Source organism: Nocardia rhamnosiphila NBRC 108938, assembly GCF_000720425.1.
GTDB classification, from domain to species: domain Bacteria; phylum Actinomycetota; class Actinomycetes; order Mycobacteriales; family Mycobacteriaceae; genus Nocardia; species Nocardia rhamnosiphila.
This window is the reverse complement of sequence record NZ_JOAJ01000017.1, coordinates 1-56,305: the sequence shown is the minus strand read 5'-3', so window position 1 is coordinate 56,305 and position 56,305 is coordinate 1. Positions and strand designations below refer to the sequence as shown.

Here is a 56,305-nt window from a genome sequence, read left to right as displayed (position 1 = left end):
GTCGATCCCCACCTCGGACGCGATCTCCGGTAGAGGCGCGCTGTCCACATCGACCACAAAAGAACCGAAGTACCGGCCGGCCGAGTCTTTGATGATCGTGACCGATGACGGGGTCGCCGGCAGTTCCCGTGACCAGGCCACCTTCAATTCCCCGACTTTGGCCACATACAAACGCCTGTTGCCACGGAGGGAGAACCCGTTGCGGGTGAGCCGGATCGCCTGCCGATGATCTTTGCGTGACCGGAACTTCGGTTTGCCCAGTTTGGCGCCTCGGCGTCTTCCCGAAAGCGAGTCGAACCAGTTCCGATACGCGGTGCGCGCATCTTGGCTGGCCTGTACCAGCGCCACCGAGGACACCTCGCGCAACCACGCCCGTTGTGGGGTGCGTTTTGCGTCGGTGATCACCCGCCGCTGAATCTCGGCGTCGGACAGGTTCACACCTGCGAGGTGTGCCTCTTCGCGGACTCGGAGGTTGTCGTTGTACACGACTCGCGCACACCCGAACGCCCGAGCCAGCGCAATCCGTTGGCCGGGAGTGGGATAGACGCGGTAGTTGTACCGGAGCCGCACGCGCGCACTGTAACAACGGTGACCGACACGAACTCCGCATGGCGCGTGGAGGCCGAAGTCGATCCCTCGCCTCGCTTTTCTCCGTCATGCGTCAATTTTTATTGACACCCACCCTCGATGTCAACAAAAATTGACGACAGGTGGACGCAATCGCGGTGCAAGAGCCGCGCAAGACGGGAAGAGGACCGTAGCCGCTATGACGAAACACGTATCCGCCGCCACGTTCGCGATCGAGGCGAACGACCTGGTCAAGGTGTTCGGCACCCAGCGGGCCGTCGATGGGGTGAGCCTGTCCGTGCCGCAGGGCTCGGTCTACGGCGTACTCGGGCCGAACGGGGCGGGAAAGACCACGACCATCCGCATGCTGGCTACTCTGCTCCGCCCCGACGGCGGTAGCGCCCGGGTGTTCGGCCACGATGTCGTCGCCGAACCGGGCGCCGTACGGTCGCTCATCGGCGTCACCGGCCAGTACGCCTCGGTCGACGAGGACCTGACCGCCACCGAGAACCTGATGGTCTTCGCCCGGCTGCTCGGACTGAGCCGAGCGGCGGCCAGACGCCGGACCGCCGCACTACTGGAGGAATTCGAACTCACCGACGCGGCGAACAAATCACTGAAGAACTTCTCCGGCGGTATGCGCCGCCGGCTCGACCTGGCAGCCGGTCTCATCGCGACCCCGCCGCTGCTGTTCCTCGACGAGCCGACCACCGGCCTGGACCCACGCACCCGGGCCCAGATGTGGGAGACCATCCGCAGGCTGGTGCGGGGCGGCACGACCGTCCTGCTCACCACCCAGTACCTGGACGAAGCCGATCAGCTGGCCGACCGGATCGCGGTGATCGATCACGGCCGGGTCATCGCCGACGGCACCGCCGACGAGCTGAAGGCGTCCATCGGCGGCTCCTCGCTACAGCTGACCCTGGCCGACCGGTCCCAGCTCGAGACCGCCCGCCGGATCATCGCCGAGGTGTTGCACACCGAGGCCCAGACCACACCGGAGGCCGGCCGGCTCACCGCGGCGCTGCCCGATCCGAACGGCACCACCGATCTGCTGATCCGCCTGCGCGACCGCGCGGTCGCGGTGGAGGAGATCACGGTGACCAAACCCAGCCTCGACGAAGTGTTCCTCACCCTCACCGGCCACCCCGCCGACACCGACACCGAACGGACCGCAGCATGACCACGACACTGACCGAACCCGCGCCCGTGGTGGCACCGCGGGTACCGGTGCCGGCCGCCCGCATCGGCCTGCGCAGAACTTTCGACAACACCATGACCATGGCCTACCGCGGCCTGCTCAAGATCAAGCACAATCCCGAGCAGCTCTTCGACGTGGTGATACAGCCGGTGATCTTCACCCTGATGTTCACCTACATCTTCGGCGGGGCCATCTCCGGCGATGTGAAGAGCTATCTGCCGGTGATCATTCCGGGCATTCTCGTCCAGACCGTGGTGATGACCTCGGTGGTCACCGGTGTACAGCTCAAAGAGGATATGGAAAAGGGCGTCTTCGACCGCTTCAAATCCCTGCCGATCGCCCGGATCGCCGCGCTGTCCGGCGCGCTGACCGCCGATATGGTCCGCTACGGCATCGCCTCGGTACTGACCGTGGTGATGGGTTTCCTCATGGGCTACCGTCCGGAGCCGGCCGGTGTCGCACTGGCGGTACTGCTGGTCGTGGCCTGCTCCTTCGCCACCAGCTGGATCTGGGCCTTCTTCGGTGTGATCGCCAATAAGGCCTCGGCGGTACAGGGCTACTCCATGCTGGTCATGTTCCCGCTGACCTTCGCCTCCCCGGCCTTCGTGCCCAAGGAGACGATGCCGGGCTGGCTGCAGGCGTTCATCGACGTCAACCCGGTCTCCCACCTGGTCTGGGCCTGCCGGGACCTGATGAACACCGGTCATATCGGCATGCACGTCGTCTGGTCCCTGGTCGGCGCGGCGGCGATCGTCGCGGTATTCGCGCCGCTGACCGTGCGGGCCTATATGCGCCGGGCCTGAGGGCCGCGGCCGCCGGGCCCGCTCAATCGGCCGCGATCCGATCGAGCGGGCCCGGTGTCTCCGTGACGCTTCCGCCGACCAGCTCCAGGATCCGCGCGGCGGCCGCATTCCTGCGCAACCGGCGCGCGGCCGCGAGCGCCGCGTTCAGCCGCGACGCACCGATCCTGTCCCGCCACAGCGCGCAGTGCCGCTCCCACCGGATGACCGGATAGTCCTGCCGGCCCGACACCACCTGCGCCAGCGCGAGCAGTTCGACCGCGGCCTCGGTCCGCTCGTCCAGGGCCAGCAATCCCGACCCCAGCGCACAGGCCACTGCCCCGATCTGCGGCAGGTCCGGAACGGAGTCGAGCCGGTCCAGGGCCATGCCGGCGAGTTCGGGCACCAGCGCCGCGACCGTCTCGGTCCGACCGGCGAGCACATGCGCGGCGACGGTCGTCGCGCACATCAGCAACGCCCCGGGGCCCGGGGTGAATTCACCTTCCTGCCAGGCCAGCAGGTCCAGCGCCCGCCGGAAATGGGCCAGTCCGGCCTCGATATCGCCTTCGGCCATTTCGACCTCGGCCAGGCCCGCCGCGATCGTGGACAGCCGATGGTTACGGCGGATGGTCGGATCGTCGACCAGTTCCAGTCCCGCCCGGCCGGAATCGGACAGCCCCAGGGCGGCCGCGAGTTCCCTACGCGCCCGCGCCGGATCCCCGATACCGGCCAGGCAGACCGCCAGATACGACCGCACCTCGAGACTTTCGTCGTAGGCCCGGATCCGCAGCAGTAACTCGGCCGCTTCCTCGTAATAGCCGACCGATTCGCGGTAGTGCGCGGTCTGCCCGTCCAGCGCACCCAGATGCTGCACCACCATCGCCCGGTTCCACACCTGCGCCTCGCCGGTGAGCGCCCGCGCGGCGTGTGCGTCGCGTCGGGAGGCATGGATACGGCCCATGTTCTCCCAGATATTCGCCCGGGCCACCAGTGCGACGACTCTGATCTGCGCGTTGTCGGCACGCGCCCCGTCCGCGAGCAACCGGGCCAGCCGCACCGCATCGGCGGGACAGGTCAGCAGCAGCCCGAGATAACGCAGGGTCTCGGTCATCCCGACGGCGTGCCGCAGCAGCGCGCGGACCCGGAACCGGACCACCGCCAGCTCCCGGAGACTGCGTGACATGAAAGCCAGGTGCAGTGCGGTCATGGCATGGCCGAGCATGTGCAGATCCGCGTGGGTACCCGACGCGTGGTCCGGTGGCGGAAGCGCGAGCAGCCGCGGAATCCAGCCCAGCAGTTCGAGGTGGGCCCCATGCGCGACCCACCGCATGGCCAGCGCGGGGAAGACGGCGTAGACGGTGAACCGGTCCCGGCCCGCCTCGGCCCGCCGTAGCACCGCGACGAGGTTGTCCAGTTCCGCGACCATGAGCAGGGCCGGCCCGAGTTCGTCACCGGCGAGGTACCGCCGCGCCACCGCCACCGCGAATTCGCACGCCCAGCGCGCCATCCGCGACTCCACGAGTTCGACTTCGCCACCGTTCTCGTGATCGGCCGCGACCAACTGCTGCTCACCGAATTCGCGGACCGTCTCCAGCATCCGGTAGCGCACACTCCCGGCATGATCGGCAGCGGAGTCCGCGTCCTCGACAACGGTCAGCAGCGACTGCCCGACCAGTCCGTCGACGGCTGCCGCGATATCGCCGACCTCCGGGCCACCGGCCACCACCTCCGCCGCGTCCAGTGTGAAACCCGCCGGGAAACGGCACATCCGGCGCAGCGCGATCTGCTGGGCGGGCTCGAGCAGGTTCCAGCTCCAGGCGATTACCGCGTGCAGCGTGCGGTGCCGTTCCGGTGAGGTGCGGTCACCGGTGCGCAACAGCGCGAAACGCTGATCGAGCCGCCGCTCGATATCCTCCACACTCATGGTCCGCACCCGGGCCGCGGCGAGTTCGATGGCCAGCGGCAACCCGTCCAGCGTGTGACAGAGCCGGGCCACGACCGCCGGGTCCAGCCGGACCGACGGCCGTACGGCGCGAGCCCGGGCAGCGAACAGGTCGGTCGCCGGCGACCCGGCCGGGTCGATCGCCAACGGCGCCAGCGGATACACCGTTTCGGCGGTGATCGCGAGCGGTGATCTGCTGGTGGTGAGCACGGTCAGCTGGGGACAGCTGCCCACCAGATCGGCGACCACCAGGGCCGCACCGTCGATCAGATGTTCACAGTTGTCCAGTACGAGCAGCATCGGCCGGGCCGACAGCGCGTCGCGGAGCCGGCGACTGCTGTCGGTGGGCGGACGCACCTGCGGCAGCGCGCGATCCCGGACGGTCTCCCCGAGACCCACCGCCCCCGCTATCGCGGACTCGATATCCACCATCGCGTCCCGGCTCGTACCTTCCGGACGCACCGAGGCCAGTTCCACCAGTACCACCGGCCGATCGGCGGCCGACCGTGCGGCGAGTTCATTGGCCACCCGGGTCTTTCCGGCCCCGCCCGGCCCGAGCACGGTGGTCACCCGCGAAACCCGGAGCAGGCGGGCCAGTTCCGCGAGATCGTCGGCACGGCCGAGTAGCGCGTTGGGCGCGGCCCGCACACCGACCGCCGCGGTCGGTGGTCGTGGGAGGACCGGTTCGGGCCGCCCGGGTTCCGCCCGGGAGACGAGACCGCCGCGCAGGATCGCGGTATTGAGTTCGGTGATCGCGGCCCCGGGGTCGGTACCGAGTTCGGTGGCCAGGGTCGTCCGCAGCGCGGCGAAAACGTCCAGTGCCTCGTTGTCGCGGCCCGCGGCGGCGAGCAGACGCATCAGGGTCCGGGCGCGGGCCTCGTCCGCGGGCCGCTGCCGCGCTTGCGCACGGGCGATTTCGACGGCGCCGTCGAGATCGCCGCAGGCCTCCCGGGCCGACCGCTCGATATCGTCGAGTTCGCCGGCGTATTCCGTGGCCAGATCGGCGAGTTCGGTGGCCGGTTCGCTCGGCGGCAGCTCGGCGCCCGGCTCCCCGGACCACAGACCGCGTGCCTGTTCCACGATGGCCAGCGCCCCGGCCGGATCACCCGCGGCCGACGCGGCACCGGCCCGGCGCACCGACTGCCGCACGGCCGTCAGATCCACCTGTTCCGGCCCGAGCGCGAGCCGGTATCCGGCCGGGCCCGCCTCCAGCACTCCCGCGGGCAACCCGGCCCGCAGCCGCGAGATCTGGGTGTGCAACGCGTTCATCGGCGAACGCGGCGGCGCATCGCCCCAGACATCGTCGATGAGTACAGCGGCGCTACGGCTGCGCCCCGGCCGCAGCGCCAGCGCGACCAGCAGCAATCGGGCCCGGACTCCCGGCAGTGCCACCAGTTCGGCGTCGCGGCGCACCGCGATACGACCCAGCAGCGTCACCACGAGTGTTTCGTCCGCGGCGGCCGGGATCACCGGGGGACGGCCGTGCGAGCGGCCCGGGTCGAGAACCATACCGACGTCATCGTATGCGCCGTGCCGCCCCGCCAGCGCGTCGTCACCACCGGGTCGTGTGGTCAGCCCCGCCACCGGCCGGTGGCCAGGAACTCGTCCAGGACCGCCGTGGGCTCGGCCAGGTCCCAGCCCTGGCCCGCGACCCATTCGTCGCTGTAATAGGTGCCCGCGTAGCGTTCACCGCCGTCGCACAGCAGAGTGACCACGCTGCCGCTGCGCCCGCTCGCCAGCATCTGCGCGATCAGCGCGCATGCGCCCCAGAAGTTGGTTCCGGTGGAACCGCCCACCTTCCGGCCGAGCCCCCGGCTCGCGAACCGGGCCGCGGCGATGGAGGCGGCGTCGGGGACGTGGATCATCCGGTCCACCACCTCCGGCACGAACGACGGTTCCATCCGGGGTCGCCCGATCCCCTCGATCCGCGACGGCATACCGGTCGTATAGTCACGCAGCCCGGTTTCATAGGCGCCGTAGAACGCGGAGTTGTCCGGATCCACCACGGCCAGCCGGGTCGGATACCGGCGGTAGCGCAGATACCGGCCGATGGTCGCGCTGGTGCCGCCGGTTCCGGCACCGACCACGATCCACTCCGGCACCGGGTGGGATTCCAGGGTCAGCTGGTCGAAGATGGACTCGGCGATATTGTTGTTCCCGCGCCAGTCCGTCGCGCGTTCGGCGTTGGTGAACTGGTCCAGGTAGTGGCCGCCGCATTCGGCGGCCAGCCGGGCCGCCTCGGTGTACATATCGGGTGGGCGCCGGACATAGTGGCACCGCCCGCCCTGGGCTTCGATGAGCGCGATCTTCTGCGGTGAAGTGTTGGCCGGAACCACCGCCACGAAGTCGAGGCCGAGCAGTTGGGCGAAATACGCCTCGCTCACCGCGGTCGACCCGGAGGATGCCTCGACGATCGTGGTCCCCTCGGTGATCCAGCCGTTGCACAGGCCGTAGAGGAACAGGGACCGGGCCAGCCGGTGTTTCAGGCTGCCGGTGATATGGGTGGATTCGTCCTTCAGGTAGAGCTGCACATTCCAGCCGGCCGGCAGCGGATACCGCAGCAGATGGGTATCGGCGCTGCGCTGGGCGTCGGCATCGATGAGCCGGACCGCCTCATCGGCCCAGCCGCGCGGGTTGCCGCGCGCGCAGGCCTTCACGCCGGGCCGCCGGAGCTACCCTTTTCCCCTCGCTCCGGATCTGCTTCCGGCGCGCTCTCGGCCGTGGTACCGGGCCCCCGCGCGGCGGGCTTCTCCGGTTCCGTGGCCCCGGGCTCCCCGCGCAGCCGGGCCCGCAGCTGCGCTTTGTCCCGGCGGCGGCGTTCGTCCACCGCCGCGATATCGGAGTTCACTTTCGCGCGCAGCCCCTTGAACAGGGTGAGCGAGAGCGGCAGCGCGATGACGATCGCGAAGAGGATCGCCACGACCAGCGGAATCTGCACCCCGACCACCGCGGTCACGGCCACGATGACGGCGGTGAGGATGGCGACCAGCACCAGCCGGGCCAGGGTGTAGAGCGCCAGGTTGCGTGCCAGCCGACGGCCCGGCGACGTACCGGGCCGGGGGGCGTTCGGTTCCTCGGATAGGTTCGCGTCACTCACCTGACCAGCGTAAGCGACGCACCGAACCCCCTCGTACCGCGTATCCGTTTTGTCCATTACCTCCGCTTTACCAACAGTAGGTGGTTCGAACACCCGGGGGTCGCGGTGCCACTATGTCGGAACCCGATGAGAAAACGTGACGAAACAGAAAGGTTTGCCATGACCGCGATCGCCATGGGGGCGCAGGAGAACCTGTTGACCCCGGGCCAGGTTGCCACCCTGTTCCACGTAGACCCCAAGACCGTCACCCGCTGGGCGCATGCCGGACGGCTCGGCTCGCTGCGCACCCCGGGTGGCCATCGCCGGTTCCGTGAATCGGAGGTGATGCGGTTGCTCGAATCGCTCACCACCGAGGCGACCGTACGCGGCTGAGACCGCGTCCACACGGACGGCACCCCTACGCGGACAGCTCGGCCGCTCCCTTCGCGCGGCTGAGCTGGACCCGGTCGAGCGGACCGCCCGATGGGCACAGTGGGGCGAAACCCGTCCGCACGCGGCGCCGGCACAGCGTAGGTACGGAGGCGTGGGTAGGCCGGCCCCGCGGCCGCACTTACCCGGTAGCGGCTCGTGGAGTTAACCTCGTTGGAGGAGGTGAGCCACGTGATGTACCTGTTGGCACTCATCGCGATCGTTGCGATCGTGGTGCTGTGCTGGAAGGCATTCGGCCCCGGGCATGGCACGCCCGCTCCGGGACCGACCCGAAAGCGTGTTCTCGGCCCGGATGACGATCCCGAATTCCTCTGGCGTATCTCGCGTCAGCAGAAACATCGGGACGGCGATCCGGGGCCCGCAGAACACTGATCCCCGCGCCCCGACAACGCCCGGCCGCGGGTATTTTCCCGCGGCCCAACGGGCCGGTTCAATCGCTGGTGCTGTCCAGTTGAGGCAGCCCTTCGACCGCCCTCAATTTATCCGCGACCACGGCCAAGCGGTCGAGCGCCTCGGCCGGCAATCCGACCGCGGTTCGCACCAATCTGACCAGAGAGTCCGGCTCCAGACCGCAGATGAGCGCGTTGTTCGCGGCCACGGATGCGCAACAATCGGCATCGCCGCTGTTATCCGAACTGAAATTCTCCGAATCCACTGCCGCTCTCCTCATCGATCGCCGCGCTATGGAGGGGAAATGACCGGTCGCACCCGATAAACCGCAGGCCGGACCTTGTACAGTTCAGCAAATAACCCGCCCGAACAATAGCAACCGAGCATTGCGGCGGAGTAACGATCATTACGGCCGGAGAAATAGCCGTCCGGTCAGGTCAGGCCCGAGTAACTGTGCAGCCCGGAAACGACCAGGTTGATGATGAAGAGGTTGAACAGCATCGCCACGAAACCCGCCACATTGATCCACGCGGCTTTCGTGTCCCGCCAGCCCGAGGTGGCCCGCGCGTGCAGATATGCCGCGTAGAGCACCCAGGCGATGAACGAGCAGGTCTCCTTCGGATCCCAGCCCCAGAACCGTCCCCAGGCCGCCTCGGCCCAGATCGCGCCCAGAATGACCCCGGCACCGAAGAGCGGGAACCCGATGATGGTGGTGCGGTAGGCCAGCCGGTCGAGCGTGCGGGCATCGGGCAGGCGACGTGCGATCGTGCCCAGGATATTCGAGGATTCGGCGCCCTCGGGCTGACGCAGCCGGTACAGGAACAGCAGACTCGCCACGCCCGACACCAGGAACACCCCGCTGCCCAGGCTCACGATCGTGACGTGCAGCGGCAGCCAGAACGAGCGCAGCGCGGGGACCACCGGGGCCGCGTCGGTATACAGCACCGTGCCCGCGAGGAACATCAGGATCAGCATCGGCACGAGCAGGAACACCCACATCGCCCGGAACCGGGCGTCCCGCATGAGCACCAGGCCGACCACCGCCGCGGCCGCGGTCGCCATGGAGACGAACTCGTACATATTGCCGAGCGGGAATCGTCCGGTGGAGAAACCGCGCAGCACGATCGAGCCCACGTGCAGGGCCACCGCCACGAACAGCACCGAGAAGGCCATATTGCCGAGCCGCTCCGACAGCGGCAGGGTCGGCGTCTCGGCGATCCGGCCGGGAGTGGCGCTGCCCGCGGCGACCCCGCCGGCGGGAACCATCTCCCGCTCGCTCACCTGCCGTACCCGCGCCGAGGCGTACTGCACGATCAATAGCAGCAGTACCAGCGCGTACACGACGATCGACGTCTTGTAGGCGAGGTCGCTGTAGCCGGCGAGCGTATCGTCGATCGGCATCGTTACATCTCCCGTGTTCGTACCGCGGTGCTCGGTGGACAGCGCTGCTGCCCGTGCGTGGTCGCCCACGCGGGTGCTCAGGGGCGGCGATCAGTCGCCGGACGCGTCCAGCAGCCGGTGCCGCAGGCGATCGAACTCCCCGCCCCAGCCGGCCTGATCGGTACGGGCCAGTCCGCCCATCTCTACTACGACGCGTCGTTGCTCCACGGTACCCTCCGGGGTCACCCGCAACCAGACCCGCCTCCGCGAAACCAGCAGCGAGACCAGCAGCCCGCCCATCATCACCAGCGCGCTGACCAGCACCCACTGCTGCGCAGGATCATGGGAGACCTGGAGATTCACGAACTCCTCGGCCCCGTCGAAACGCACCTCGGTGCCGCCCGGCAGCTTCGTGGTCTCACCCGGCCGCAGATTCACCCGGGCCTCCTTGGTGAGCCGGCCCTGCGCGACCATCTCCTGATCGAGCGCGAAGATCGACTGCGGGCGGCCGGTGTCCAGCCCGGTGTCGCCGCGATAGATATCGACCGCCACCGCCGGATCGGTCATCTCCGGATATACGGAGGTGAGCAGCGAACCGTGGAAACCGGCGGTCGGCGCGAACAGCCCCTCGATCGCGATCTGGTTCCGGCGCCGTTCGGCCTCGGTGGCGAACATCCCGCCCGGCGGATCGATCCGCAGCACCCCGCTGGAGAGGAAGGTCTGCATATCGGTGGGCTGCCACTGGATGGTCTCGGTGCGTTTCTCACCGTTCGGGAAGGTCACCGTGAAGGTCGGCGCGTAACCGTGCCCCTGCAGGTAGACCCGGTCCCCGCCGACCCGCAGCGGATGGTTCACCCGGATGGTGGTATCCCGCCAGGTGCCGGCGGCCAGATCCGCACCCTCCTGATACGAGATATCGGAGGTGAACATTTCGGCCTGACCGTTTTCCAGGTAATCGGCTCGGAAGTTCTTCACCCTGATGCACATCGGGTTCATCCCGGTGCCGTCGTTCACGTTCCCGGCCCGGAACGAGTCGAAAACCGCCGGCGAGGTGGTGCAGAAACCGGGCCCGTCGTTCGCGACGACGATCACATTGCCCTCGTAACCGAACAACTTCCCGACCGCGATGGCCACCAGCAGGCCGACAAGGGCCAGGTGGAACACGAGATTGCCCAGTTCGCGGGTGTAGCCCTTCTCCGCCGACAGCGTGACCTCGCCGTCGCGCTCCCCCGGCCGGGTCTCGATACGCCAGCCGCGCAGCCGCGTCCGGGCCCGCGCGGCGATCTCGTCCGCGCTGCCGTCGAGCACCGCGCGATGGTGGTGCGGCAGCCGGGCCAGATTGCGCGGCACCCGCACCGGCGGGGTCCGCAGCGCGCGGTAGTGGTCCACCGTGCGCGGCAGGATGCAGCCCACGAGGGAGATGAACAGGAGCACATAGACCGCGGTGAACCAGAAGCTGGAGAACACATCGAACAGCTCGAACCGGTCCATCCAGGCACCGAGCACCGGCCGGTCGGCGATATAGGTCGCGACCTTCTGTTCGTTCAGGCTGCGCTGCGGCAGCAGGGCGCCCGGAATCGCGGCCAGGGCCAGCAGGAACAGCAGCACCAGCGCGGTCCGCATACTGGTGAGCCCGCGCCAGGCGTTGCGCACCAGCGCGCGGGCGCGGGCCGGCGGGGACTGCCGGGGCGGTTGAGCCGGGGGCGCCTCGGGGCGTTCTGTCACGGTCATATCGGCAGCGTCACCTCGGCGACGAAGCCGTCGCGGACCCAGCCGACGAACTGGTCCCAGGCTCCGGTGACCAACGCCGCCCCGACCGCGACCAGCAGGATCCCGCCGACGATCTGGATCCGGCGGGAATTACGCCGCAGCCACCCCACACCGCGCAGCGCGCTCGCCGACCCGAAGGCCAGGATTACGAACGGCAGGCCGAGGCCCAGGCAGTAGGCGACGATGAGGGCCACGCCGCGCACCGCGGTGGTGCCCTCGGTACCGGCGGCCACCGCCATCACGCCCGACAGCGTCGGACCCAGGCACGGGGTCCAGCCGAGCGCGAACACGGCGCCGAGCAGCGGGGCCCCGGCGATCCCGGCGAGCCGCCGGGGTTCCATCCGGGTATCGCGCTGCAACGCCGGGATGAGACCCAGGAACGCCAGACCCATCACGATGGTGACCACACCGCCCAGGCGCTGCAGTAGCTCCCGGTTGACATTGAGGGTCTGGATGAGACCGAATACGGTGGCGGTGGCCAGCACGAACACCACGGTGAAACCGGCGACGAACAGTCCCGCCGCACCCGCGACCCGCATTCGCCCGGAATCGGGGGTGGACGCGGTCTCCGCGGCGGCGGGGGTTTCGGTGAGCACCGCCGTGGCGGTGCCACCGGCGGGCGCCGCGCTCCGGTTACGCCGGGCCTGGTCCACGGTCGCCGGCGGCGCCTGCGCACCGACCAGACCGGCCAGGTAGGACAAATACCCCGGCACCAGCGGCACGACGCACGGCGAAGCGAACGACACCAGACCGGCCAGCAGGCAGGCGCCGAGGGCGAGCAGCAACGGCCCGGTGGCCGCTGTCTGCTGAAACGATTCCCCCACTCCTGCCAACACCGTCAACGCGAACTACGCTCCGCTTCGCTCTCGGAGTTGTTCACGCGCCGCTCGTCACCGCGGCCACCCGGCGCGGTCGATCCCCGGCCACCGGACGGGCGCGAACTCGACACCCGCCGGTCGCTGCCGGGCTGCTGGGCCGCGGGCTGTAGCTCCCACGAGCCGAGCGAGGACTTCACCAGTACCTCGGCCCGCACCCCGCGCGGTGGCCGGGTCGCCCCGTAGCGGCGTACGCCTCGGGATCGAAGACTTCTCATGATGCTCCCTCCGCGGCGATGCTCTGCACCACCGGTAAAAGATCTTCTGCGAGTAGGGCGCGCAGGAAAACCGCCGCCACCCGGTGGTCCCGATCCAGCACCAGAGTTGTGGGTATGACACTGGTCGGGAAATTTCCACCGAGCGCCAGCAGCGTGCGCATCGACGGGTCGTAGATCGACGGATAACCGACGTGGTTATCGATGACGAAATCTTGTGCTTTGTCCTGCTGGAAATCACGGACATTGATCCCGAGGAAAGCAACTCCGAGATCTTTGGTCTGTTCGTAGACCTGTTCGAGCGCGGGGGCTTCACCGCGGCAGGGCCCGCACCACTGCCCCCACAGATTGATGACGACGACCTGACCCGGGAAATCCTCCACCGAGACGTTCTCCCCGGTATCGGACATCAGCTCGGGACCCGAGAGCTTGCCGATCGTGCCACGCGCGGACGGCGGATCGTAGCGAATATCGGTCTGCCCGCCCGGCGAGACGAATTCGAAGGTGCCACCCGTGGCCACCGCGTCGGTACCGGTCGAACAGGCCGACGCGGTCAGGCACAGCAGTGCGGCGAGCACCGGCAGCAGCCGAAAGCCGAATGCCCCGGCACCGCTCCTCTTTCGCGCTGCCTTGGAGCACCCGAACGGGCGCCCTGCGTGGTCACGCAGCACTACCGCCTCCGGACGCCGACCGTTCATGCGCTCTGCCTTCCGGCGCATGAACGGGCGCCCTGCGTGGTCACGCAGCGCTACCGCCTCCGGACGCTGACCGTTCATGCGCCATGCACCGTCGGATCCGAACCACCCGCCGGCTCGGAGTAGACGATATCGACGAGCGTGTCGCCCCGATACACCAGCGAGGTGAGCGAGGCCAGACCACACTGCCGACTGCGCGGATCATGCCAGAGGCGCTGGCCCTGCAGGAACCGGCGCAGCGTCCACACCGGCAGCTGATGGGAGACCAGCACCGCCTCACGACCGGCCGACTCCACCCGGGCCTTGTTCACCGCGGCCAGCATGCGGTGCGCGATCTGCAGGTAGGGCTCACCCCAGGACGGAGTGAACGGGTCGCGGAGTTTCCACCAGTGCCGGGGTTTGCGCAGTGCGCCGTCCCCGACCGACACCCGCAACCCCTCGAAGGTGTTACCGGCCTCGATGAGGTTCTCGTCGGTGCGCACGATCAGCCCGTGCCGGCCCGCGATGGGTTCGGCGGTCTCCTGCGCCCGCTGCAGCGGCGACGCGATGACCAGGGCGATATCGTGATCGGCCAGTGCCCGCGCGACCGCGCCGGCCTGCGCCCGCCCAGTCACCGACAGACCGAAACCGGGCAGCCTGCCGTACAGGATCCCGCGTGGATTGTGCACTTCACCGTGCCGCAGCACATGCACGATGGTTTCCACCGATTCGGCATCGGAGGCGCCGGTCGACGGCGCGGTCGCGGCCACCTCACCCGGTGTGCCGAGATCGGTGCCGGTCTCCGCTGCGGGGCCGGCGGGTCCGGTGGTGGATATCGGGTCGTCCCGGTCTGCCGGGGCGGCGGATACGCGCTCGGGGTCGGACTTGCTCACGCGCGATTTCCTTCGGGTGTGGCGCTCGCGGCCGCTTCGGCGGCGGCGGGCAGGGCTGCGGCGATTCGGTCGAACGCGGCGTCGTCGAGCGCGGCCGAAACGAACCAGGCCTCGAACGCGCTGGGCGGCGCGTACACCCCGCCGTCGAGCAGCGCATGGAAGAAGCCCGGGTAGCGCCAGGTCGCGCTCGCCTTGGCGGCGGCGTAGTCGAGTACCGGTTCATCGGCGAAGAACACGCTGACCATATTGCCCGCGAACTGCACCCGGTGCGGGACCCCCGCGCCGGTGAGGGCGTCGGTGAGCAGAATCCCGAGCCGTTCGCTGTTGCGGTCGAGCGCGGCGTACACCGCGTCGTCGGCGGCGCGCAGGGTCGCGAGCCCGGCCGCCACGGCCACCGGATTCCCGGACAGGGTGCCCGCTTGGTAGACCGGGCCCAGCGGGGCCAGCCGGTCCATCACCTCGGCGCGGCCGCCGAACGCGGCCGCGGGCAGCCCGCCGCTCATCACCTTGCCGAAGGTGTAGAGGTCGGCGCCCACCGGATCGAGTCCGTACCAGCCGGCCGCGCTCACCCGGAAACCCGTCATCACCTCGTCCATGATGAGCAACGCCCCGTGATCGGAGGTGATCCGGCGCAGCCCGGCATTGAAATCGGGCAGCGGCGCCACCGCGCCCATGTTCCCGGCGGCGGCCTCGGTGATCACCGCGGCGATCTCGCCCGGGTTCGCCTCGAAAGCGGCGCGCACGGCGTCCAGATCGTTGTAGGGCACCACGATGGTGTCGGCGGCCTGCGCCCCGGTGACGCCGGGCGAGGTCGGCAGCGCGAATGTCGCGACCCCGGAACCCGCTTCGGCCAGCAGCGCGTCGACGTGGCCGTGATAACACCCGGCGAATTTGATGATCTTGGTGCGCCCGGTGTACCCGCGCGCCAGCCGGACCGCGCTCATGGTCGCCTCGGTCCCGGAATTCACCAGCCGCACCTTCTGCACCGGAGCGACCCGCTCGACGATGAGTTCGGCCAGTTCCACCTCGCCCGGTGTCGGCGCCCCGAAGGACAACCCCGATCCGGCGACCTCGCGGACCGCCTCGACCACCGCCGGATGGGCGTGCCCGAGGATCATCGGCCCCCAGGAGCACACCAGATCGACGTAATCGTTACCGTCGGCGTCGGTCAGCCGGCAGCCCCGGGCGGATGTGATGAACCTCGGCGTGCCGCCCACCGAGCCGAAGGCACGCACCGGGGAATTGACACCACCGGGGACAACCGCTTCGGCTCGCTGGAAAAGCTGACTGGAGGCCGGCACCGCCGTACCGGCCACGCGCAGAGAACTCACGGCCTCCAGTTTGGCAGCCGCCTCCGCCGGCGTCGACGACAGGGTGCGCATACGTGACATACACCGCCACGACCACACCGGCCAAGCCAAATACAGCAGGGTCAGGACCCGAGTGCGTAGTCTCTGTCTGCATCGGAACACACAGCGGATCATCGGCCGGGGAGGTCGTTTTGCAGATTGCCAGGAGTACTGCGGCTCTTTCTCTGGTCTCGGTCGCCCTCGGAGCCCTGGTCACCGGCCTCGGCGCGGGTACGGCGGCAGCCGCCGAACCGGTCGTCGACCCCGACAACGCGCGCGCCGGATTCCGGTTGAACCAGCCCGAAACCGCGGCGCTGGCCGCGGGCCCGATCCCGGCCCTGGTCGACCACGTGATCCCGCCCTCCCAGATCGGCGCCGGACTCGACAGTGACACCCGTCTCTACCGCGACGAGAACGGCGGCGTCCACGCGTCGCTGCGCCAGGTGATCCTGGAGTCGGCCGACAACGGCGGTTCGGTGCTGGTGTTCTTCCACGTCCCCGGCGCACCGCACGGCCGGGTGTTCGATATCTATCAGCAGTGGCGCTGACCGGCCGGTTCAGGCCCGCCGCGGCACCCGGACCAGCCGGGCGACCGCATCGATGACGGCGGTACCCGCACCCGCCACCAACAGCATCGCCAGGAACAACCACGGCCCTGCATACCGGGTCGCGGTATAGGCGGGCACATCGCCGGTCGCCGGGAAATCGGTGTTCTGGACGCCAAGGTTCCAGCAGAGCGCGGCCAGCGCCAGCGCGAGAACCGCCAGCGCGATATCGGCAGCCGGTAGGACGAGCGAACGGTTCACAGGTCTCCTCGGGTCGGCGGCTCGGACGCGATCACCCGATCGTGCCCGCCCGCGACCCGATAATCAATCGTCGCGACCGGCATCCGGTGCGCGATCCTCCTCGACGGGGGGCACGCCCACCACCCGGGTCAACGCCGACCGCAGCGCGCGATGGTCCTTGGCCCAGGTGCGCACCAGTTCACCGTCGGTGCGGCGCAACCCGATCGCGGTACGCCGCCGCGGTACACCGGTCAGTTCGCCGAGCGCTCGCCCGCTCTCCCAGGGTTCGTCGGCATCCACCGGCAGCACCGCGGCGATGGACCCGACCAGTGTCGTCTCGGCACCGTTACGCAGGAAGCCGTCGGTGAGTTCGACGCTGACATGGGTGCGGGCGGCATACACCTGCAATACCGCGAACCCACTGATCAGTACGGCGCAGAAGATGAGGGCGAACCAGTGCGGTGTGACGCCCGCCGCGATCTCCACGGCCAGCAACAGCGCGCAGACCAGGGGGCCGTAGGCGACCGCCCGCCAGCGGGCTCCGGGCTCGACGAAGAGAATCTCCCCGGCCTCCGGGGCGGTATCCACTCGATCAGGCATAGGCGAACCGGCCGGAAACGAGGGCCACGCGGATCAGCCGATAACGCCGGGAATCAGCAGAACCGCGACGGTGAGGACCCCGAACAGGACCAGAAGAGTCAGTACGAGCATATCCCGCCGAATACTCTGTGGCTGTTGGATCACCACTCGCATCATTGCCTCCGATCCCCGGACGGTCAGGTTTCCCGTCCTACTGACCGGGTACCCGAGGCCGCCGGTTGGCATGTCCTCTGTGACAGCCCTCACCATACATGGCGGAATACCGGGAACAAACTCCACGTTCGTTATCCGAATGGGCCACTGGCCGGCTGTCGGTTACAACGCCCAGGTCAGCGAGCCGGGTTCCGGCTCTCAACGATTCCCGGGAGCCCCGGGTCCACGCGGCAGAAACCATTTCGCCGCTTCCGGGCGCTGGCAGAGAAAGATCGCACCGCCGGCCAACACCGCCTGCACAATGGACGCCGCCCCGGACAGCACCGGCCCGGTCCCCTCCACCACGCCGATGGAGAACAGCGCGATCACCCCGGAGATCACCAGCCAGACCCCGGCGAAGGTCAGCAGGGTCCGCGCCCACAGCTTTCCCTTGCCGAGCTGATGCACGACCAGCACACCCAGCGCGGCGACCGCCAGGCCCAGGATCACGCCCAGCACCGCCCCCACCGTGACCAGCAGGTCGACCATCGCCGGTGTGATCTGCGGGTCCGCCGCCTGCATCCGCTCCCGGAAGTCCGCGCTGAACCGCTCGCGGTTGGTCAGGGTGTCGGCCAAGGATACGAACAACCGGCCCACACCCAAACCGATTACGCCCCACCACAGTTGCCGCGCGGTGACAATATCCACCGGCGGAGTCATGACAGCCAGAGCGCCGCCTCCGTCGCCCAATAGGTGAGCACGATATCCGCGCCCGCGCGACGGATACCGGTCAGCGATTCCAGCACGGCGCCGCGGCGATCGATCCAGCCGCGCTCGGCCGCCGCCGTGATCATCGAGTACTCCCCGGAAATCTGATACGCCGCAACGGGCACCGGGGAACGGTCGGCCACCTCGCGCAGGATATCCAGATACGACATGGCCGGTTTCACCATGACGATATCGGCGCCCTGCTCCAGGTCCAGCTCCAACTCCCGGATCGACTCCCGGCGGTTGGCCGCGTCCTGCTGATAGGTCCGGCGGTCGCCTTGCAGCGACGACGCCACCGCCTCCCGGAAGGGGCCGTAGAACGCCGACGCGTACTTGGCCGCGTAGGCGAGGATCGCGGTATCGGTCCGGCCCGCCTCGTCCAGCCCCTCCCGGATCGCGCCGACCTGACCGTCCATCATCCCGCTCGTACCGAGCAGATCGGCGCCCGCCTCGGCCTGAGCCAGCGCCATCTCCACATACCGCCGCACCGTGGCGTCGTTGTCGACCGCACCCGAACCGTCCAGCACCCCGCAATGGCCGTGGTCGGTGAACTCGTCGAGGCAGGTATCGGCCATCACCACGGTGGCATCCCCCACCTCGGCGGCCAGCGCCCGCAACCCCCGGTTCAAGATGCCCTCCGGATCGGTCGCGCCGCTCCCCAGCGGATCCTTGTCCTCCGGCTTCGGCACCCCGAACAACATCAGCCCGCCCACACCGGCCGAAACGGCCTCGGTGGCAGCTTTGCGCAGGGAATCCAGCGAATGCTGGAACACCCCGGGCATCGAACCGATCTCCCGGGCCTCGGACAACCCATCCGCCACGAACATCGGCAACACCAGATGCCGCGGCTCCAGACTGGTCTCGGCCACCAGCCGCCGCAACGCCGGCGTACGCCGCAGGCGCCGCGGACGCTCGATACCGCTCATGGTGTGAAGTCTAGGGGTGCCGGTACAGACGGGTTCGGCGCCCCTGACCGGGGGCAGGGCCTCGCGGGGCCGGGAGGGATCCGGGGCAATGCCCGAGGAAGCGAGGGGTGAACAGACGTAGCGGCCACTGGTGGCGAGGAAAGGTGGGCTCACCAGCGAAAGATGGATGACGGCCGGCGGCGGACCCGGACGCGGGGCGTTCGCGGGTGAGGTGTGGGTTTACCCGTGAAGACGGGAAGCGGGTTACTCGCGATAGCCGGATGCAGGCGGGCGAGGATCAGGCGACGACCGACCCCCGAATCGCGGAAGGTGCGCGCACTCGCGATGTCCGGATACGAGGGCCAACAAGGTCCGGCGCGAACCTCGCTCATGCGCTTTCGAGGCCGAAACGGCGAGACGGGCCGCAACCCTTCGAGGTGTCTCGTAAAACTCGACGCATGCGGGTTGCGTCGGCATTCGATGTTCGGGTCGGATGCCGACTTGACCGTCCGGTCGGCCTGGCGTCTGATCGCTTTCACCAACAGGAGCGACCTGTCGGTGCCGAGTTCAGCGAGGCCCTGAAAGGGTCGAGGCCCGTCCAGTCGTTCAGCACCCGAAGCGCATGCGCGAAGCGCGAGTCTCGGGCGCTGAACGGCGGGACCGAGGGGGCCTCGACCCCGCGGCGCCGAAGGCGCCGCCAATAAACACAGCTTCGGTGATTACCGGCTGCGGCGGCTCTTCTTCCGCGGGGGCGGCAGAAGTCCCTCCGCCCGGAGCCGGGCTGCGTGTTCGGCCAGCGCTTCCACCAGCGCGCCCACCTGGGCGACCTCCGGCTGCACGTCGACGCGCAGGCCGAATTCCACCGCGGTCTCGGCGGTTTTCGGGCCGATGCAGGCCACGATGGTTCGGGCGTGCGGTTTTCCGGCGATACCTACCAGGTTGCGGACCGTGGAGCTCGAGGTGAACAGCACGGCGTCGAAGCCGCCGGTTTTGATCATCTCGCGGGTTTCCGCGGGCGGCGGGGAGGCCCGCACGGTGCGGTAGGCGGTGACATCGTCGATCTCCCAGCCGCGTTCGCGCAGTCCTTCGGCCAGGGTCTCGGTGGCGATATCCGCACGCGGCAACAGGACGCGGTTCACCGGATCGAATACGTCGTCGTAGGGCGGGAAGTCGGCAAGCAGGCCGAGCGAGGACTGTTCCCCGCTGGGCAGCAGTTCCGGGTTGATACCGAAGGAGCGCACCTTCTCGGCGGTGGCCTCGCCGACGCAGGCGATCTTCACGCCCGAGAACGCGCGGGCGTCGAGACCGAATTCGGCGAACTTCTCCCAGACCGCACGGACGGCGTTGGTGGAGGTGAAGACCACCCACTGATAGCGACCGTCCACCAGACCCTTGACCGCGCGTTCCATCTGCGCGGGGCTGCGCGGCGGTTCCACCGCGATGGTCGGCACTTCCTTGGGGATGGCGCCGTGGGTGACCAGCCGTTCGCTCATCTCCCCGGCCTGGTCCTTGGTCCGCGGCACGAGCACGGTCCAGCCGTACAGCGCGCGCGACTCCCACCACGACATCTTCGACCGCTGCGCGACCGCCTTGCCGATGGTGACCACCAGCGGGCCGACCAGTTCGGAGGCGGCGCTGTTCAGGGTGGCCAGGGTGGCTTCGATGGTGCGCTGCTGGCGGGTGGTGCCGCGGACGGTGACCGCGACCGGGGTCTGCGGGGCCATACCGTGTTCCACCAGGGCGCTCGCGGTTTCGGCCAGATGGCCGGAGGTGGCGTGCAACACCAGCGGTCCGGGCGCGGCGGCCAGGGCGGGCCAATCCACTTCGCCACGCACATCGGCCTCGGTGTGACCGGAGCCCAACGCGATACCGGCGTAGCTGGGCACCGCCGAACCGGAGGGCAGCCCGGGCAGCACCTCGAAGACGATATGCGAACGGGTGACCGTGGTGACCTCGGCGATCACCGCGTCGGTGGTGAGCGGGTCACCGGAGACCACCCGTACCACGTCGTGGCCGGCCTTGGCTTCGGCGATCAGCGTTTTGGCGACCTCGGCGGGTTCACCGAGGGCGGGCCGGACATCGACCGAGCGCTCCCCGTCGGGTTCCGGTTCGACCTCGGTGCCGATCAGGGCGAGCACTCCGGCGTCCACATCGGGATCGGTGAACGCGAGGGTGGCCCGGCACAGCACTTCGCGCGATCGGGTGGTCAGCAATGCCGGGTCCCCCGGGCCCGATCCGACGAACAGGATCCGCCCCGGATGCTTCTTGCTGGCTCGACTCATCGGTTGTTCTCCATTGGACTGGGTTCGGTGAAGTCCGTGGCGGTGCTCGTTCCCGCGGCAGCGGCGCTCGGTTCCGCTGCGGCGGTGCTCGTTCCCACCGGGGTGGTGTTGTCTCCGGCTCTCGCGAGGTCCGGTTCCGCGGTGCCGGGTTCGGCGGCGAGTAGCTCCTGCGCGCCCAGCTCCAGTAGTTCGCGGGCCAGTGCGCGGCCGAGTTCGGCGGCCTCGGCCGGTGCTCCCACCGTCGAGGCCCGTATCACATCGGAACCGTCGAGCGCGGCGGCACAGCCGCGCAGCGAGAGTTCCTCGACGATGCGCCCGTCGTCGTCCAGAGATTCGACGATTTCGGCGATCGCTCCGACGGGCGCGGTGCAGCCCGCCTCGAGTTCGGCGAGCAGCGCCCGTTCCGCGGTGACGGCCGTTCTGGTGGCGGCGTCGTCGAGGACGGTGAGCAGCTCGATCAGGTCTGTGTCGGCGGCGCGGCATTCGACGGCCAGCGCACCCTGCGCGGGCGCCGGCAGCATCTGCACGGGTTCCAGCGCTTCGGTGACGGCGTCCAGCCGGCCGATCCGGGCCAATCCGGCACGCGCGACCACGACGGCGTCCAGCTCGCCTTCGGCGACCTGACGCAGCCGGGTGTCGAGATTGCCGCGCAGCGGCCGGATCTCCAGGCCCAGACCCAAGGCCAGCAGCTGCGCCACCCGGCGCGGCGCGGAAGTGCCGACCACCGCGCCCGGTGGTAGCTCACCCAGTACCAGGCCGTCGCGGGCGACGAGCGCGTCGCGCGGGTCCTGGCGCGGGGGTACCGCGGCGAGGGCGAAACGGTCGTCCCCGGCGGTGGGTAGGTCCTTGTACGAGTGCACCGCGATATCGATGTTCGCGGCGGCGAGTTCGGCGCGCAGCGCACTGGTGAACACGCCCACACCGATCTCCTGGACCGGGTCGGCGGACAGATCGCCCGGTGTTTCCACGATCACCAGCTCCGCCGGCTGCCCGGCCGCCATCAGTGCGTCCCGCACGTCACCGGCCTGGGTACGCGCGAGCAGACTGCCGCGGGTGCCGATCCGCCACGGACGCCGGCCGGCTCCGGGCCCCCCGGCGCCCGCGACCGCTGCCGCGTCCGAGCCCTGCAGGATGGTCATGTCGACTGCTCCTGTTCCTCGTCGTGGCCGCCGGGTGTGAAATCGTCGGCCAGGGCTACTTCGCCGTCCAGCCCCATCCAGCCGGCCCCGTTGTGTTCGGCTCGGCTGATCTCCATGGGCGCAGCGACCGCCTGGGCCGATCCGGGTGTCAGTTCGAACAGTTCGCGCAGCGCTTCGGCGTAGCTGTCGCCGCCGGGGGTGCTGGCCAGTTGTTTGACCCGCACCGTCGGCGCGTGCAGCAGTTTGTCCACCACCCGCCGCACGGTGCGGGCCACCTCGTCACGTTCGGGGTCGGCCAGCCGCGGCAGCCGCGAATCCAACCGCAGCAGTTCGGCCTCCACCACCTCGGCGGCGCGCTGGCGCAGCGCGGCGACGGTCGGCGTGACCTCGGCCATACGCTGTCCGGCCAGGTATTTGGCCAGTTCCTCGGCGACAATGGCACGCGCGGCGGCGGTATCGCCGGCCGCGGCACCGGCGGCCGGGTCGTGCTGCAGGGTCTCGATATCGATCACCGTGACCCCGGGCAGCCCCGCCACCGCATGGTCCACATCCCGAGGTAGGCCCAGATCGCAGAACACCATCGGGCGGCCGGACCCGCGATCGGGGTCCGACAGCGCATTGTGCGCGTCGGCCAGGGTGACCACCGACCCCACCGCGCCGGTGCAGGTGACCACCACGTCGGCCACCGACAGCGCGTCGGTGAGCCGGGACAGTTCATAGGCCTGCGCCGCCACGCCGTGTGACTCAGCGGTCGCGGCGAGTCGCTGCGCCCGGTCGATGGTGCGGTTGACCACCAGGATCCGTCCGATCCCGGCGCGGGCCAGATGCGCGACCGACAGGCCGCCCATGGCACCGGCGCCGATCACCGCGGCCGTACGACCGGCCAGCGGTCCGAGAACCGTGGTCGCCCGGTCCAGGGCCACCGACACCACCGAGGCACCGGCCCGGTCGATGCCGGTTTCCGAATGCACCCGTTTACCGACGCGCAGCGCCTGCTGGGAGAGTTCGTGCAGGGTCCGGCCGACGGCCTGCTGGGCGTCGGCGGTGGTGTAGGCGCTGCGAATCTGGCTGAGCACCTGCTGCTCGCCGACCACCATCGAATCCAGCCCGCTGGCCACCGCGAACAGATGCTCGGCGGCGGCCTCGCTGTAACGCACATAGGCGTGCCGGGTCAGCTCCGGCATCGGCAGCCCGGAATGGGCGGTCAGCAGCTCACCGACATCGGCCAGACCACCGTGGAACGCGTCGACCACCGCGTAGATCTCCACCCGGTTGCAGGTGGAGACGATCATGGCTTCGGAGATATGGCTGGAGGCCAGCATGCGGTCGATCAGCTTGGGCCGATCGGTATCGGTGATCGCCACCTTCTCCAACATCGCCACGGGCGCGCTGCGATGTGAGATCCCGACGAGAAGAACGCTCATGGTGTGACCACCGATCCCTTGCTGGTTGGCTCCGTTGCCGTATGCGAGGTCGTCTGGGCGGCCTGCGCCGCACAATGGGACAGCCCGGTGGAGCCCGGCGTCGAATGCGCGGGCATCCGGCGAGCGATCCGGCCGGAGCCGTTCAGTGGGTGAGCGGACGGCACGGCACTACCGTTTGCAACGCCGACCGCCGTGGGATCGTTTGCCGCTCGGGGCGCGTTCTCCGCCACATCCACGGTGTTCACGCCGTCATCCGGGCCGGTGGCAGGCTCCTCCGGGTCGGCGTTGCGGACCCGCTCGAACGAGAGCATCTGCATCTCCACCGCCAGATCCACCCGGCGTAACTCGACGCCCGGCGGTGCGGTCAGCGGGCACAGCGCGAAACTCAGGATGGATTGCACCCCGGCGGCGACCAGTTCGTCGCATACCTGCTGGGCAGCGTCGTCGGGCACGGCGATCACCGCGATGGTCGGGCGCAGTACCGCGATACCGTCGGTGAGGCCGGCCGCGTCACGTACCCGCAGGCCCTCGACCTCGCGGCCGATCACCTCGGGGTCGTTGTCGAAGACTCCGACCACCGCGAAGCCGCGGCGCCGGAAGCCGCGATAGCCGACCAGCGCACGCCCGAGATTACCGGCGCCGACCAGGACCACCCGGTGCCCACCGGACAGCCCGAGCACATCTTCGATCCGGGCCCGCAGCCGCGCCACGTCGTAGCCCACCCCGCGAACCCCGTTGGGGCCCAGGAAGGACAGGTCCTTACGCAGTTTGGCGGAATTGACACCCGCCGCGACAGCCAGTTCCTCACTGGATACGATGGCCACACCGTCATCGGTCAGCAGGGCGAGCACCCGGAGATAGGTGGCCAGCCGCGCCACCGTAGCCTGGGGGATGCCCTTCTGCAGTGTGCGGGTGGTGACGTTGGGAGCATCGCCGGAGACGTCGCGCGTCTCATGGTGCTCTGTCACGTCCTGGCTCCTCGTCCGGGCCGAAGCGGCCCGGGTGCTCGGCGACCTCCGTTGCGGTCCATGCGCCGATGACGGGGTCGGATATGGGTTGATTCACCTGCTACCGGCGGCCGGATACTCGCCCCGGCCTGCGGCTCGCGTGCCACCACCGTAACTGCTTGTGAACCCATGCACAAAGTCGGTGAAATTCGCCTCATTTTGTGTCGCGACCCGACCTTGTACGATCCCCGGCCGGAATTCGGACACTCTCAACGATTCAGATCGGCCCGCAACCGGGTCTCGTCCACATCGAAATAACTGTGTTCCCGGCCGTCGAGCAGCACCACCGGCAGCCGGTCACCGTATTCGGCGCGCAGTCCGGGGTCCGTGCCGGCGACTGCGTCCACATCCACGCTGTCGGCCTCGATACCGAATTCCGCGCAGATCACCCGCAGCTGTTCCAGCGCCCGCTCGCACATACCGCAACCGGCGCGGGTCAGCAGGGTCACCTCGTGCGTCGTCGAGTTCGTCATGACCGCTATTCAACCCGCCGCGGACCGGACGCGGCGGGCTGTAGTGCGTCTCGGGGCAGCCGTCCGGTTACTGTGGACGTGATTCGCGCGAACAGGCGGAGGTACTGGTGCCGGAACGATCGAAGGTGGGGAAATCCGGGTTCATCGCGGGCCGGTTCGGGGAACTTCCGGTCCGATGGAATCTGGGCCCGCTCGGACAGGGCCTGTCCGAGCAGCTGGCGCGTATTTCGCGCAGCCCGTTCGGGCCCAGCGAAGAGGAGGTCCGCGCCAATGTCGCCGGTGAGGCCAGCGCGGACGCCGCACTGGCCCTGCAGGACGCCGAGCGGGCGGCCGTCGGCGCCCCGCCGGAGGTCCCGCGCGACCTCACCGCGGCGGCTTTTTTCGACGTGGACAACACCATGGTGCAGGGCGCCTCGATCGTGCATTTCGCCCGAGGCCTGGCCGCGCGCAAATACTTTCGCAGCGCCGACCTGGTCGATATCGCGTGGAAGCAGGTGAAGTTCCGGATCACCGGCAAAGAGAGCAGCACCGATATGGCCACCGGTAAAGAGAAGGCGCTGGAATTCATCGCCGGGCGGTCCACTGCCGAACTCGCCGCGCTCGGCGAGGAAATCTACGACGAGATCATCGCCGACAAGATCTGGCCCGGCACTCGCGCGCTGGCGCAGATGCACCTCGACGCCGGTCAGCAGGTGTGGCTGGTGACCGCCACCCCCGTCGAACTCGCACAGGTGATCGCCAAACGCCTCGGCCTGACCGGGGCCCTGGGCACCGTGGCCGAAAGTGTCGATGGAAAATTCACCGGCCGTCTGGTCGGCGATATCCTGCACGGCCTCGGTAAGGCGCACGCCGTCCGGGCCCTGGCCATCCGCGAGGGCCTCAACCTCAAACGCTGCACCGCCTACTCCGACAGCCACAACGATGTACCCATGCTGTCGCTCACCGGAACCGCGGTGGCGATCAACCCGGATTCCGATCTCCGCGAGGTCGCCAAGGCCCGCGGCTGGGAGATCCGTGATTTCCGCACCGGCCGCAAAGCCGCCAAGATCGGGGTGCCCACCGCCCTCGCCCTGGGCGCCGCGGGCGGGGCGGTCGCCGCCGCGGTCACCCGCCGCAGGAGTGCGCAGTAAGAGGTGGGTGGCCGCGCCACCCACCTGTCAGCCCATAAAGGCGTTGCGGCGTCTGACCAGCAGTTTGTACAGGGTCTGCTGAATCGTTTCGCGGACCTGGTCGGTGACCTCGAACATGAGCATGGGGTCGTCGGCGTCCTCGGCCTGGTACTCGGTGGTGCTGATCGGGGTACCGAACTCGATGTACCACTTCGAGGGCAGCGGGACCGCGCCCAGCGGGCCCAGATGCGGGAAGGTGGGGGTCACCGGGAAGTAGGGCAGGCCGAGGAGCCGGGCCAGCGGCTTGATATCGGCGATCTTCGGATAGATCTCTTCGGAGCCCACGATCGAGCACGGGATGATCGGTACTCCGGCGCGGACCGCCGCGGCGACGAATCCGCCGCGCCCGAATCGCTGCAGTTTGTACCGGTCGGCGTACTTCTTGCCGACACCCTTGAAACCTTCGGGGAACACGCCGGTGAGTTCGCCGGCGCTCAGCAGCCGTTCGGCATCGGGGCGGCAGGCCAGGGTGTGGCCGGCTTTACGGGCCAGGGTGCCCAGCATGGGCATCTCGAAGACCAGATCGGCGGCCAGCAGGCGCAGGGCGCGCTGTTTGGGGTGGTGGTCGTGCACCGCGAGTTGCAGCATGAGCCCGTCGATGGGCACCGTGCCGGCGTGGTTGGCCACGATCAGGGCACCACCGACCTCGGGGACGTTCTCCATGCCACTGGTCTGCACCCGGAACCAGTTGTCGGCCAGCGGGCGCAGAGCCGGCAGCAGTACCGATTCGAGTAGGTGCTCGTCGAACCCGAATTCGTCGACCTGGTAGTCGCCGGTGAGCCGGCGCCGGGCGAATTCGGCGGTACGCCCGATCTGCCTACCGAGGGCGTCGCGCATCAGATCGGTGACCGAGCGCGGCGCGGCGGGTGTGGGCGGGGTGAGACGGTCGGTCAGCGAGGTCACCGACCGGTCGGCAGAACCGGTCCAGTTACGTGTCGCGGGCCGTGGCCGCGGCACGGTAGCGAGGTCCTGCAGTCTGATGACTTTGGCGACGTCGTTCATGTATGTGCTCCCGTACCGGCCTTGATGAGGCCGAGCAGTTTGTTTTCTGCGGCGTCGATCCACGCTGGATCGACCACGGGCCGCGACGCTGCGCCCCCGGTGAAGTCGTCGAACGCCTGTACCGTCGTCCAGCGCGGTTCGAACCCGAGTTCGCCGCGCATACGCGTCGTGTCCAGACCACAACCGAAGAGAAAGTAATCGAGCTGTTCGGAACTGAAATCACGCATCACCGGACTCATCAGTGTCCGGCCGACGGTGCGGAACACCGACCAGGGTACCGGCATTGCGACCCGACCGGAACGACGGACCGCCTGGGAAAGTGCGAGCACGCCGTCACCGGCCACATTGAAGGTGCCGCCCGGGCCGTGCCGGACGGCGTGCACCAAGGCGGCGACCGCATCTTCCTCGTGCAGGAACTGCATACGCGCGTCCCGGCCGAGCACGGTCGGGGTGATCGGGGAACGCAGCAGCTGCCCCGCCCGGGCACCCAGGCCGGGTCCGACCATCGGCGCCAGGCGCAGCGTGAGCACGGTGATATCGGGGCGGCGGCGGGCCAGACCGCGGGCAAAGCCCTCGATCTCGATCATGTCCCGGGCGAACCAGCCCGATGGTGGCCTGCGGGCGCTCATCTCCTCCGTGAATTGCGCGGGATCCTTGGCACTCCCCCCGTATACCCCGGAACTGGAACGTGACACCACCCGGCGCACGGTCGGCGATTTCTGGCAGACGGCGAACAACTGCATCGCCCCGAGGACGTTCATATCCTTCATCGCGGCCCGCCCGCCGCCCGAAGGCGGCTGCGACAGCACCGCGGTATGCACCACGGTATCGACCTGATAACGCTCGAAAACCTTGCGGATCAACGGGTTCCGGATATCGGCACGCACGAATTCGGCACGCCCCATCCGGCGGCGCAGCGGCGGTGCGGGGGTGAGTACGTCGACCGCGACGACCCGCTCGATCCCGGGGTCGGAGACGAGCCGGCACACAACATTGCCACCGAAGTACCGACTGGCGCCTGTCACCAGTACGACCTTGGGCTTGTAGCTGCCGTTCGCTTCAGTGTCCACCTGCACCGGACCGTTCCACCTCGAGCATCGAGCCCCCGCTCAATAGTTCCGACTACCAGCCTAACGACCGGCGCAGCCACCACCGGCTTCTTAACGGGGACCTAACCCCGATTTCAGTTGATGGAAACGCGACGAAACCCGCTACCGAATGGTAGCGGGTTCCGTCGAGGACGTTGCGCGGTTGCGCTTACTTGCCGAGTTTGCGCCGCTGCACGCGGGTACGACGAAGCAGCTTCCGGTGCTTCTTCTTCGACATGCGCTTGCGGCGCTTCTTGATCACAGAACCCATAGGGTGTCCTCGCGTTCTCTCCTCGGCGCGTCTCGCGCTCGCTTACGTCAACTGTCCGGTCGTATGCCCGGTTGCTCGCGGCTGAATCTCAGCCCTGGAGGCGGCGGCCCCGCGCGGCCCCGAAAGGGACGCAGCGTGCCGCCGATCCAACACAGCGAGCGTTGATGTTACCGGCCCGCTCCCGCAGGCCGGTAACCGCCTTCACCCGGCATCGAAATAGGACGTTTCCAGATAATCGTGCACCGCCTTGGCGTGTACCCGGAAAGATCTCCCGACACGAACCGCCGGTAGCTCTCCCGAGTGCACCAGCCGGTACACCGTCATCTTGGAAACTCTCATCAAATTCGCCACCTCGGCGACGGTGAGGAATTGCGTACCACCACCGAGTATTGATTGTCCTGGCGACGAACCACCGCCGCTGTTAGCGGACATCTTGTTCGAAGACATCATCGCACCACTGACCTCCGGCACGTCCGCGCCGCCGGCTTCCCCACCAGCGGAACAGACACGCACGTGCTCCTTGAAGCTTAGCGGGACCAGTGGGATTACTGCGACGGGAGTGAGAAATCAGGTTCATACGCTGGGGGTCAGGAGGTCATTCCGTGGTCGCGCCCTGTTCGGCGGAACGCTGTTTGGCCGCGTGCAGCGCCTCCAGGAACGCCGACCGCAGACCCGCGCGCTCGAGCTCGCGCACCGCCGCCGCGGTGGTACCGGCCGGGGAGGTGACCGCCGCGCGCAGATCGACCGCACTCTGCCCCGACTCCGCGAGCATGGCCGCCGACCCGAGCATCGTCTGAGTGACCAGTTGCGCCGAGACATCGCGGGTCAGGCCCAGCCCAACACCCGCCTCGACCATCGCCTCGACAACCAGGAAGAAATACGCCGGTCCGGAACCCGATACGGCGGTCACGGCGTCCATCTGGGATTCGGCGACGACGCATGTCTGTCCCACCGTGCTCAGCAGGTCGGTGACCAACTCCAGCTGCTCTGCCTTGGCGTAGCGGCCGCCGGCCAGCACACTCATACCCTCACCGACCAGCATCGGGGTATTCGGCATGACCCGCACCACGGGGAATCCCGCGGGTAGTTTGGCCTCCAGCCGCGCCGTCGGCACCCCGGCCGCCAGCGAGACCAGGATCTGATCACGGTCGCCGCCCAGGTCGGCCTTACCGAGTTCGGTGAGCACGGCATCCACATCGCCCGGTTTCACCGCGACCACGAGCAGATCGGCACCCACCGCGGCATCGTCGACCGCGTCGGTCACCCGCACCCCGAACCGGTCCGCGAGCAGCTCGGCCCGGTCGGTGTGCGTTTCGACCACCACCAAGTCCTTGACGGCCCGTCCGGCCTCCAGCAGGCCGGCAATGAGGGCCTCCCCGATCCGGCCGCCACCGATCACCGCAATTCGTGTCATGGGCGCCATTGTTCTTGGCATGCTCTCGACAGCGGGGCCCGGGGCCCCGTAATCACCTCTTCGGGGAGGGCAGCAGGGCCAACTGGCGGCTCTGGGCCACCAGGGCACCGGTGGAGTCGACCACGATCTGGTCGGAATCGAATATCCCACCGCCGACCTCGTGTGTGGTGGCGACGATGCGCAACCAGCCGGGCGCGGGCCGCCGCCGGAGATAGGTGGTCATCTGCACGGTCGGGGACCAGCCGAAATACCCGAGATTGGTGGGGACCGGCGGGCACATATCGGCCGCCATCATCGCGATGTAGGACGCGATCTCGGGATCGGCCTGATCGGCCGGGCGCGGGCGCAGCCACATCCGCAACCGGGGTTCGCCGTGGGCGTTGTCGATGAACCGCGCCCATTCCCGGTCCAGGAAGGCGTCCATACCCCGGGCCACGTGCACGATCCGGCCCATCGAGGAGCCCGCCTCGTAGCCGATGGCGTCCGCCGTCGGTTCCACCGGCAGATCGGTGTGCTCCGGGGTGTAGAGCGGCGGCCGCTCCGGACCGTCCGGATGACCGAAGGTGAACGCGGTACGGACCAGCGGCCGGCCGCGCTGCACCAGCGTCACATCCACCAGGCAGATCTGGCGGCCCACCTTGCGGACCGTCACGTCGTAGACCACCTCGCCCGGCTCCGGGGCGCCGAGGAAATCGGTACTCCCCGACAGCGGGGCCATGGTCGCGCGCTCCGGTTCCACGGTGCGCAGCCAGCGACTCGCGGCCGCCGCCGAACCGGCGACCATGGTTCCGCCGTGCACCTTCGGGCCGATCGTCCAGATATCGTCGATGACGCCGCGATAGCGCCCGTCGCCCGGTTCGTCGGCAGCGAGCTCGGTTAGGGAACACACCCGGCGGAACGGGGCGTCGGTGGACGCCGAACCCAGCTCGGCGTGCAGTTCCGTCTCCGTCGTCATCGGTACTCCTTCTCCTCGGCCCGGTAACCGTTCCGCGGGTGCATACTGCCGGTCAATCTTGGTACAGCGGACTCGCCCGCGTACAGGCGGACCGGTAGGGGCGCGTGTGGTCGGCCGCCCGGGAACCGGCGATCATCGAGCACTCACAGCGCTGTGAACCTACCCGGGACGGTCGAGACGCACATCCGTATACGCCTCCGGTCCGCGCCCGATGGTTCGCGCCGCCATGGATACCGCACCGGGTCAACGGGTCTCGATCGGGCTGGAGTCGGGGTGGGAGCTGAGCGCCGGGTTCAGGTGGGTCCGCGCGAACTCGAGGGTTCGGTCCAGCATGTCCGCACGGGCCGCGGTGGTGCGGGCGTCCTGGGTGTTGATCTCGGCCACGGCGTGGCCGGTGAACCCGTTGCGGACCAGCATGGCGCATACCGCCGCGCACGGCTGGGTTCCCGCGCCGGGAACCAGATGTTCGTCGTGGGCGGCGCCGCGGCCGTCGGCCAGATGCAGATGGCTCAGGCCCCGGCCCATTCGCGCGACCAATGCCAGCGGATCGGTGCCGGCGGTGGCGGTATGCGACAGGTCGAGGGTGTAGTGACGGAACCCGATTTCGGTGGGGTCGTAGCCGGGACTGAACGCGGTGAGCGACAGACCGGGGCCGCCGCGGCGTTCCAAGCGCTGGATATCGCGGGCCCGGCGGGCGAAGAGCCGATCGGCCCGCATGGGGAACATGTTCTCGACCGCGACAGCCACCGAACTGCCCTCTTCGAGTTCGCTCACCTGGTCGGCGAAGCCCTCGGAATAGCGGCGTTGCCAGCGAAACGGGGGATGCACCACGACGGTATCGGCACCCAGGGCCTCGGCCGTGCGCACACTGCGTTCCAGTTTCGCCACCGGGTCGGCACCCCAGACCCGCTGGGAGATGAGCAGGCAGGGCGCGTGCACCGCGAGTACCGGCACCGAGTACTTGCGCGCGTAACCGCGTACTGTGGTGATGCTCTGGCTGGCCGGTTCGGCCCAGACCATCAATTCGACACCGTCGTAACCCAGTTCGGCCGCGTAGCGGAAGGCCGCCTCGGTGTTCTGCGGATAGACCGAAGCCGTCGACAGCCCCACCTTGATACCGCGGCGCTGCCCGTCGTCCCGCGGGCCGGCCGCGGGAGAATTGCGTGCCATTGCTGCCTCGCTCAGCCCGTACTGAGTAGAAATGCCAGCGGACCCAATGTGACGAACACACCGACGACCACAGCGATCACGGTACTGAACATATCGTCGCCGCGCCGCAGGATCCGCACCAGTGCGACGAGCCCCAGGATCACCACGACCGCCAGCGCGAGCGCGAGGAGCGGCTGCCCCTCCCACAGCATCTCGAAACCCTTGAACGCCAGCATCCCGGCGATCGCCGCGCCCACACTCTGCGCGCCGAGCACGATCCATTGTTTGCGTGGATCTTCGGTGGTCTCGCGGTCCGCGGGGCGCGCCCCTGCCCCGAATTTCGCCTTGGTCGCGGCGAATTTGTCCCCGGCGGCACCGAATTTTCCGCTCAGCGCCGAACGCGCACGGCCCAGGCGGTTCTCACCGGCGGTGTCCTCGGAGTCGTCGTAATCGTCGGCGTCCGGATCGAAATCCGGTTCGAATTCACCTGTTTCGTAGTGCTCGCCCGAGGCGGCGGGAAGCGGCCGCATGGGGCCGTGTACATCGGTGGCGAAGATATCCGTCTTCGCGAAGCCGGGGTCCGGATCGTATTGGGGGTCGGGACCGTAACCCTGCTCGGGACCGTAACCCTGCTCGGGGCCGTAACCCTGATCGGGGCCGTAACCCTGATCGGGGCCGTAACCCGGGTCGGGGGCGAAACCCGGATCGGCGCCGAAGCCCTGATCCGGCCCGAAATCCCGGGCGGGCGGCGGGGGCATCGCACCGGCCGGCCGGCCGGTGCGGACACCCGGGCCACCGAAATCGGGCGCGTCGTGCGCCGGCGTCTCCAGCCCCTGTAGTCCGGCGCGTAACCGCATACCCTGCTCGGCCGGCGACCATACGACGGTGGTCTGGTCCCCGTTCGGCTGGTCGGGCGATTCCGTGAAGGGAGCCGGCTCCGGCAGCGGCCGCGCACCGCGACGGCGGCGCTCCAGCTTGGGTCGCTGATCATCGGCCGGTGGTTCGGTCGCCTGCCATGCCTCGGTCGGCGGCGCGGCACCGGGCGGACCCAGCCGAGGCGGCCCGTCGAAGCCCTGCCTCGGCCAGGGCGAACCGGGGTCCGGCCCGCCGAAGTCCGGAGCGGGCGACCGGCCGAAAGCACCGGGCCCGGGCGGAAGGTCATAATCCGCGGAAGTATCCGGCTCGGCGGGCGCGACGGACTCCGCCGCGGCCGCGGCTTCGGCGGCTTCCGCGGCGCGCCGGCGCGCGGCCCGCCCGCCACCGGGCGTCGGCGGACCGGTCTCCCAGGACTGATTCGGCGGGGTCCCGGCGCCCGGGTCGTCCGCGAAAGCGGCGAAATCGTCGTCCGGTTCCGCGCGGCGCCGGCGACCGCCACGGCCCGGTGCCTCCGCCGCGGGCGGGAACTGTTCCCGGTCGCTCGCATAGGGGTCCGGATCACCCAGCCGCGCGGGGGCGCCGTCCGCGGCGGGGCCCGGCGCGTACGGCTCCAGCGGGTTGTAGACGGTGATCGGGCCCGACATCGGCGAGTTGTTCGGATCCGGGGCGGCATACGAAACCTGCTCGCCCCCATAACTCTGCGCATCGAAGCCGTTGCCGGCCGGATCGCCCGCCGCGGCGGCGGAGTACTCCTCGTCGGCCTCGTCGGGAGCCGCATGGGCCGAACCGTTGCGTTCGACGGCCGGTATATCGCCGGACAGGTCGTCGACCGAGAGCCCGCGCCCGCCGCGCCGTCGCCGGCCGCCGCCGGCGGCCGGCTCCGCGCCGTTGCGGGCCAGCAGCTCGGCTACCGACAGTTGATTGGAGTTCCTGCTCATGAAGGCACCGTTTCGATCGGGCCCGCCGACGTCGCGCCGCCGGGCGTCGAACCGTTCCCGGCGGCCGCGTTCGGCGTGTTCGTTGTCAGTGGTCCACCATCCATATCGGTATCCAGTTTGCGCAGAATCAGCCCTTCGCGCAGCGCCCACGGACAAATTTCCAGCGTATCCAGGGAAAGCGCGCGCATGGCGGCCTCGGCCACGAGCGCTCCCGCCACCAATTGCTGGGATCGATCGGCGCTGACACCTTCCAGTTCGGCACGATCGGAGGCGGTCATCCTGGAGATGAACGCGATCAACTGGCGCAGGCCCGAACCGGTCAGTGTCCGGCGGACCCGGGGACCGGCGCCCGAGGGCGCCGCGCCGGTGAGCCGGGCCAGCGAGCGGAAGGTTTTGGAGGTCCCCACCGCCAGATCGGGCTTACCCGCTTCGGCGAGCTGTTTGGCCGGATCCACCATCTCGGCGGCGAGCCAATCGCGGAGGATGCCGATGCGCCGTTTGCTCGGCGGGTCCTCCGGTAACCATTTGCGGGTCAGCCGGCCGGCCCCCAACTGCAGCGACAGCGCGACCTCCGGTTCCTCGTCCACGCCGCTGCTCACTTCCAGCGAGCCGCCGCCGATATCGAGGTTGATGATCCGGCCCGCGCTCCAGCCGTACCAGCGGCGCACCGCCAGGAAGGTCAGCCGGGCCTCGTCGACTCCGGCCAGCACCCGCAGGTCCACCCCGGTCTCGGCGCGCACCCGCCCCAGGACTTCGTCGGAGTTGGTGGCCTCACGTACCGCGGAGGTCGCGAAGGCCATCAGTTCCACACATCCCGACGCGGCGGCGAGATTCGCCAGATCGGCCACCGTATCGACCAGTTTCTGGGCGCCGGCCGTGGTGATCCGGCCCCTGTCGTCCATGTTCTCCGACAGCCGCAGCGACTCCTTCGTGGAGCTCATGGGCATGGGATGGCCACCCCGATGCGCGTCCACCACCAGCAGGTGAACGGTGTTGCTTCCGACATCGAGGACACCTAGACGCACACGGACACGTTACTTGGTGTACCTGAACGCCAGGCGACCCGGTTGTGGTGTTAGCGTTGAGGGTTGTGACGTCAGGCGCTGCCTCGAACGACTCCGTCCCCGCTCCGACCGATCTTCCGATGCCGAAGATGCGGCCGAGCCGGGAAGTACCACTCGACTTCCCGCGCGAGTGGCTCGAGTTCGTCGACCCCGCCGACGAGGAACATCTGATCGCGGCCGATCTCACCTGGCTTACCTCTCATTGGACCTGCGTGTTCGGGACACCCGCCTGCCAGGGCATCCTGTCCGATATGCCGGATGCGGGGTGCTGCACACACGGCGCGTTCCTGTCCGACTCCGACGATCGCAAACGGCTGCGCCGGGCGGTGAAGATGCTGACCGCCGAGGACTGGCAGCTGATGGACCAGGCGCGCGACGAGCACGGCAAGATCAGCCGCAAGACCTATCTGGAAACCGACGAGCTCGACGGTGAGCCCGCCGAGCGCACCCGCCGGGTCGACGGGGCGTGCATATTCCAGAACCGGCCGGATTTCGCCGGCGGCCCGGGGTGCGCCCTGCATGTCATGGCCGCGCGCCGGGGCCTGGAACCACATACCGTGAAACCGGATGTGTGCTGGCAGCTACCCATCCGCCGAACCCAGGAATGGGTGGACCGACCCGACGGTGTGCAGATCCTGCGGACCGTCATCACCGAGTACGACCGGCGCGGCTGGGGCCCGGGCGGGGTGGATCTGGACTGGTACTGCTCCGGATCGCCCGATGCCCATATCGGGGAACGGCCGGTCTGGCAGACCTACCGCGCCGAACTGATCGAATTGATCGGCGAGCCCGCCTACCGAGAACTCGAACGACAGTTGCAGAGCCGTCCGGGGTCCGGGGTCGGCGCGGAGCATCCCGCGACCACCCGGGCGCGACGCAAGGCTCTGGCCAAGGAGGCCGAGGAGAACGGCCGGGCGGCCCGACCCACCCGGATACTTGGACTCGACCTGCGATAACGGGAGCACAGCATGGGTGCGGAGCCCCTGGACGCGATGGCCGGCCGGTACGACGGCGCTGCCGATCATCGACCTCACCTGCGCGGCGGGGGCCGGCAGCGCGGGCGCCCGGCCCACGGCCGACCCGCGGCAGTTCACCGGTGGGACGACCGCGTTCGTCCCACTCGGTGACCCGAACGCGCTCCTGAACCGCCCGGTCAGGCCTCGAGTTTGTATCCCAGCCCGCGCACGGTGACCAGGTGTTCGGGCCGGGCCGGATCGGCCTCGATCTTCGACCGCAGCCGTTTCACGTGCACATCGAGGGTTTTGGTGTCGCCGACGTAGTCCGCGCCCCACACCCGGTCGATGAGCTGGCCGCGCGTCAGTACCCGGCCCGAATTGCGGAGCAGATATTCGAGCAGATCGAATTCTTTCAGCGGCAGGGTCACCGGTTTGCCGTTCACCAGCACGGTGTGCCGGTCCACGTCCATCCGTACCGGACCCGCCTCCAAAACACCGTTCTCGCTGTTGGAGTCCAGTTCGTCACCGGCGCCGCGGCGCAGTACGGCCCGGATACGGGCGATCAGTTCCCGCGCCGAGTAGGGCTTGGTGACGTAGTCGTCGGCGCCGAGTTCGAGCCCCACCACCTTGTCGATCTCGCTGTCACGCGCGGTCACCATGATGACCGGCACCCCGCTGCGGGTGCGCAGCTGTTTGCAGACGTCGGTGCCGCTCATCCCGGGCAGCATCAGGTCGAGCAGGACGATATCGGCGCCGGAGCGATCGAATTCGGCGAGCGCCGAGGGACCGTCTCCCACGACCGTGACCTCGAAACCTTCCTTACGGAGCAGGAAGGCGAGTGGATCGGCCAGCGACTCCTCGTCCTCGACGATCAACACACTGGTCATCTGCGTGCCTCCACACCGTTCGTTCGGCCCGGGCCCGAGGGGCGCGGGCTGGTTTCTCTTTTGGTCAGCACGGGCGGACCGGCGGCGGCGGTGCCGTCGGCCTCCTGATGCGCGGGTATGCGCAGCGTGAATGTCGAGCCGGTGCCGAGCTTGCTCCACAGGGTGATCTCACCGTTGTGGTTGGCGGCCACGTGTTTCACGATAGCCAGGCCGAGTCCGGTACCGCCGGTGGCGCGGGAGCGCGCCTTGTCGGAACGGAAGAAGCGTTCGAAAACCCGCTCCTGATCGTCCTTGGCGATACCGATGCCGCGGTCGGTCACCGCCATCGCCACGTAGGCGCCGCGGACCGACCGGCTCACCGATACATGGGAGCCGCGCGGCGAGTAGGCGATGGCGTTCTCGACCAGATTCGAGAGCGCGGTGATGAGCAGCGTTTCGTCGCCGAGCACCTCGAGCCCGCTGGGCCGGTCGGTGCTGACCGTGATCCCGGCGGCCTCGGCCGCGGTCCGGGACCGGTCCACCGCCTGGTTGACCACCGTGTCGACGTCGACGACCTCGAGTTCGGGGAGTTTCTCGGCCCCCTGGAGCCGCGACAACGCGATCAGTTCGGTGACCATCTTCCCGAGGCGGCTGGATTCGGCCAGCACGCGCTGACCGAAATGCCGGACCGCCTCGGGATCGTCCGCGGTCTCCAGCAGGGCCTCGGCCAGCAGGCTCATCGCCCCCACGGGGGTTTTGAGCTCATGGCTCACATTGGCGACGAAATCGCGGCGGGTCGCCTCCATCCGGGCCTGCTCGGAATCGTCGTCGGCGAAGAGCACCGTGAAGTTGGTCTCCTCCGGGGACAGTGGCCGCGCGAGGCCGCGGACCGCGATCCGGCCCCGGCCGGGTGTCGGTTTATCGGCCGTGAGGTCGAACTCCGCCGTTTCGCCGGTCGCCAGGACCTTCTCCACCGCCGCCCACGCCCGCTCGTCGAGCAGCCGGTTGCGGACCAGGCCGAGTTCTTCGGCACGCGGATTGACCAGTACGACATCGCGGTACTCGTCCACCACGGCGATACCGCTTTCCGAGGCCAGCACGATCAGGTCGAGAACCTGCGACATCGTGAGACCGGAGTCGGCTTGCCGGCGCTGCGCCTGCCGAGCGTTCATATAGGGGATGACGAGTCCACCGACGGCCAGTCCGACAACAGCCGCCAGGACTGCCAGCAGTACGGCCTGGGGAACGCTCACATCAAGAATCGTACGGTCGACGACGCGTAAACAAACCCGGGGTCGGTGAAGTTTCGTGCAGGTCACGGGCGATTACTTCGGCGTTCGCCGGGCGTTTACGCGTTGTTCGGCGACGAAGGGGTTTCGATCTCCCCGGGCGTGTTTCCGGCCCGGAAACACCGACGAACCCCATTGCGTCTGGGACACAACGGGGTTCGTGTCGGGTGCCGCGGCCGGCGGCCGTTCACCAGCCGGGGCTACCACGCACCGGCAGGTTCACGAAGCTCGGCCGGTTCGGGTCGAGCTGCACATACTGCGGCTTCAGCCCGGTATCGAGGAGCATCGGCAGTGGCGGTACCCCTTTGGGCGCGTTGCCGGCGTAGACGTCCACCCGTAGCCGATGCCCGGGTTCCAGCTTCGCCTCGATCGCCGGCACCGCGATATCGAGCGTGGTCACCTCCCCCGGCACCGTGAGCCGCCGGTTCTCGAGCGTCACGTACGGCCGGGGGTCGGTGTAATCACCGTTGGCCGACCGGCTGCTCAGGGAATCGTCGATCTCCCGCAGCGAAGCCATCAGCTGACCCGAGGACAGCACCCGGGACTGCCCGTCGGGCGCCACATCGTTGACCGTCACCGACCAGTAGCCGTCGGCCGCGTCCTGCACCGTCTGCAGGTGCACGGCGATCGGCCCGGAGATCTCGACCGCTTCGGTCACCGGCGTACTGGTGAAGGTCAATCCGTTCGACTCCTGGATCCGGGAGTCCGCACCACAGGCGTTGATCACCGCGACCACCCCCGCGGTCGCCTGGCCACCGTCGTTGGAGCACAGTCCGGTGAGTCCCGGCGCGACGGTCAACCGGGCGGAACTGTCGGCTACCGCCCCCAGCGAACCGTCGTGCACGCTGTGTCCGCCGGTGCCGCTGGGCGCCGCCGAAAGATACATCCGCCGGTATTCGGCCGCCTGATCCGCCGGTGCGCCGGCGCCGAAGCCGTCCCGGGTCACCCAGCCGCCGCCCTGCTGCCGCAGAGTGACCGGACCGTACCGGTCGATACCGTTGTCGATGCCCTTCAGCCATTTGTCGAACCAGGCACGCTGCAGGACGTCCAGGCGCGGCGGCAACCCGGGTTTGCCCGATTCGCTTCCCGAGTTGATGTGATAGGTGTCGCCCATGAGCAGCTGCTTCCGGCCCGGGGGCACCGGCATCGCGTTGTAGATCTGGGACTCGGAATAGGTGAACAGGTCGTGCCAGCCCCCGGTCACGAAGGTGGGTACGTCGATCTGCGCCGGATCGCCCAGCCAGGCCTGCCGGTCGGGACTGTCGCCCCGGATCATCTCCTGCAGGCGCGGATCGAGATCCTCCACCCGCGGCGTGGTGTAGGCGTTGAGGAACACATCCAAGTAGGTGAACGGTGAGGACAGCCGGTCGTTCAGCCACCGCTGGTCGAAGGTGCCGTTCACCATCGACGCGACATCCGGTACCCATTTGGTCGCGTTGATCAGCGACATCCACAGCGGAATGAAGGCGAATCCGAAGCCGCCGCCGGGCATGAGCACATCCTGCGCGAGGTCGCTGCCGGGCACGACGGGGAACAGGGCCTTCAGCGCGTCCGGGTGTTTCTCGGCGGCCTGCAACTGGTTGATCCCGGAGTACGACATGCCGGTCATACCGACCTGTCCGTCCGACCACTGCTGTCGCGCGGCCCAGTCGATGACCTCCACCGTGTCGGCCTGTTCGCGCTGCCGCAACATATCCCAGACGCCCTGGGAGAACCCGGTCCCGCGGACGTCCACCACCACCTGGACGTAGCCGCTCTTCACCAGCTGGCGGTCCACGGCGAAATTGCGCATGGCCCCACCGCCGAGCGCCTTGGTCAGATCGGTCAGCCCGGACAGCGGGGTGCCGGTCATATCGATATCGCGGGCCAGCTGCGCCAGCGCATCGGACAGCCCGGGTACCGAGCCCATATGGTCGACCAGATTGGATACCAGTTTCGTATAGGGCGTCATATTGACGAGTACGGGCATCCGGGTGTCGATCGGCCGGGCGGCCGCGTCGGCGGGGCGGTACACATTCGCCTTCAGGACTGTGCCGTCGCTCATGGTGATCGGCACATCCCAGGTGATGTCGATACCGGGATACTGCTGCGGTCCGTCGTGGGTGGCGGCCCACTGTGCCCCCGCCGCTCCCCCGTCGGGACCGGAGACCACCGGCGCGGCACCGGCACTGCCGCCGAGCAGCGGTGCCAGCAGCACCGTGGCGGCCAGCGCCACAGTGGCTCGTATCACAAACTTCATCGGTCGTGATCCATTTCTCGGACTGATCGGACGTTCGAGAGCTTACACAGTGTTACCGGCGGGTAATGGGAATCGATCGGCCCGGCAACAGGCCTGTCCCGGTATTTCGCGCCGGGGTCGTGGTACGGCACAAAGACAATCGGTGTTTTCGGGTTCCGGTCACAGAATTCGGCGAACCCCGGTTGGCGCCGCAACCCGTACGAAAAAGCGCCGCAACCCGTTTCGGGTCGCGGCGCTCGGCAACGAACTACCTACCGCCCTGGCTCGCGACGGCGGCAGCGCCGGCGGCGGCGGCTTCCGGATCCAGGTATTCCCGGGGCCGCACCGGACGCAGATCGTCATCCAATTCGTAGCGCAGCGGAATACCGGTGGGAATGTTCAGTCCGGCGATATCCTCGTCGGAGATTCCATCGAGATGTTTGACCAGGGCACGCAGCGAATTACCGTGTGCCGCGACCAGCACGGTCTTTCCACCGCGGAGTTCTCGGGAAATGGTCGACTCCCAGTACGGGACCATCCGGTTCACCACATCGAGCAGGCATTCGGTGCGCGGTACCTCGATATCCGCATAGCGCGGATCGCCCGCCTGGCTGTACTCGTCGTCGAGTTCGATCGGCGGCGGCGGCGTGTCGTAGCTGCGCCGCCACAGCATGAACTGGTCCTCGCCGTACTCGTCGCGGATCTGGGCCTTGTTCTTCCCCTGGAGCGCGCCGTAGTGACGTTCGTTGAGGCGCCAGTCCCGCACCACCGGAATCCAGTGCCGGTCGGCGGCGTCCAGGGCGATGTTCGCGGTCGAGATCGCGCGGCGCAGCAGCGAGGTGTAGACGATATCGGGCAGAATGCCGTGCTCGGCCAGCAGTTCACCGGCCCGTTTACCCTCGGCGACACCCTTGTCGGTGAGATGCACGTCCACCCAGCCGGTGAACAGGTTCAGGGCGTTCCATTCGCTCTCGCCGTGGCGCAGCAAAACGAGGGTGTTCGTCATGCGGGCCATCCTGCCATGGCCCGGTACCGGCCGTGCGTACCCCTCGGGCCCGCCGGCGGCTCGTCAACTGCTAGGCGGACCCGGACAAACCGGCCGCGAGTACGGCGGCGCCGTGCAGCGTCGCACCCTCCGCGAGGCGGGAAGCTTCCACCCGGAGCCCCCGGATGAAATCCAGACCCGCGTGCCGCGCGGCCGCGGCGCGCAGCGGCGCCCACAGGAGTTCCCCCGAGTCCGCGAAACCGCCACCGATGACGACCGTGTCCACATCGAGCAGCGCGGCCGCGGAGCCGATCGCCGTCCCCAGCGCGGTGCCGGCCCGCGCCAGCGCGGCCCGCGCGATCGCGTCGCCGGCCCGGGCGTCACGCGCGAGTTCCGCGCCGGTCTCGCCGCTCCAGCCCTGTTCCCGCGCCCACCGCGCCGACGATATTCCGCTCGCCACGGCTTCCAGGCACCCGGAACCGCCGCATGCGCACGGCACATCCCACCCGGGCACCACGAGATGACCTATATGCCCGGCATTGCCGGTACGCCCGACCGAGACCCGGCCGTCGACCAGGATGCCGCCGCCGATCCCCGACGATACGGTCATCGCCAGCCCGTTCCGCAGTCCGCGCAGCACACCCGAATGTTGTTCGGCCAGAGCCAGACACGCGCCGTCGAGGGCGAAACGCACGGTGGCGCCGGGAAACAGCTCGGCCACCGCCGCGACGATCGCGAACCCGTCGCGCCACTCGGGAATATTGAGTGCGCGCGTAATACCGGCCGGAACATCCACCGGGCCCGCCGAGCCGATCCCGACCGCCGTGACCGCGGCACCGGCCGCGACCGCGCGGAGCAGTCCGGCGCACGCCTGCCACACCCCCTCGGCCGGCACCGGCACTCGCCGCACCGACCCGACGCGGCCCGCACGGTCCACCAGGCCGGCGGCGAATTTCGTCGCCCCGATATCCAGTGCCAGAACCGCCACCGTGCCTCCCGAAGATCCGATCCGCAGAAGCTGATTGTCACTCATCCGCGACCGGGTTCGACGGCACCGCGGCCCGGGTGCGTGCGCGGTCGGCGATCAGGATGCCCAGGGACCGATACCGCTCACCTTGTCGATCCGGATCCGGGTGAGGAAGCCGGGCGGGGCGTCGGGTGGCGGGAAGGCCGCGCCGGGACTCGCCAGCGTTTTCGCGAGTTCGGTCAACAGCTCCGGGGCTCCGCCCTCGACAATGCGCGCCGTCCCGGTGACCGCCAGGAACGGCCGCATGACCTCTCCTTTCTCCGCGGCCAGGATGGTGACCGCCACCCGGGGATCACGGCGCACATTGCGGACCTTGCGGTGTTCGCTCAGGTGCGCGGCCACCAGTTCGTCACCGTCCGGACCTTCTCGCAGCGCCACCCACACCACGCTGACCTGCGGACTTCCATCCGGATTCAGGGTGACCAACGTCGCATCGGCGCCGGCGCCGATAAACGCACGAGCGGAATCGTCGAGTCTCATGTGTTCTTCTACCGCGCACCCGGCCGGTTCATTCCCGGCTCAGGGCGCGACCAGCGGCTCCGCCGAATAGGCGCGATGCAGCAACTCCGCGAAATCGGGTGCCGGAGGCAGATCCGTGGTCCCGATCCGGTGGACGGATACGGCGGGCGTCCACGAATTCATGACCACCGCTCCCGCCAGACCGGCTACCTCACCGGGGGTGACCGGTACGGTCCGCTGTGGCACACCGAGCCGGTCGAGTTGCCTGCGCACGATACCCATGGTGGTGCCGAGTAGCATCTCCGCTTCGGGCCAGACCACCGAATCACCGTCCCAGAACGCCAGATTCCAGATGGTCGCCTCACTGAACCGGCCCGCGCGATCGACGAACGCCGCGTCGTCGAACCCCTGCTGGACCGCTTGCCGCAGGTAGTAGGTCTTGGCCACTTCGCCGACATGCTTCACCCGGGCGACCGGGCGCTCGTACTCCACCGTTGCCAACGCCAGTGGTCCGGTTGGGCCGGACGCGGGTGGTCCGGTGCGCACCAATACCGACAGCGCGTCGTCGACCGCCACGAACTCGCCCGGCCGGGAGAAAACGGTGGCGGTGAGCGAGACATCGGCCGGACCCGCGTCCAACGCGGCGCGGAGATATCCACGGACCCGGTCGTCCGGTAACGCCCGCCCGAAGAACTCTTCGGAGGCCGCGCGCAGCCGGTCCAGGTGCAGGTCCAGACCTCGGATCCGATGATCACGCACCTGCGCGGCGGTGAAATGGGCGAAACCGGCGAAGGCCAGCGGCGCCAACTCCGCCGCAGCCGCGTCGCGGCCGTCGACCTGGGCGGTGTGCACGGTCATCGGGCCTCCAGAACATGATCGATTCCCATGACTCCACCGTCCACATTCACACCGTGTGAGGGTCAAATTCCGGAATCATCGGTGCCCGGCGGTGGTTGCCCCACAGGACCGACAAGGAGAACCCATGCGTATCGGTGAACTCGCGGCGGCGACCGGCACCAGCCAGCGGCTGCTGCGCTACTACGAGGAGCGCGGACTGCTGCGGCCCGAACGCGACGCGAACGGATATCGCAGTTACCCCGACACAGCGGTAGGAGATGTCGCCCGCATCCGCCGCCTGCTCGCCGCCGGGTTGCCGATCCGCGTGATCACCGAGGTTCTCGACTGCGCCTACGACGGCACCGACTACATCGAGCCCTGTGGAGCCGATCCTGCGCACCGAACTGTCCGCACTCGACGGCAAGCTCGACGACCTCCGGCACCGCCGGACCGAACTGCTCGGCCTCATCGACCGCGTCGCCCCGCGCTGAGCACGGAATCAGTGGGAATCGGCGGAATCCACCAGGTGCTCGAAGGCGCGTAGGTTCTTCAGCGATTCGCCGCGGGAGACCCGCCACTTCCATTCCTTGCGAATGGATTCGGCGAAACCGAGTTCGAGCAGCGTATTGAAGTCCCCGTCCACCGCCTCGAGGATCTGCCCGAAGATACGATCCAGTTCCTCGGCGGTGACCGCGTGTGTGGCCGCCCGGCCCACCAGGTAGATATCGCCCAGTTTGTCGATGGTGTACGCGACCCCGTAGAGCCGCCGGTTGCGCCGCAGCAGGTACTTGTAGACGCCTTCGAAATTCTCGTCCGGTTTCCGGCACACGAACGATTCGAAACGCACCCCGTGCGCTCCGACGGTCAGCATCACATTGGTCTTCAGCTTCCGCTCACCCGGCAGTACGGCGACGAAGACATCGTCACCGGGGTGGGTGTATTCGATCTCGCGGTCCCGCAGTGTTTCCTCGATGACCCGCGCGGTGGCCGATGTCTCGTTCATCTGCGCACTCCCGTCCGGCGCCGCCACAGCGCCCGCGATCTGGCCTGGCTCTCGCCGAGGATAGTGGGCGTGGGTCCCTGGCCGGTCAGCGCGGCGGTATAGCTGTCCAGCAGCTTCTCGGCCGTATTCGCCCAGGAGAAAGCCGCCGCGTGCGATACGGCCTGCGTACCGAGCGTCCGCAGCCGCCGCGGGTCGTCGAGCAGGTACTCCAGCGCACCGGCCCAATCGGGGGTGCGGTGGCCCGCCACCAGCAACCCACTGTGCTCGTGCCGGACCGCGGTGCCCAGCCCGCCGACCGCGGCCGCCAGCACCGGGGTCCCGCTCGCCTGCGCCTCCAGCGCGACGAGCCCGAAGGATTCGTTGTAACTCGGCACCGCGACCAGGTCGGCGGCCCGATACACCTGTACCAGCCGGTCGGGCGGCTGCGGCGGCAGGAAGGTGACATGGTCGGCGATCCCGAGTTCGGCGGCCAGTTCGATCAGTGCGTCGGGGCGCTCCAGACCGGTCCCCGAGGGGCCTCCGACGATCAGGGCGCGCAGCGGCCGCGCCGGGCGCCGCCGCAGGGCCTCGGCAACCGCCCGCACCAGCACGTCGGGTGCCTTCAACGGTTGGATCCGGCCCACGAACGCGACGATCTCCTCGTGCCCGGCCAGGCCGAGCTCGGCGCGGGCCGCCGCCCGATCGCCCGGACGGTAACGCGTCAGATCCGCGCCCGGCGGCACGATATCGATCCGGTCGGGCAGCGCCCCGTACAGCTCCACCAGGTCCAGCGCTTCCCGCCCGGTGTTGGCGGTGAGCCGGTCGGCCTCGGCGATGACCTGCTTCTCCCCGATCTCCCGGGTGGCCGGTTCCGGGGAATCACCCTCGGCGAGAGCCGCGTTCTTCACCGCCGCGAGCGTATGCGCGGTGTGTACGAGCGGCACCCGCCACCGGTCCCGGGCGAGCCAGCCCACCTGCCCGGACAGCCAGTAGTGCGAGTGCACCAGGTCGTAGTAGCCGGGTAGATGCCGTGCTTCCTGCCGCAGCACCTCGGCGGTGAAGGGGCACAGCTGGGTCGGCAGATCGTGTTTGTCCAGACCCTCGAAGGGCCCGGCGACCACATTGCGCACCAAGACCCCCGGCGCGGCTTCCTGCACCGGTGGCAGCTCGGAGGAGGTGGCCCGGGTGAAGATCTCGACCTCGGTCCCCCGCCGGGCCAGTTGCAGAGCGGTTTGGAGGACGTAGACGTTCATCCCGCCCGCATCGCCCGTACCGGGCTGTGCCAGTGGTGAGGTGTGCACCGTCAGTACGGCGATACGGTTCGGCCGTCGGTCCGGGCGTTGACTCACGATGTCCATACTGCACGGTGCAACGCGGCAGCCCGGCCCGTCCTTCCCCGGTCGTGAAAGTGATCACACCTGGCGGAATCGGCACTCTCCGCGAGCCTCGGCGTGCCGTCGCCGAAACCGGAACCCGAGCCGGACAGACCGGCAAAAGCGCTCGTCACGGACAATCAGGACTTCTCGGCGCAGTCCGCGGCGAACTTCCGGACCTCGGTCGAGAAGCGCTCCGGATCCTCGATGAACAGCCCGTGCTGAGCGCCCTCCCAGATGGAGGCCCGGCCCAGCGGCGCCGTTTCGGCGATATAGCGGCCGTCGGCCACCGGCACCACCGGATCCGCCGAACCGTGCAGCACCAGCACGGGAACGTCGAGGCCGCGCAGGGTCTCCGTATTGTCCACCGACCGGTAGAACAGGGCCTTGCGCACGAACGGCGGTGTCGCCAGGCTCGCGCCGAACAGCCGCTGCGCGTCCGGCCCCTTGTCTCCGCCCGGCCCGGTATTGGCGTTCCCGAACGCGGAGAAACCGCGCACCGCCCGGCCCGGGCTCTCGTCGAACACCCCGGGGATCGCCTGCTGCATCGACTCCCCGACCTCCGCGCCCGGCACCCCGCGGCCGATATTGGCCATCGCCCCGGTATAGACGACCCCCGCGACCGCGCCGGTGCCGTATTCGGCGAGATAATCGCTGATCACGATCCCGCCGTAGGACCACCCCAGCAGCAGCGCCCCGGATTCGATCGACTCGGCGGCCAGCACCGCGGCGATATCGGCGGCCCAGTTCTTCGAATCGTCGTAACCGGAGGCCGGAGCCTCCGAATACCCGTGCCCCCGCAGATCGACGGCCACCACCCGGAAATCGGCGGCGAGATCGTCGAACACCCGCCCCCAGCAGCGCAGATCCGCCGACCAGCCGTGCACCAGCACCAGCGGCTGTGCCTGCGCGGGCCCGCCCGTCCGATAGACGATGCCGGTCCCGTCCGCACTGTGCGCTTCCCGTATAGCCATGAGCGCATCATAGGATCGGGGTCATGAGCACTCGCACCGCTGTTGTCACCGGGGCCAGCTCGGGTATCGGCGAAGCCACCGCCCGGGAACTCGCGAAACAGGGGTACCACGTGTATGTGGGTGCCCGCCGGGTCGACCGGCTGCGGGAGCTGGCCGACGAGATCGGCGGTACCGCGTTGGAGCTCGATGTCACCTCCGACGAATCGGTCCGCGCCTTCACCGACGCGATCGAGACCGCGAACGTCCTGGTCAACAATGCCGGCGGCGCCAAGGGCCTGGCCACGGTCGCCGAGGCCGACCTGGACGACTGGCGCTGGATGTGGGAAACCAACGTCCTCGGCACCCTGCGGATGACCAAGGCGCTGCTGCCGAAACTGATCGCCTCCGGCGACGGCCTCATCGTCACCATCACCTCGGTCGCCGCCTTCCACGCCTACGACAACGGTTCCGGCTACACCTCGGCCAAACACGCCCAAGCCGTCCTGCACCGGACGCTGCGCGGCGAACTCCTCGGGCAACCGGTCCGGCTCACCGAGATCGCCCCCGGCGCGGTGGAGACCGAATTCTCCCTGGTCCGCTTCGACGGTGACACCGACCGCGCGGCCGCGGTCTACCAGGGTATAGACCCGCTGGTCGCCCAGGACATCGCCGAGATCGTCGCCTTCGCCGCGAGCCGCCCCCCGCACGTCAACCTGGACCAGATCATCGTCAAACCCCGCGACCAGGCCGACCCGGGCCGCTTCGCCCGCCGCGGCTGAGCGACTACTCCCGCTTTCCGACAGGAAGCCGGGTCGACCCGTCCGCCGAGAAACCGCTGCGCATCTCCCATCCGCGCGACGCCGACATGACGGCACACGTCATGCGGTCCGCCACCCGCGTGCGACGGTCAGGCGAAGAGATCGCCTGTGGACTCGGCAACCAACGCACGATCGAGCCAGCGCTCCAAGACCTCGACATCTGCACAGGCCCGGATACGCTGGTGCGCCTCGTCGTCGACTTCCAGGCCGCGCCGCTCCAATACACGCAGGATGCTCCCCGAGATTCCCTCGGTTCTTCCCTCGGTGCGTCCTTCGGCACGAAGCCTCTCAGCGGTAGGGGAACGGAAGAAGGACAGGTCCACGGTCATCAGTTGTCTCCAGATGTCTGCGGCCGGGGTATCGCCGAGGCCGAGTTCGGTCAGTTCGCCGAAAATCGCGAGATCGTCGGCGTCCTCTCCGCGTAGAGCGGTGGCCAGCGCCTTCAGTATGGCATTGATACGCGGATCGGCGGCGTGCGTCATCGCCGACAACGCGGTCAGCGGAATATCGGCCGCGGCCTCGGCGGGGTCGGTGATCACCGGAACGTTGCCCGGTCCGAGGACGAGGGGTTTCACGGTCACCGTGGGCCATCGGGGAGCACCGTTCGGAACCGGGTTTCGCGCCCACGTCGCGACGGCTTCGTCACGACCCACCACCAGTAAATAGACCGGCAATTGGTAGATGACGCGCAGGTAGGTGGCGTAATAGGCCCAGGAGTCGGCCTTCCCTGGATCCTTACTGGTCTGAGCTTCCACGATCAGCAGGAATGGGCCTTCTTCGGTGGTGACGCGCAGTAGTGTGTCGACTCGCCGTTCGACAGGGCGGATCTCCGTGAGATCGGTCGGAAGCAACTCGACCCGTTCGGGTGTGGCGAAGGGCAATTTCAATTCGTGGAATGCCTTGCCGCGCGGTGTGTCGCTGTTTCTCCAATTCACAGCAAGACGTCGCCGCTTGACGGGCTTCCGCCCGCATTCACCGACGGGCACGAGCGTGCCGGGAGGGCACCGGACCCACCGATGTGGAGAGGTATCCGACGCCGCTACAGCTCCACCCCCACCGTGACCGGCTCCGGTACCAGCACGACCCCGAACCGCTGGGCCACTCCGTCGCGGACCGTCCGGGCGAGGGCGACGATATCGGCGGCCGTGGCGTCACCGCGGTTGGTCAATGCGAGGGTGTGTTTGGTGGACAGGCGCGCGGGCGCGTCCGGTCCCGGGAAGCCCTTGGCGAAGCCGGCGCGTTCGATCAGCCAGCCCGCGGAGAGCTTCACCCCGCCGATCCCCGGATAGGTGGGCACCGGCACATCGCCGAGCCGGTCGCGGATGGCGGCCAGGACCCGGTCCACCTCGGCGTCGGGCACGACCGGGTTGGTGAAGAATGATCCGGCGCTCCAGGTGTCGTGGTCGGCGGGATCGAGAACCATTCCTTTGCCCGCTCGCAGCCCGAGCACGGTGTCGCGGACGGCCGCGGCGGGCCGGGTCTCCCCTTCCGCGGCGCCCAGTCGCTGCGCGAGTTCCTTGTAGCGCAGGGGCGCGCTCGTACCATCGGGGTGCAGCGTGAACTCCACCTCCAGCACCACCGCCGCATCGCTGTGTTTCAATCGGCTGGTCCGGTATCCGAACGCGAGAGCGTCCGGGGTCACCCAATCGATGTCCCCGGTGGCCCGGTCCAGTAACCGCACCCGGCGTAGCAGCCGGTCGACCTCGACGCCGTAGGCGCCCACATTCTGCACGGGAGTGGCCCCGGCCGATCCCGGAATCCCGGACAGGCACTCCAGCCCGCCGAACCCGGCCCGTACGCTCGCGGCGACCACACCGTCCCAGTTCGCGCCCGCCTCCGCCGTGACGCCGGCGGCCCCGAATTCGACTCCTTGGGTGGCGATACGGACCACCACCGACGCCACATCGTCGTCGGAGACCAGCAGGTTCGAACCGCCGGCGACCAGCAGCACCGGCACCTCGGCGGCGTCCAGTGCGCGTACGGTCGCCACCAGCGACTCGGTGGTGGCGCAGTCGGCGACCGTGGCCGGGCCGCCGACGCGCAGCGTGGTCAGCTCCGCCAGTGGTACCGCGGACCGCACGAGCGCGCCCGTTCCGGCCAGCATCTGCCGCAGTTCGTCCGCAGGGACAGCCCGAGAAGTTCGCACGACCAGACGGTAGCGTGTTCGGTCATGGCTACAGCGCTGGCGTATACGGCTCGCTATTCACATCCGGTCGCGGCAGTGCGCGAGGCATTCTGCACCGAGCAGTACTGGAAGGACCGGATCGCCGCGGTGGGCGGGCCCGATGCCCAGTTCGTCTCGCTGTCGGCCGAGGGCGAGCAGGTGCGGGTCGAGGTCGTCCAGTCCATCCCCGCCGACCTCCTGCCGCCCGCCATCACCGCGGTACGCCCCGGCGACCTGATCATCCCCCGCACCGAAGTGTGGACCGGTACCACCGGGAGTTTCGAAGCGCGGGTCGAAGGCGCTCCGGCCGAGGTCCGCGGTTCTATCACCGTCACCGACGAGCCCACCGGCGCGGTCGCCGAGATCTCCGGCACGATCGAAGTCAAGGTTCCACTGTTCGGCCGCAAGATCGAGGAGGCCATCGGGGAACGGCTCACCCAGCTGCTCGCCGAGGAGACCGAGTTCACCAACACCTGGATCGCCGGACAGCCGTAGCGGCCCGTAGTCCGGTTCGGCCGTTCCACGCGAGCGTGGGCAACCCGGCCTCCCACGGAACCGGAGAATCCGGACGGTAACCTACCGCGCATGGCTCGCCGACTGGACTACTCCGCCCGCTACCCGCTGCACACCACCAAAGAGCTGTACGCGGCGCTGACCAACCGGGACTACTGGGAGGCCCGGATGGTCGAGATGCGGAAGTACTCGCCGAACGAGGTCATCGGTCTCGAGGTGAACGAGGACGGTATCGAGGTGGTGCTGCACCACATCCTGCCGCGCGAGACGCTGCCGGAGATCGCGCAGTCGGTGATGCGCAAGGATATGGTCATCACCCGCAAGGAGAGCTTCGGACCGTTCGGGCCGGAGGTCGAGGGCAAGTATTCGGCGTCCATCCCGGCCGGGCCCGGCAGCCTCACCGGCACCACCCGCCTGTTCCCCACCGACACCGGATGCACCATGCGGATGTCCTCGGAGGCGAAGGTGTTCATTCCGATGGTCGGTCCGCGGCTCGAACAGCTCATGCTGGTGAACCTGGTGGATCTGTTCCGCGCCGAGGCCGAAGTGACCCAGAAGTGGCTGGACGAGCAAAAACCGGCCGGCTGAGTGTTCCGCTCGGCACCGTCACCCGGGGTACCACCGGGACCAATCGGCTTCGCCGCAGTGACCGTCAGCTGATCGGCGATCCGCGGATCGCCGAGGTGCTGCGGGGTGCCGCCGATCCGCTGGTGGTGGATCTCGGTTACGGGGCGCAGCCGTGGACGACGCTGGAACTGGCCGCGCGGTTGCGTACGGTGCGTCCCGATGTGCGGGTGGTCGGACTGGAGATCGATCCCGCCCGGGTCGTCCCCGCCCGCGACGGTGTCGTTTTCGCCCGGGGCGGGTTCGAACTGGCCGGACTGCGGCCGGTCCTGGTCCGTGCCTTCAATGTGCTGCGCCAGTATCCGGAGTCCGCGGTCGCGCAGGCGTGGGAGACCATATCGGCCGGTCTGGCTCCGGGCGGTCTTCTGGTCGAGGGCACCTGTGACGAACTCGGCCGCCGGTGTGCCTGGGTGGTGCTGGACCGTTCGGGCCCGCGCACCCTGACCCTCGCATGGGATCCGTTCACCGTCGAACGTCCCTCCGATCTCGCGGAACGTCTCCCCAAAGCGCTGATCCACCGCAATGTGCCCGGTGAGCGGGTGCACACCCTGCTCGGCGCGGCCGACCGGGCGTGGGCGCACACGGCGCCACTGGCCGTCTTCGGACCGCGGGTGCGCTGGCGCGCGGCGGCGGACCTGTTGCGGGCGCAGGGTTTCCCGGTGCACGATTTCCGCCGTCGGCTGCGCGACAATGTGCTGAGTGTCCCGTGGCCGGTGGTCGCTCCCGCCGGACAGGCGGAATATAGTTTGTGATCCATATCACAAATTCGAACCCTGGACCCCCGCTGACGTCGCAACCTTCACCATCAGCCCATAACCGGTCCACAGAGCCGGCACAGAATCATCGTGAAGAATCTCAACCATGTCCACCAAGTCCCTGCCTGCACCGAAGGTCGGCCGCCGGACCGTCGTGATCGCCGTACTCACCGTGATCGTGCTCGTGGTGGCGGCGCTGATCGGCGGCGAGGCCTATGCGCGACACCGAATCGCGAGCTGTATCAGTTCGCAGTTCGAGAAAGAGATGGGATCGCAGATCGATGTCGGCTTCGGCGCCAAACCCCTACTCGTCACCTGGCTCGACGGAAAGGTCTCGCGGATGGATGTCGACAGTAAGGGCGACGAATTCGGCCCCGCCGTCGATATGCAGGTCCATGCGCAATTCCACGATATCGAGATGGCCAAGGGGAGCAACAGCGGCAGCTCGGTCGGGAGTTCGAACGCCGACGTCACCTGGAGCAACTCCGGGATCTCCCAGACGCTGCAGGGCCTGGTCAGCGATGTGCAGTCCGACCCCGACACCGGGCAACTCACCATGAAGGTGCTCGGCGGATTCGGTGCCATGCAGCTCACCCCGCGGATCCAGGACGGCAAAGTCGATATCGACGTGGCCCAAGCGCAGTTCCTCGGTATCGGCGTACCCGACGACCTGGCCCAGGGCGTGGTGGACCTGATGACCGAGAGCCTGCAGACCTACCCGATGGGCCTGCAGCCGACCGACCTGCGGGTCACCGCCGACGGTATCCAGGTGGACCTGCAGGGTGGCCCGACCGAACTGCCCGCCGCCGAGGGCAATGCGAGCTGCTGAGCGCCGCGGACCGTCAGGCGGGGAACCCGTCGAGCACGGCCCGGGATCGGGAGAGTCCCAGCCGGGTGGCGCCCGCGGCGATCAGCTCGGCGGCCGCTTCGGCGGTGCGGATACCCCCGCTCGCCTTGATGCCCAGCCGCCCACCGACGGCCTCGGCCATCAACCGCACCGCCCGGGTATCGGCGCCGCCGGCGGGATGGAATCCGGTGGAGGTCTTCACGAAATCGGCGCCGGCCCGTTCGGCCGTCCGGCACACCTCGACAATCGCCTCGTCGGACAGCGCGGCGGATTCGATGATCACCTTCAGCACCGCGCGCTCCGAGATCGCCTCGCGCACCACGATGATATCGGCGAGCACCGCGTCGAAATCGCCCGCGATCGCCGCGCCGATATCGATGACCATATCGACCTCGCCCGCCCCCTGATCCACCGCGAGCCGGGCCTCCGCTCCTTTCACCAGCGAATGATGTTTCCCGGAGGGAAAACCCGCGACGGTAGCCACTACCAGGCCCGGAGCCTGCACAGGCAGTACGGACGGCGAAACGCACACGGCGTACACGCCGAGTTCCCGGGCCTCGGCCACCGCGGCGGTAACATCCGCGCTCGTCGCCTCCGGGGCGAGCAGCGTGTGGTCGATCATTGCGGCCACCTCGGACCTGGTCAGCGACTGGGAATCGGCCATGGGACGAAAGTCTGGCACATCACGGTCGAATTCCGTTGCGCGCCTCGGGCTCCTCGCGCACACTCGTATCGCCTTCCGACGAGAGGACGATGTTGCTGATTCGCCGCGAACGAGCCGTCGACGCCGACGCTGTCGCAGCCGTGCACCGTAGCGCCTTCGCCCCGCACTATGCGGCGGATGGTCCCGCGGCCGGCACCGCCCTGGTCGAGGCGCCGCCGGAGGTCGCGCTACTCGCTCGGCTGCGCACCGATCCGGGGTGGATCCCCACCCTGTCCATGGTCGCTGTCGAGCGCGAGACCGTGGTCGGGCATGTCTGCGTCACCCGGGCCACCGTGGGGCCGTTTCCCGTCCTCGCGCTGGGCCTCCTCGGAGTCCTTCCCGACCTGCAGAGCCGCGGCGTGGGCTCGGCGCTGATGCACGCCGCGCTCGGCGCCGCGGACGCTCTGGACGAACCGCTCGTCGGCCTGCTCGGTAGCCTCGACTACTACCCCCGGTTCGGCTTCCAACCGGCCGAGCGGCTGGGCCTGGCCCCCGACCGGGCCGAATGGGCGAGCCACTTCCAGATCCGGCCGTTGAGCGCCTACGACTCCCAGATAGTCGGCGAATTCCATTACGCCGAAGCCTTCTACGAGTTGTAACCACGGCCGCCCCCCGGTCGGCCGGCCGCAACCGCGGAGTCGCGCTGTTCTGCCGAGGAACCCCCTGTCAGGATGACCTCATGGTTTCCGCAGCTGCCACCCGCGACGGCCGGCAATACGTACTCACCCTGGGCTGTCCCGACCGCCCCGGCATCATCGCCGCCATCACCTCGTTCATCGCCGAATTCGGGGGCTCCATCGTGGAGGCCGGCTACCACTCCGACCCGGAGACCGGCTGGTTCTTCACCAGACAGTCCATCAAGGCCTCGACCGTGCCGTTCGGAGTGGAAGAGCTGCGCAGCCGATTCGGACGGGTTGCCGCCGACCTCGGCCCGGAGACCGAATGGCAGGTCCACGATTCGGGTGTGCGCCGCCGCGCGGTGCTGCTGGTGAGTAAGGAGGGGCACTGCCTGCACGACCTGCTCGGCCGCGCGACCTCGGGGGAGCTTCCGGCCACCATCGAGGCCGTGATCGGCAACCACCTCGATCTCGCGGCGATCACCGAGGCGCACGGCATCCCGTTCCATCATGTGCCGTTCCCGAAGGATCCGGCCGAACGCGGACCGGCCTTCGAGCGGGTCCGCGAACTGGTGGACTCGCATTCGCCCGACGCGGTCGTGCTGGCCCGGTTCATGCAGGTACTACCCGAGCGCCTGTGCGAACACTGGGCGGGCCGGGCCATCAATATCCATCACAGTTTTCTGCCCTCATTCGTCGGCGCCCGCCCGTACCACCAGGCATTCGTCCGCGGCGTCAAACTCATCGGCGCGACCTGCCACTACGTGACCGCCGAACTGGACGCGGGACCGATCATCGAACAGGACGTCATTCGCGTCGACCATGCCGACAGCGTGACCGATATGGTTCGCGAGGGCCGCGATATCGAACGGGTCGTGCTGGCCCGCGGCCTGCGCTGGCATCTGGAGAGCCGGGTGCTGGTCCACGGACGCCGCACCGTCGTGTTCTCCTGAGGCGGCTCAGCCGGTGGCTTCGGCCGGTTCGCGCACCGAGGTCAGGACCTGATCGAGGATCGCGTTGAACCGGCCGATCTCCTCCAGATTGCCCAGGTGTCCGGTGGGTAGCAGGACGAACTGCACGAGACTGCCGGTCTCCCGGAGCCAGGCGGCGATCTGCTCGGCGTGCACCGCCGGGGTCATATCGTCCGCCGTGCCCGCCACCACCGTGGTCGGCACCGTCAGATGGCGCGCCGCGTCCCCGAGGTCCATCTCCGCGAGCAGCAACCCGAACTCGGAGCGGATCCGGGACCGGCACGAGCGCACGATATTCATCCCGAACTCGATCGCTTCCCGGTCCGCGGCCAGGCTCATGATCTGCCGGGCGAAGATCCACCGCACCGCGGCCACCGGCGGGAAGACGAGGCGGGCACCGAGCCCGTTGCGCCCGAGCCAGGCCGGCAGCGGGACCACCCGGTTCAGCAGCGGCAGCGGCCGGTTGAAGAACGGCACCACCGTGGTCTCGGCCACGAGTGAATGCGGCCCGGTATTGGCCAGCAGGACCGCCGCGGCCTGGTCGACCACCCGCTGCGGATACTTCCCGGCCCAGGCCTGCACGGTCATCGCGCCGAGGCTGTGCCCGACCAGCACCGCCTGCTGACCCGGCCGCAGCACCGCATCGAGTACCGCGCAGAGATCGTCGGCGAGCAGATGACAGTCCAGCTGGTCCGGTTCGCCGAAATCGCTCTCGCCGTGCCCGCGCAGATCGAAGGCGATCACCTTGTACCGCCCGGCGAAGGCGTTGATCTGCGGGTTCCAGTATTCGAGACAGCAGGTCCAGCCGTGGATCAGCACCACCGGCTGGGCGTCGTCCGGCCCGTACGCGTGCACGCGGAGACGGGCGCCGTCCTCGGCACGCACATCGATGACGCGGTGCTCGGCGCTCGGCGGATTCAACGCGGGATTGCGGTATCCGCCGCGGGTGCGCAGGCCCGCACGGTGCACCTCGAACAGCCCCTCGACCTGTTGGGCGAGGGCGGTGAGGGCCTTCGGCATCGTCGCACGCATCAAGACACACTCCTTTGTGTTACCGATTGACACAGTAACGCGTGGAGTCGGCACACGCCAGCATGCACACCCCGGTTCGAGAGAATCTCACCGCGCCGACCGGCCCGATACGCATATTCTCGGGACAGGTCACAGGCACCGACCGAACAACCGGGCCGGGGACCGGTGCTGACACCGAAGCGAAGGTGGAGATGTGGGCCTGCTCGCGAAAGGGGGGATGTGGGCTTACTCGCGAAGGTGCTGTGTTTTTTGGCGGCGCCTGCGGCGCCGCGGGGTTGAGGCCCCCTTGGTCTCGCCGTTTCGGCCTCGAGACT

General features: G+C 68.7%; 58 protein-coding genes and 1 pseudogene (1 of these 59 cut by a window edge). 15 read left to right on the top strand and 44 right to left on the bottom strand.

Annotation, left to right across the window (positions count from 1 at the left end):
* Window positions 1-570: the start of an RNA-guided endonuclease InsQ/TnpB family protein gene (locus tag IG75_RS0134805; RefSeq protein ID WP_030525612.1), read on the bottom strand. It extends 576 nt beyond the left edge of the window; 570 of the gene's 1,146 nt are visible here — the first part of the coding sequence; the start codon lies at window positions 568-570; its stop codon lies beyond the left edge, outside the window.
* A 196-nt stretch (window positions 571-766) separates the two neighbouring features.
* On the opposite strand from IG75_RS0134805, the gene IG75_RS0134800 reads away from it, so the two are divergent.
* On the top strand, window positions 767-1,750 hold the full coding sequence (locus IG75_RS0134800) for a daunorubicin resistance protein DrrA family ABC transporter ATP-binding protein (protein ID WP_030525611.1): 984 nt from the start codon (window positions 767-769) through the stop codon (window positions 1,748-1,750).
* On the top strand, window positions 1,747-2,571 hold the full coding sequence (locus IG75_RS0134795; protein WP_030525610.1) for an ABC transporter permease: 825 nt from the start codon (window positions 1,747-1,749) through the stop codon (window positions 2,569-2,571). Before IG75_RS0134800 ends, IG75_RS0134795 begins: the two co-directional genes overlap by 4 nt.
* 22 nt (window positions 2,572-2,593) lie before the next feature.
* Here IG75_RS0134795 and IG75_RS0134790 read toward each other — a convergent pair whose 3' ends face one another.
* From IG75_RS0134790 to IG75_RS40500, 3 genes and pseudogenes are all read right to left on the bottom strand, one after another.
* Entirely contained in the window at window positions 2,594-5,998 is a 3,405-nt protein-coding gene (locus IG75_RS0134790; RefSeq protein WP_051715575.1) for an AfsR/SARP family transcriptional regulator, read from the bottom strand.
* Window positions 5,999-6,060: 62 nt separating this feature from the next.
* Window positions 6,061-7,146, bottom strand: a complete 1,086-nt coding sequence (cds1, locus tag IG75_RS0134785) for an L-cysteine desulfhydrase Cds1 (protein WP_030525608.1) — start codon at window positions 7,144-7,146, stop codon at window positions 6,061-6,063.
* Between the two features lie 86 nt (window positions 7,147-7,232).
* A pseudogene (locus IG75_RS40500) lies at window positions 7,233-7,586 on the bottom strand (DUF4229 domain-containing protein); the annotation flags it as partial.
* 159 nt (window positions 7,587-7,745) lie between these two features.
* Between IG75_RS40500 and IG75_RS0134775 the strand changes: the two are divergent.
* Window positions 7,746-7,958 (top strand): BldC family transcriptional regulator, encoded by a 213-nt coding sequence (locus IG75_RS0134775; RefSeq protein WP_030525606.1) that lies wholly within the window; start codon window positions 7,746-7,748, stop codon window positions 7,956-7,958.
* A 228-nt stretch (window positions 7,959-8,186) separates the two neighbouring features.
* Entirely contained in the window at window positions 8,187-8,387 is a 201-nt protein-coding gene (locus tag IG75_RS0134770; RefSeq protein ID WP_030525605.1) for a hypothetical protein, read from the top strand.
* 58 nt (window positions 8,388-8,445) lie between these two features.
* On the opposite strand, the gene IG75_RS0134765 is transcribed toward IG75_RS0134770, so the two are convergent.
* The 8 genes from IG75_RS0134765 to hemL all read right to left on the bottom strand — a co-directional run bounded on the left by IG75_RS0134765 (window position 8,446) and on the right by hemL (window position 15,543).
* Window positions 8,446-8,670 carry a hypothetical protein gene (locus IG75_RS0134765; RefSeq protein ID WP_030525604.1) on the bottom strand — a complete coding sequence of 75 codons (225 nt, stop codon included), beginning with the start codon at window positions 8,668-8,670 and terminating at the stop codon, window positions 8,446-8,448.
* A 167-nt stretch (window positions 8,671-8,837) separates the two neighbouring features.
* A complete protein-coding gene (gene ccsB / locus IG75_RS0134760; RefSeq protein ID WP_030525603.1) occupies window positions 8,838-9,806 on the bottom strand; it encodes a c-type cytochrome biogenesis protein CcsB in 969 nt (322 codons plus the stop codon).
* Between the two features lie 90 nt (window positions 9,807-9,896).
* Window positions 9,897-11,516 (bottom strand): cytochrome c biogenesis protein ResB, encoded by a 1,620-nt coding sequence (gene resB, locus IG75_RS0134755; protein WP_030525602.1) that lies wholly within the window; start codon window positions 11,514-11,516, stop codon window positions 9,897-9,899.
* Window positions 11,513-12,397, bottom strand: a complete 885-nt coding sequence (locus IG75_RS0134750; protein WP_030525601.1) for a cytochrome c biogenesis CcdA family protein — start codon at window positions 12,395-12,397, stop codon at window positions 11,513-11,515. Before IG75_RS0134750 ends, resB begins: the two co-directional genes overlap by 4 nt.
* A complete protein-coding gene (locus IG75_RS39465; RefSeq protein WP_156059385.1) occupies window positions 12,394-12,648 on the bottom strand; it encodes a hypothetical protein in 255 nt (84 codons plus the stop codon). The genes IG75_RS0134750 and IG75_RS39465 overlap by 4 nt, the downstream gene beginning before the upstream one ends.
* Entirely contained in the window at window positions 12,645-13,232 is a 588-nt protein-coding gene (locus IG75_RS0134745; protein ID WP_030525600.1) for a TlpA disulfide reductase family protein, read from the bottom strand. The genes IG75_RS39465 and IG75_RS0134745 overlap by 4 nt, the downstream gene beginning before the upstream one ends.
* Window positions 13,233-13,417: 185 nt before the next feature.
* On the bottom strand, window positions 13,418-14,089 hold the full coding sequence (locus IG75_RS0134740; protein ID WP_051715570.1) for a histidine phosphatase family protein: 672 nt from the start codon (window positions 14,087-14,089) through the stop codon (window positions 13,418-13,420).
* A 119-nt stretch (window positions 14,090-14,208) separates the two neighbouring features.
* Window positions 14,209-15,543: a glutamate-1-semialdehyde 2,1-aminomutase gene (gene hemL, locus IG75_RS0134735; RefSeq protein ID WP_051715566.1), complete on the bottom strand. Its 1,335-nt coding sequence runs from the start codon at window positions 15,541-15,543 to the stop codon at window positions 14,209-14,211.
* 170 nt (window positions 15,544-15,713) lie between these two features.
* On the opposite strand from hemL, the gene IG75_RS0134730 reads away from it, so the two are divergent.
* Window positions 15,714-16,109, top strand: a complete 396-nt coding sequence (locus IG75_RS0134730; protein ID WP_051715552.1) for a hypothetical protein — start codon at window positions 15,714-15,716, stop codon at window positions 16,107-16,109.
* Window positions 16,110-16,118: 9 nt separating this feature from the next.
* Here IG75_RS0134730 and IG75_RS0134725 read toward each other — a convergent pair whose 3' ends face one another.
* The 9 genes from IG75_RS0134725 to IG75_RS0134680 all read right to left on the bottom strand — a co-directional run bounded on the left by IG75_RS0134725 (window position 16,119) and on the right by IG75_RS0134680 (window position 25,076).
* Window positions 16,119-16,367 (bottom strand): hypothetical protein, encoded by a 249-nt coding sequence (locus IG75_RS0134725; protein ID WP_030525596.1) that lies wholly within the window; start codon window positions 16,365-16,367, stop codon window positions 16,119-16,121.
* 63 nt (window positions 16,368-16,430) lie between these two features.
* Window positions 16,431-16,946, bottom strand: a complete 516-nt coding sequence (locus IG75_RS0134720) for a hypothetical protein (RefSeq protein WP_051715549.1) — start codon at window positions 16,944-16,946, stop codon at window positions 16,431-16,433.
* 351 nt (window positions 16,947-17,297) lie between these two features.
* A complete protein-coding gene (locus tag IG75_RS0134710) occupies window positions 17,298-17,786 on the bottom strand; it encodes a hypothetical protein (RefSeq protein ID WP_156059382.1) in 489 nt (162 codons plus the stop codon).
* Window positions 17,787-17,794: 8 nt separating this feature from the next.
* Window positions 17,795-18,772, bottom strand: coding sequence for a porphobilinogen synthase (gene hemB, locus IG75_RS0134705; RefSeq protein WP_030525593.1), 978 nt, complete (start codon window positions 18,770-18,772; stop codon window positions 17,795-17,797).
* A gap of 698 nt (window positions 18,773-19,470) precedes the next feature.
* The gene (locus IG75_RS0134700) at window positions 19,471-21,033 is read right to left on the bottom strand and encodes a bifunctional uroporphyrinogen-III C-methyltransferase/uroporphyrinogen-III synthase (protein WP_030525592.1); all 1,563 of its coding nucleotides are present in this window, start codon (window positions 21,031-21,033) and stop codon (window positions 19,471-19,473) included.
* Entirely contained in the window at window positions 21,030-22,172 is a 1,143-nt protein-coding gene (hemC, locus tag IG75_RS0134695) for a hydroxymethylbilane synthase (protein ID WP_030525591.1), read from the bottom strand. The genes IG75_RS0134700 and hemC overlap by 4 nt, the downstream gene beginning before the upstream one ends.
* On the bottom strand, window positions 22,169-23,596 hold the full coding sequence (locus IG75_RS0134690) for a glutamyl-tRNA reductase (RefSeq protein ID WP_030525590.1): 1,428 nt from the start codon (window positions 23,594-23,596) through the stop codon (window positions 22,169-22,171). Before IG75_RS0134690 ends, hemC begins: the two co-directional genes overlap by 4 nt.
* The gene (locus IG75_RS0134685; protein WP_030525589.1) at window positions 23,593-24,564 is read right to left on the bottom strand and encodes a redox-sensing transcriptional repressor Rex; all 972 of its coding nucleotides are present in this window, start codon (window positions 24,562-24,564) and stop codon (window positions 23,593-23,595) included. Before IG75_RS0134685 ends, IG75_RS0134690 begins: the two co-directional genes overlap by 4 nt.
* A 248-nt stretch (window positions 24,565-24,812) precedes the next feature.
* The gene (locus IG75_RS0134680) at window positions 24,813-25,076 is read right to left on the bottom strand and encodes a glutaredoxin family protein (RefSeq protein WP_030525588.1); all 264 of its coding nucleotides are present in this window, start codon (window positions 25,074-25,076) and stop codon (window positions 24,813-24,815) included.
* A gap of 107 nt (window positions 25,077-25,183) precedes the next feature.
* Between IG75_RS0134680 and IG75_RS0134675 the strand changes: the two genes are divergently transcribed.
* Window positions 25,184-26,206: an HAD family hydrolase gene (locus tag IG75_RS0134675; protein WP_030525587.1), complete on the top strand. Its 1,023-nt coding sequence runs from the start codon at window positions 25,184-25,186 to the stop codon at window positions 26,204-26,206.
* Window positions 26,207-26,233: 27 nt separating this feature from the next.
* On the opposite strand, the gene IG75_RS0134670 is transcribed toward IG75_RS0134675, so the two are convergent.
* The 9 genes from IG75_RS0134670 to IG75_RS36835 all read right to left on the bottom strand — a co-directional run bounded on the left by IG75_RS0134670 (window position 26,234) and on the right by IG75_RS36835 (window position 34,963).
* Window positions 26,234-27,247, bottom strand: coding sequence for a lysophospholipid acyltransferase family protein (locus tag IG75_RS0134670; protein ID WP_030525586.1), 1,014 nt, complete (start codon window positions 27,245-27,247; stop codon window positions 26,234-26,236).
* Window positions 27,244-28,317, bottom strand: a complete 1,074-nt coding sequence (locus tag IG75_RS0134665) for an NAD-dependent epimerase/dehydratase family protein (protein WP_030525585.1) — start codon at window positions 28,315-28,317, stop codon at window positions 27,244-27,246. Before IG75_RS0134665 ends, IG75_RS0134670 begins: the two co-directional genes overlap by 4 nt.
* 187 nt (window positions 28,318-28,504) lie before the next feature.
* A complete protein-coding gene (locus tag IG75_RS38730) occupies window positions 28,505-28,606 on the bottom strand; it encodes a 30S ribosomal protein bS22 (RefSeq protein ID WP_003402602.1) in 102 nt (33 codons plus the stop codon).
* A gap of 201 nt (window positions 28,607-28,807) precedes the next feature.
* Window positions 28,808-29,056 (bottom strand): helix-turn-helix domain-containing protein, encoded by a 249-nt coding sequence (locus IG75_RS0134660; protein WP_030525584.1) that lies wholly within the window; start codon window positions 29,054-29,056, stop codon window positions 28,808-28,810.
* Between the two features lie 145 nt (window positions 29,057-29,201).
* The gene (proC, locus tag IG75_RS0134655) at window positions 29,202-30,020 is read right to left on the bottom strand and encodes a pyrroline-5-carboxylate reductase (protein WP_030525583.1); all 819 of its coding nucleotides are present in this window, start codon (window positions 30,018-30,020) and stop codon (window positions 29,202-29,204) included.
* 52 nt (window positions 30,021-30,072) lie between these two features.
* The gene (locus tag IG75_RS0134650) at window positions 30,073-30,975 is read right to left on the bottom strand and encodes a thioesterase family protein (protein ID WP_030525582.1); all 903 of its coding nucleotides are present in this window, start codon (window positions 30,973-30,975) and stop codon (window positions 30,073-30,075) included.
* 243 nt (window positions 30,976-31,218) lie between these two features.
* The gene (locus tag IG75_RS0134645) at window positions 31,219-32,145 is read right to left on the bottom strand and encodes a sugar phosphate isomerase/epimerase family protein (RefSeq protein WP_051715543.1); all 927 of its coding nucleotides are present in this window, start codon (window positions 32,143-32,145) and stop codon (window positions 31,219-31,221) included.
* Between the two features lie 11 nt (window positions 32,146-32,156).
* The gene (locus IG75_RS0134640) at window positions 32,157-33,938 is read right to left on the bottom strand and encodes a hypothetical protein (protein WP_030525580.1); all 1,782 of its coding nucleotides are present in this window, start codon (window positions 33,936-33,938) and stop codon (window positions 32,157-32,159) included.
* Window positions 33,935-34,963: a Ppx/GppA family phosphatase gene (locus tag IG75_RS36835; RefSeq protein ID WP_030525579.1), complete on the bottom strand. Its 1,029-nt coding sequence runs from the start codon at window positions 34,961-34,963 to the stop codon at window positions 33,935-33,937. The genes IG75_RS0134640 and IG75_RS36835 overlap by 4 nt, the downstream gene beginning before the upstream one ends.
* Window positions 34,964-35,091: 128 nt before the next feature.
* Between IG75_RS36835 and IG75_RS0134630 the strand changes: the two genes are divergently transcribed.
* Window positions 35,092-35,958 carry a DUF3109 family protein gene (locus IG75_RS0134630; RefSeq protein WP_245713463.1) on the top strand — a complete coding sequence of 289 codons (867 nt, stop codon included), beginning with the start codon at window positions 35,092-35,094 and terminating at the stop codon, window positions 35,956-35,958.
* A 197-nt stretch (window positions 35,959-36,155) separates the two neighbouring features.
* Here IG75_RS0134630 and IG75_RS0134625 read toward each other — a convergent pair whose 3' ends face one another.
* The 7 genes from IG75_RS0134625 to IG75_RS0134595 all read right to left on the bottom strand — a co-directional run bounded on the left by IG75_RS0134625 (window position 36,156) and on the right by IG75_RS0134595 (window position 43,660).
* Window positions 36,156-36,845: a response regulator transcription factor gene (locus IG75_RS0134625; RefSeq protein WP_030525577.1), complete on the bottom strand. Its 690-nt coding sequence runs from the start codon at window positions 36,843-36,845 to the stop codon at window positions 36,156-36,158.
* On the bottom strand, window positions 36,842-38,077 hold the full coding sequence (locus tag IG75_RS0134620) for a sensor histidine kinase (protein ID WP_030525576.1): 1,236 nt from the start codon (window positions 38,075-38,077) through the stop codon (window positions 36,842-36,844). Before IG75_RS0134620 ends, IG75_RS0134625 begins: the two co-directional genes overlap by 4 nt.
* A 223-nt stretch (window positions 38,078-38,300) precedes the next feature.
* Window positions 38,301-40,352 (bottom strand): CocE/NonD family hydrolase, encoded by a 2,052-nt coding sequence (locus tag IG75_RS0134615; RefSeq protein WP_030525575.1) that lies wholly within the window; start codon window positions 40,350-40,352, stop codon window positions 38,301-38,303.
* A gap of 247 nt (window positions 40,353-40,599) precedes the next feature.
* On the bottom strand, window positions 40,600-41,337 hold the full coding sequence (locus IG75_RS0134610; protein WP_030525574.1) for a phosphoglyceromutase: 738 nt from the start codon (window positions 41,335-41,337) through the stop codon (window positions 40,600-40,602).
* Between the two features lie 70 nt (window positions 41,338-41,407).
* The gene (locus tag IG75_RS0134605) at window positions 41,408-42,304 is read right to left on the bottom strand and encodes an ROK family protein (protein ID WP_030525573.1); all 897 of its coding nucleotides are present in this window, start codon (window positions 42,302-42,304) and stop codon (window positions 41,408-41,410) included.
* A 96-nt stretch (window positions 42,305-42,400) separates the two neighbouring features.
* On the bottom strand, window positions 42,401-42,823 hold the full coding sequence (locus tag IG75_RS0134600; RefSeq protein ID WP_030525572.1) for a TIGR03618 family F420-dependent PPOX class oxidoreductase: 423 nt from the start codon (window positions 42,821-42,823) through the stop codon (window positions 42,401-42,403).
* Window positions 42,824-42,862: 39 nt separating this feature from the next.
* Window positions 42,863-43,660, bottom strand: coding sequence for an aminotransferase class IV family protein (locus tag IG75_RS0134595; protein WP_030525571.1), 798 nt, complete (start codon window positions 43,658-43,660; stop codon window positions 42,863-42,865).
* Window positions 43,661-43,784: 124 nt separating this feature from the next.
* On the opposite strand from IG75_RS0134595, the gene IG75_RS38725 reads away from it, so the two are divergent.
* On the top strand, window positions 43,785-44,183 hold the full coding sequence (locus IG75_RS38725) for a MerR family transcriptional regulator (protein ID WP_168165655.1): 399 nt from the start codon (window positions 43,785-43,787) through the stop codon (window positions 44,181-44,183).
* Here IG75_RS38725 and IG75_RS0134585 read toward each other — a convergent pair.
* From IG75_RS0134585 to IG75_RS0134575, 3 genes are all read right to left on the bottom strand, one after another.
* Window positions 44,139-44,642 (bottom strand): type III secretion system chaperone family protein, encoded by a 504-nt coding sequence (locus IG75_RS0134585; protein ID WP_030525570.1) that lies wholly within the window; start codon window positions 44,640-44,642, stop codon window positions 44,139-44,141. The two genes, IG75_RS38725 and IG75_RS0134585, sit on opposite strands and share 45 nt — an antisense overlap.
* Window positions 44,639-45,979 carry a D-inositol-3-phosphate glycosyltransferase gene (mshA, locus tag IG75_RS0134580; protein ID WP_030525569.1) on the bottom strand — a complete coding sequence of 447 codons (1,341 nt, stop codon included), beginning with the start codon at window positions 45,977-45,979 and terminating at the stop codon, window positions 44,639-44,641. Before mshA ends, IG75_RS0134585 begins: the two co-directional genes overlap by 4 nt.
* A 155-nt stretch (window positions 45,980-46,134) precedes the next feature.
* Window positions 46,135-46,968: an alpha/beta fold hydrolase gene (locus IG75_RS0134575; protein ID WP_030525568.1), complete on the bottom strand. Its 834-nt coding sequence runs from the start codon at window positions 46,966-46,968 to the stop codon at window positions 46,135-46,137.
* A gap of 23 nt (window positions 46,969-46,991) precedes the next feature.
* Between IG75_RS0134575 and IG75_RS0134570 the strand changes: the two genes are divergently transcribed.
* Entirely contained in the window at window positions 46,992-47,726 is a 735-nt protein-coding gene (locus tag IG75_RS0134570; protein ID WP_030525567.1) for an SDR family NAD(P)-dependent oxidoreductase, read from the top strand.
* Between the two features lie 128 nt (window positions 47,727-47,854).
* Here the strand turns inward: IG75_RS0134570 and IG75_RS0134565 are convergent, their stop codons facing one another.
* Together IG75_RS0134565 and IG75_RS0134560 are read right to left on the bottom strand one after the other, a co-directional pair.
* Window positions 47,855-48,751 carry an RpnC/YadD family protein gene (locus IG75_RS0134565; protein WP_245713461.1) on the bottom strand — a complete coding sequence of 299 codons (897 nt, stop codon included), beginning with the start codon at window positions 48,749-48,751 and terminating at the stop codon, window positions 47,855-47,857.
* Between the two features lie 53 nt (window positions 48,752-48,804).
* Complete coding sequence (locus tag IG75_RS0134560) at window positions 48,805-49,869, bottom strand: UDP-N-acetylmuramate dehydrogenase (RefSeq protein ID WP_030525565.1); 1,065 nt, start codon at window positions 49,867-49,869, stop codon at window positions 48,805-48,807.
* 66 nt (window positions 49,870-49,935) lie between these two features.
* Here IG75_RS0134560 and IG75_RS0134555 point away from each other — a divergent pair, with 66 nt between their 5' ends.
* The 4 genes from IG75_RS0134555 to IG75_RS0134540 all read left to right on the top strand — a co-directional run bounded on the left by IG75_RS0134555 (window position 49,936) and on the right by IG75_RS0134540 (window position 52,650).
* Window positions 49,936-50,424 carry a DUF2505 domain-containing protein gene (locus IG75_RS0134555; protein ID WP_030525564.1) on the top strand — a complete coding sequence of 163 codons (489 nt, stop codon included), beginning with the start codon at window positions 49,936-49,938 and terminating at the stop codon, window positions 50,422-50,424.
* Between the two features lie 90 nt (window positions 50,425-50,514).
* The gene (locus IG75_RS0134550; RefSeq protein WP_030525563.1) at window positions 50,515-51,030 is read left to right on the top strand and encodes a DUF2505 domain-containing protein; all 516 of its coding nucleotides are present in this window, start codon (window positions 50,515-50,517) and stop codon (window positions 51,028-51,030) included.
* The gene (locus tag IG75_RS0134545) at window positions 51,000-51,818 is read left to right on the top strand and encodes a hypothetical protein (protein ID WP_036515978.1); all 819 of its coding nucleotides are present in this window, start codon (window positions 51,000-51,002) and stop codon (window positions 51,816-51,818) included. The genes IG75_RS0134550 and IG75_RS0134545 overlap by 31 nt, the downstream gene beginning before the upstream one ends.
* Window positions 51,819-51,927: 109 nt before the next feature.
* Window positions 51,928-52,650 (top strand): LmeA family phospholipid-binding protein, encoded by a 723-nt coding sequence (locus IG75_RS0134540; protein WP_030525561.1) that lies wholly within the window; start codon window positions 51,928-51,930, stop codon window positions 52,648-52,650.
* A gap of 13 nt (window positions 52,651-52,663) precedes the next feature.
* Here the strand turns inward: IG75_RS0134540 and deoC are convergent, their stop codons facing one another.
* A complete protein-coding gene (gene deoC, locus IG75_RS0134535; RefSeq protein WP_030525560.1) occupies window positions 52,664-53,332 on the bottom strand; it encodes a deoxyribose-phosphate aldolase in 669 nt (222 codons plus the stop codon).
* Between the two features lie 92 nt (window positions 53,333-53,424).
* Here deoC and IG75_RS0134530 point away from each other — a divergent pair, with 92 nt between their 5' ends.
* Entirely contained in the window at window positions 53,425-53,970 is a 546-nt protein-coding gene (locus IG75_RS0134530) for a GNAT family N-acetyltransferase (protein ID WP_030525559.1), read from the top strand.
* An 80-nt stretch (window positions 53,971-54,050) separates the two neighbouring features.
* Window positions 54,051-54,941 (top strand): formyltetrahydrofolate deformylase, encoded by an 891-nt coding sequence (purU, locus tag IG75_RS0134525; RefSeq protein WP_030525558.1) that lies wholly within the window; start codon window positions 54,051-54,053, stop codon window positions 54,939-54,941.
* A gap of 6 nt (window positions 54,942-54,947) precedes the next feature.
* Here the strand turns inward: purU and IG75_RS0134520 are convergent, their stop codons facing one another.
* A complete protein-coding gene (locus tag IG75_RS0134520; protein WP_030525557.1) occupies window positions 54,948-55,991 on the bottom strand; it encodes an alpha/beta fold hydrolase in 1,044 nt (347 codons plus the stop codon).
* Between the last annotated feature and the right edge of the window lie 314 nt (window positions 55,992-56,305).

Coding starts and splice junctions, on each gene's coding strand:
- IG75_RS0134800 (WP_030525611.1), top strand. CDS start 767: ATGACGAAACACGTATCCGCCGCCACGTTCGCGATCGAGGCGAACGAC.
- IG75_RS0134795 (WP_030525610.1), top strand. CDS start 1,747: ATGACCACGACACTGACCGAACCCGCGCCCGTGGTGGCACCGCGGGTA.
- IG75_RS0134790 (WP_051715575.1), bottom strand. CDS start 5,998: ATGGTTCTCGACCCGGGCCGCTCGCACGGCCGTCCCCCGGTGATCCCG.
- IG75_RS0134775 (WP_030525606.1), top strand. CDS start 7,746: ATGACCGCGATCGCCATGGGGGCGCAGGAGAACCTGTTGACCCCGGGC.
- ccsB (WP_030525603.1), bottom strand. CDS start 9,806: ATGCCGATCGACGATACGCTCGCCGGCTACAGCGACCTCGCCTACAAG.
- resB (WP_030525602.1), bottom strand. CDS start 11,516: ATGACCGTGACAGAACGCCCCGAGGCGCCCCCGGCTCAACCGCCCCGG.
- IG75_RS39465 (WP_156059385.1), bottom strand. CDS start 12,648: ATGAGAAGTCTTCGATCCCGAGGCGTACGCCGCTACGGGGCGACCCGG.
- IG75_RS0134720 (WP_051715549.1), bottom strand. CDS start 16,946: ATGCCTGATCGAGTGGATACCGCCCCGGAGGCCGGGGAGATTCTCTTC.
- hemB (WP_030525593.1), bottom strand. CDS start 18,772: ATGAGCGGTATCGAGCGTCCGCGGCGCCTGCGGCGTACGCCGGCGTTG.
- IG75_RS0134700 (WP_030525592.1), bottom strand. CDS start 21,033: ATGAGTCGAGCCAGCAAGAAGCATCCGGGGCGGATCCTGTTCGTCGGA.
- hemC (WP_030525591.1), bottom strand. CDS start 22,172: ATGACCATCCTGCAGGGCTCGGACGCGGCAGCGGTCGCGGGCGCCGGG.
- IG75_RS0134690 (WP_030525590.1), bottom strand. CDS start 23,596: ATGAGCGTTCTTCTCGTCGGGATCTCACATCGCAGCGCGCCCGTGGCG.
- IG75_RS0134680 (WP_030525588.1), bottom strand. CDS start 25,076: ATGACGAACTCGACGACGCACGAGGTGACCCTGCTGACCCGCGCCGGT.
- IG75_RS0134670 (WP_030525586.1), bottom strand. CDS start 27,247: ATGAACGACGTCGCCAAAGTCATCAGACTGCAGGACCTCGCTACCGTG.
- IG75_RS38730 (WP_003402602.1), bottom strand. CDS start 28,606: ATGGGTTCTGTGATCAAGAAGCGCCGCAAGCGCATGTCGAAGAAGAAG.
- IG75_RS0134660 (WP_030525584.1), bottom strand. CDS start 29,056: ATGATGTCTTCGAACAAGATGTCCGCTAACAGCGGCGGTGGTTCGTCG.
- proC (WP_030525583.1), bottom strand. CDS start 30,020: ATGACACGAATTGCGGTGATCGGTGGCGGCCGGATCGGGGAGGCCCTC.
- IG75_RS0134650 (WP_030525582.1), bottom strand. CDS start 30,975: ATGACGACGGAGACGGAACTGCACGCCGAGCTGGGTTCGGCGTCCACC.
- IG75_RS0134645 (WP_051715543.1), bottom strand. CDS start 32,145: ATGGCACGCAATTCTCCCGCGGCCGGCCCGCGGGACGACGGGCAGCGC.
- IG75_RS0134640 (WP_030525580.1), bottom strand. CDS start 33,938: ATGAGCAGGAACTCCAATCAACTGTCGGTAGCCGAGCTGCTGGCCCGC.
- IG75_RS0134630 (WP_245713463.1), top strand. CDS start 35,092: ATGCGGCCGAGCCGGGAAGTACCACTCGACTTCCCGCGCGAGTGGCTC.
- IG75_RS0134625 (WP_030525577.1), bottom strand. CDS start 36,845: ATGACCAGTGTGTTGATCGTCGAGGACGAGGAGTCGCTGGCCGATCCA.
- IG75_RS0134615 (WP_030525575.1), bottom strand. CDS start 40,352: ATGAAGTTTGTGATACGAGCCACTGTGGCGCTGGCCGCCACGGTGCTG.
- IG75_RS0134610 (WP_030525574.1), bottom strand. CDS start 41,337: ATGACGAACACCCTCGTTTTGCTGCGCCACGGCGAGAGCGAATGGAAC.
- IG75_RS0134600 (WP_030525572.1), bottom strand. CDS start 42,823: ATGAGACTCGACGATTCCGCTCGTGCGTTTATCGGCGCCGGCGCCGAT.
- IG75_RS0134595 (WP_030525571.1), bottom strand. CDS start 43,660: ATGACCGTGCACACCGCCCAGGTCGACGGCCGCGACGCGGCTGCGGCG.
- IG75_RS38725 (WP_168165655.1), top strand. CDS start 43,785: ATGCGTATCGGTGAACTCGCGGCGGCGACCGGCACCAGCCAGCGGCTG.
- IG75_RS0134585 (WP_030525570.1), bottom strand. CDS start 44,642: ATGAACGAGACATCGGCCACCGCGCGGGTCATCGAGGAAACACTGCGG.
- mshA (WP_030525569.1), bottom strand. CDS start 45,979: ATGGACATCGTGAGTCAACGCCCGGACCGACGGCCGAACCGTATCGCC.
- IG75_RS0134575 (WP_030525568.1), bottom strand. CDS start 46,968: ATGGCTATACGGGAAGCGCACAGTGCGGACGGGACCGGCATCGTCTAT.
- IG75_RS0134570 (WP_030525567.1), top strand. CDS start 46,992: ATGAGCACTCGCACCGCTGTTGTCACCGGGGCCAGCTCGGGTATCGGC.
- IG75_RS0134560 (WP_030525565.1), bottom strand. CDS start 49,869: ATGCTGGCCGGAACGGGCGCGCTCGTGCGGTCCGCGGTACCACTGGCG.
- IG75_RS0134555 (WP_030525564.1), top strand. CDS start 49,936: ATGGCTACAGCGCTGGCGTATACGGCTCGCTATTCACATCCGGTCGCG.
- IG75_RS0134550 (WP_030525563.1), top strand. CDS start 50,515: ATGGCTCGCCGACTGGACTACTCCGCCCGCTACCCGCTGCACACCACC.
- IG75_RS0134540 (WP_030525561.1), top strand. CDS start 51,928: ATGTCCACCAAGTCCCTGCCTGCACCGAAGGTCGGCCGCCGGACCGTC.
- deoC (WP_030525560.1), bottom strand. CDS start 53,332: ATGGCCGATTCCCAGTCGCTGACCAGGTCCGAGGTGGCCGCAATGATC.
- purU (WP_030525558.1), top strand. CDS start 54,051: ATGGTTTCCGCAGCTGCCACCCGCGACGGCCGGCAATACGTACTCACC.
- IG75_RS0134520 (WP_030525557.1), bottom strand. CDS start 55,991: ATGCGTGCGACGATGCCGAAGGCCCTCACCGCCCTCGCCCAACAGGTC.